This window comes from Halopolyspora algeriensis, from assembly GCF_003337235.1.
GTDB classification, from domain to species: Bacteria; Actinomycetota; Actinomycetes; order Mycobacteriales; family Pseudonocardiaceae; genus Haloactinomyces; species Haloactinomyces algeriensis.
The window spans coordinates 1-56,859 of sequence record NZ_QPJC01000009.1 but is presented as its reverse complement, the minus strand read 5'-3'; the positions used below and the strand labels follow the sequence as shown (position 1 = coordinate 56,859).

Below are 56,859 nucleotides of genomic sequence, written 5' to 3'. Positions count from 1 at the left end.
CTGAGTCCCGGTGGTCGGGTCATCGCAGCCGACCCGCAAGACCTCGTGCTGCCCGAGCAGATCGCGCTGGGGCGGTCCGACGCGGCGATTCGGCTCGGAGACGGCCAGGAGGCGGTTGTCGAACCGTTGTCGGAGGGCTACCTGCTTCGCGTGCCGCAGGCGCGCCGTTCCCGTGAACCACGGCCCGTGCTGCGACTGCGGTTCATGGGGCGTCACCAACCGGTCGCCGAGTTGGACGGCCACGAGTTCGCCCTGGGACTGCGACGGGCCGAGCTGCTTGCGGTGCTCGCCTTGCGAGGGGAGGGTCTCAGCTCGGAGCAGTTGGCCCTGCACGTCCATGGCGAGCAGGGCAATCCGGTCACCGTGCGCGCCGAGATCCACCGCTTGCGGGCGCAACTCGGCCGAGCGGTGGTCCGCACGAAGCCCTACCGGCTCGATGCCCGCGTGGAGACGGATTTCCACGCGGTTCGGCAAGCAATGTTGAGTGGCGACCTCGGTTCGGCTCTCGAGCTGCACGGACCGGGACTGCTTCCCACTTCCGAAGCGCCTGCCGTCCGCGACGAGCGGGAAGACCTCGCTGCCGGGCTGCGTGAAGCGATCCTCGGTAGCCAGGACCCGGACCTGATGTGGGAGTACACCACCACCGATCCGGGACGCGACGACATCGAAATGCTCGAACGCCTTCTCGAATTGCTCCCCTGCGGTGACTGGCGCAGTGGTGCCGCCCGTACCCGACTCGATCGACTGCTGCACGAAGGTGAATGAATTTCCGCTTCCGCGGATGCAGGAGCGCGCACATGCCGGTGAGGGAAGTGATACGAGTGTGCATGTTCGGGCAACGCCGACGACCGCCCTGGCCCGTCGTGCTCAGGCAGCCGCCGGGATACCGGCTCGATCGGACGGGTGGTGGCAGCACCCGGCGCAGTGGCTCGGTGGTGTGAGCACCCGTAGGTTTCGACAGTGATCCGTGACACCCTGATTGCGGGGGTCGATGCACCAGCACATGCTCCCCGGGGAGGACCGCAGAGTATGCCGGAGTTGAAGACCACATTCGCTCACCCGGACGTTCCCCGGCAATCGTCGTGGCTCAGCGAACCGTGTGTGGACGGTATAGAAGGTTTCTCCACCGACGGGGAACGTCCTGCGCTGGCCAAGTTCCACGCCCCCGAGATCGTGTTCGGCCCACACTCGCTCGGGGAACTCGGTCACTGTGCTCGAAGAGTCGGCGGACGGCGTCCCTTCCTCGTGACCGATCCGGGGCTGGCCGAGGCTGGTTGGGTTCGTGAGGCCGTCCGGCATCTGATCGATGCGGGTCTGCGGCCCGTGGTTTGGCAAGACCTGACCCCCAACCCCAAGGAGCGTGAGGTCCAGGCGGCCTATGCCGAGTACGTCAACACCGGCAGCGACGTCATCGTCGCCGTGGGCGGTGGATCGTGCATCGACGCGGCCAAGGGGGTTGCCATTCTGTCCGGAAATGGTGGCCGCATCCTCGCCTACGAGGGTGTCGACCAGGTGGTGAACCCGATTCCGCCGCTGGTCATGGCTCCGTCGACCTCCGGGACCGGGGCGGATGTCTCCCAGTTCTGCGTCGTGACCGACACGGCGAACCTGACCAAGGTCACCATCATCAGCCGCACGCTGGTTCCGGAGATATCGATCGTGGACCCGCGGCTGCTCACCACGATGCCGGACTGGCTCAACGCCGCCACCGGGCTGGACGCGCTCACTCACGCGATGGAGGCGTTCGTCTCCCTCGCCCATAACACGCTCACCGATCACCACGCGCTGCACGCTGTTCATCTGGTCACCAAGAACCTGCTGGGCACCCTGCTGGATCCGACCGGGGAGGGGCCCCGTATCGCGATGGCTCAGGGGTCGCTGGAGGCGGGGATGGCCTTCACCAATGCGATCCTCGGCGTCACACACGCGATGAGTCACCAGGTCGGCGGACTGCTGGACGCGCCTCACGGGGTGATCAACGGAATCCTGCTGCCGCACGTGATCCGGTTCAACGCTGCTGCGGACCCGTCGCGTTACGTGCCTCTGGCCGCCGCAGCGGGAATCGCCACCGAGCACGCTCCGGCCGACGAGATCGCCGATCTGCTCGCCGGGCGGGTTCGGGAGCTGGCCGACTCCGTCGGCGTGCCGCGAAGTCTGGCCGCGCTCGGGGTCGGCGAGCACAACGTGACCCACCTGGCCGAGACCACGTTGAAGGACGCCTGTCTGGCGACGAACCCCCGGGCTGCTACCCGGACCGAGATCGAAGCGCTGCTCCGCAGCGCGATGTGAGGGGCGAGCCCGTGACCACCTGGGAGCAGCCCCGAGCGGCCGAGGAGACCGCCTCCCTCGGCGAGTTGACCGGGGTGCGATCGAGCAAGCATTCCTTCTACCCCGAGTACATTCGTTCGAACGAGCGTTTGACGGTAGCGGTTCAAGCGCTCGATGAGATCTCCCGCGCACTGGTGCGCTCGGCGGAGGGGCCACGAGCGCTGGTGGAGGCCGTGCTCGGCGCGGCGGTCGAGCACCTGGAAGCCGAGTGGGTTCTGCTGGCGGTGGCCGACGGCGCATTGCGGGGAATCCGTCCAGGGTTCCTGCTGGCCATCGGCGGCGAGTTCATCGACCGGGAGGAGCAGTTGCCGGTCGAGGTACGTGAGCAGCTCGACGTGATCCGCAGGCGTCCGTGGGAACTGGAGCCGTGCGCCACCGGGCCGGGATGGGTGCGCGCTCCCATGATGCTGGAGGACGAGCCCGTCGGCGGTATCGTCGGACAGCCCGGCCACGGTGTGCATGTGGCCCGGACGGACTTGAGCATCCTGCGGGTACTTGCCAACCAGGCCGCCGTCGCACTGTACAACTCACACCTTTTCCACACCGTCGCGCAATTGCGCGGGCGCACCGAGCAGCTCGACGAGGAAGCATCCCGGCAGGCGAAGGACCTTGTGGAGCGGAAGGCGGAGCTGCAGCAGGTCCAACGCAGGCTCACCGAGGCGATGCAACACCAGGTCATCGACGAGGAGCGTCACCGCATCGCCAGGGAGCTGCACGACAGTGTCACCCAGGCAGTGCTCAGTGCCGGCATGACGGTCGAGGTGTGCCGGTCCGAGCTGGAGTCGATGGATGAGCGCGCACAGGAGGTCGGCCGACGTCTGGTGACCGCGAAGGACCTCACCCAGCAGGCGGTCACCCAGCTTCGGTCCGCGATTTACGCGTTGCATCATGCCTCGGACGAGGGTCCGGGGTCGTTGCCGGTACTTCTGGAGCGGCTCTCGAACGTGCATCTGCCCACCGAGGTGACGGCCGCCGTGCGGGTGGAGGGTGAGCCGATACCGTTGTCCTACGTCGCCGAGCATTCCATGCTTCGGCTGACGGGGGAGGCCCTGTTCAATGTCGCCACCCACGCCGACGCCGATCAGGCGATGGTCGAGCTCGCCTACGAATCCCACCGGGTGGTGCTGTCCATCGCCGACGACGGCAACGGTGATCCGGCGCAACTTCGCAAGGTGTTGGAGGAGGCCAGCGCGTCCTGTCTGAGCGGTCACCACCGCGGCTTGGCGAACATGGCGGCACGAGCCGAGCAACTCGGTGGCGCGCTGTCGATCGCACGGGCGCAGATGGGCGGGATCCTCATTCGCCTGGAGGTCCCGTTGCCGTTGCCGGAAGGGGAGTTCGATGAATGAGAGCGGTGCGCTGGTGCGTCCCGAAAACGCTCGGGGCGGCACTGTCGAACAGGCGTTGAGTGCCGATCCGGTGCGGATCGTGATCGTGGACGACCATGCCATCGTACGGCAGGGCCTGTGGTCGGTCCTGGAGCGAGAGCGGGATCTCTCGGTGGTCGGTGAAGCATCGACCTCCGATGAGGCCCTTGCGATCGTGGAGCGGACGAACCCTTCCGTGGTGCTGCTCGATCTGAAGCTGTCGTCCGGAAACGACTGTGAGGGGCTCGCGCTCTGCGAGAGGCTCGTCGGGCAGTTCGACGATGTGGGTGTTCTGGTGCTGACGACCTTCTTGGACGACAAGCTCGTTATCGAGGCGATTCACCGAGGGGCCCACGGGTATGTCATCAAGGACGTCGACACCACCGAGCTCGTTCGCGCGATCCGTGCAGTGTCCAAAAAGGAGAGTGCATTCGACTCGCGGTCGGCGGCGACGGTGGTACATTCGATCAACAACCAGCTCACCGCGCCCGAGCTGACCGATCGCGAGTTGCGGGTACTCGGTCTGCTGGCGCGAGGGTCGAGCAACCGCGGCATCGGGGCGGAGCTCTACATCTCGGAGACGACCGTGAAGTTCCACGTTCGCAACATCATGCGCAAGCTGGGGGCGTCCAGTCGTGCGGAGGCGGTGTACGAGGCGAGCAAGAACAACCTGATTTAGAGGTGGGCTCCGACCTCTCGGGATATCCGATCGTGCGCTCGGGCACGGTCCAGGACGAGCCAACCGCCGTGGTGTTCTTCGACGTGGAACGGTATCCGCATCTCGCGGGCCAGCGCTGTCAATTCGGAGAGGTCGAACGTACGGACGTGACCGTAGGCCGCGGTCGGTTCCTCCTCGAGCGGTACGGCGACGACGACCTTTCTGCGTGCCAACCGCACTGCCTCGGCGAGCACGTCGGCGCCGTGCCTGGGGGAAAGGTGTTCCAGGAGGTGGATGACCGTCACGGTGTCGACCGATTGGGCGGGGAGCGGGATTCTCGCTCCGTCGCAGACGAGCGAGCCCATCGAAATGCCACGCTGCTCGCAGACCGTCCGTAGCAGTTTCATGCTGCCACTGGCGATGTCGGTGGCGATGACCGGATTGTGGCGACGTTCGGCGAGCAACAACGCCAGGAAGCCGAAGCAGGAGCCGATGTCGAGCACTCGGCCATCGGGGACGAGTTCCAGAACGCGCCGATACACCGGCAGCATGTCGGCGATCGAGTGTGAGCCATGCACCGAGGTGTGTGGTGCCTCCCAGCATCGGTGCAGGGCGGTGAGGGTGTTGTCGTAGAACCTGGACCAGGCTTGTACCGGGTCGTCCACCGTGGATTTCACGATGCCCGTGAAGACCCGCTCGAAGACCTCGGCGCCGCTGAGCCAGCCGGGCGCGAACAGCTCGGCGGCGATCTGGCCCGCGAGGTTGTTGTCCAGCTTCTCCGGACGCACGTGGTGACCGACCCACACCCGGTGGCTGTGGCGGCGAACGCAGAAGTGCGGGGTGCGCACGATCGGCGGCGGCTGATCGACCGTGTCGGATAACCGGGGTTCGTGTACCACCGTGACCATGCTGTCGCTGTATCGCCCCGTTTCCCCTGCGGCGAGGGGGTCGATCACCGCGGCGCCGGACAAGGAGAGCGCGCTGCTCATCGCCCGGTCCCCACCAGTTCAGGGGATTCCGAGGCTCGGGTCAACCCGGACAGGTCCCGGACGACCTCGACCCGGTCGCAGTGTTCGGCGTACAGCGGAAGGTCGCAGCGCCCCAGCTTCCAGGAGTAGCGGGGTTCGGGAGTCAACCAGATGACTTCCCGGACGCGCCGCGCCAGGTCTGCGAACCCTTCGATGTTCGGGTCATTGCCGTTGCCTCGGCCGTCTCCGAGGATCAGCACGGTGGTGTGGCGGTTGAGCACCGATCCGTGCTCGGACAGGAAGCTGCTCAGCGCGCTTCCGTAGTCGGAGTTGGCATCGACGTCGAGCACACCACCAGCCGGAAGCCCGTCGAAGACCAATCCGAGGGCGCGTTCCAGCGGGTGTTCGGCGAAGAGGTCGGTGATCTCCACGGCCTCGGCGACGAAGGCGAAGGAGCGGACCTGGCTGAACAGGGACTGAAGTCCGTGCACCAGGTGCAGGGTGAACCGCGCGGTGCTGCGCACCGAGAGCGATACGTCGGTGAGCACGACCAGCCGCGGCTTGTCCTCGGCGCGTCTCGTGGTGACGGGACGGAACGGGACCGCGTCGTAACGCATGTTGCGGCGCATGGTTCGGCCGGCGTGAATCCGTCCGCGTGGTGTGTTGACGTGCTTGCTGGTGCGGGCGCCACGCAGAGTGCGCACCAGCCGACGAAGTGAGTCCTCGAGTTCCTGCCGCTCGCGCTCGTCGATGCGGTCCAGAAGTCCCCCTGCGGGCACGGTCTCCGGCTTGGGGGGCTGCAACTCCGCGAGCTTGCGCAGATGCCGACGGAGCATGTCCGGCAGGTTCTCGAGCATTCCGCTGAGCTTGTTGCGCAACGCGTCGAGTTGCACGTCGTCGAGATCGTCCTCGGCTCCGGCCAGCCAGTCCAACAGGAGACGTTCCTCGGCGATGGTCAGATCGGTGTCGACCTGGCTGCCGGTGTGTTGCGAGAGCTGGCCGGGCACTCCGGCGTTGTGCAGCCTCGACGTCTCGAGCTGCACGTCCGCTCCGCCGGTCCGGCCGGTTCCGGACTGTTCGCGTGAGAACACGATCTCGTCGGTCAGCGAGGCGAGGTCGATCTTGTTGGCTTCCTGGTGCAGGTTGTACTGCTGAGCCAAGTCCTCCCGATCGAACAGGTCGCGGATGTCCTTGGGCTTGTCGTGACTGTGCCCTTCCTGCGGTGTTTCCGAGGGCTCCTCGGAAGCGGTGAAGCTCTCCAGAGCCCCGGTGTCGTCGAGGTCCTCGTGGGTGTGGTCGTGCCCCGCGTCGTCGTGCTCGACGACCGGGCGGAGCGCGAAGAACGCGTCGAAGACCTCGTCGAAGATCTCCTCGTCCCGGCGGTCCTTGACGAGCGCGACACGCAGCGCGTCGCGCAGCAGTGTCCTGCTGCTGAGCATCCCGGGTTGGGACGCGCAGCGCATGGCGTCCGTCGCTTCGACCACCGAGACGCGCAGGCCGTACAGTCGTAGCAGGCGCACGAAGCGGTGCAGGCTGATTTGCATGGTCCCACCTCGATCGACGGGCGTGCCGGGGCTTCGTGGTCGTTTCAGAACGGTCGTTTGCGAGCGTGCGGGGCCCACGACCGACTGCCCTGCTCGGAGCTGACCCCGCTGTTGCGGCGCTGGACCGGAGCGCTGGTCGTGGACCCGTAGTAGCCCTCGTCGTGCCTGCCGGGGCGGTCCTTGGCGGCACGGACCTGTTTGCCGTAATCCTTGTCATCGGTGCCGGCCGGGGCCGTCTCCGTAGCCACCCGCTCGCCGTGAGCATGGCTGTGATGATGCCCGTGCCCGTGCCCGTGGTCGTGTGAGTGCTGCTCGGGAACCGTGCGGTTCGGGTCCCGGAGCAGGGGCATGAGCTCGCGGGCCTTGTCCAGGTCCCGCTCGTACTTGAGCACGACGTTCGCGGTGTCGGCCAGTACCGAGGGGTCCAGCTCCTCGACGCCGAGCACGGCGAGAGTGCGTGCCCAGTCGATGGTTTCCGAGATGCTGGGGGCCTTGCGCAACGGTAGTTCGCGGATGTCGCGCACCACCTCGACGAGCCGGTGCGCCGCCACCTCCGGCAGCCCGGTCCGCTTGGACTTGATGATTTCCAGTTCCCGGTTCGCATCGGGATAGTCGAGGAACAGGTGCAGACAGCGACGTTTCAGCGCGGCCGAGAGATCACGGGTGTTGTTGGAGGTGAGTACGACCAACGGCGGGGTTTTCGCAGTGTAGGTACCGATCTCGGGTACCGAGACCTGGTACTCGCCGAGGCATTCCAGAAGGACCGCCTCGAGAGCTTCGTCCGCGCGGTCCACCTCGTCGACCAGCAGCACCGCGGGTTCGTCGCCGCGGATCGCATCCAGCAGCGGCCGAGGGGTGAGGAACCGGTCGGAGAAGAAGACGTCGTCCTGCTTGCCGATCGCCTCGACCGCCGAGTCCAGGTCGGGAGTGTCGGCGATGATCTCGCTGATCTTCTCCCGCAGCATCTGGGTGTAGAGCAACTGCTTGCCGTAGTCCCACTCGTAGAGGGCCTTGGTCTCGTCCTGGCCCTCGTAGCACTGCAGGCGCAGCAGGCGGCGCCCGGTGACCGCGGCCAGCTTGGTCGCGAGCTCGGTCTTGCCCACACCGGCCGGTCCCTCCAGCAACAGCGGCTTGGCCAGCCGGGTGGTGAGAAAGATGGTGGTCGCCAATCGGGTGTCGGTGAGGTAGCCCGCCTCGGCGAAGCTTTCGGTCACCTCGTCGATCGATTCGAAGCCTGCCGGGACGTCTTCCTGATCGCTTCCTGCTGACACGGATCCTCCGCTTCTCTTCGATCCGGTACGCCGGTCCGGCGCCCGTGGGCATCTTTCGGCAGGGCCGGTGGGTGAGACGGACTCACCCACCGGCCGGGGGCGTGCTCAGCTGAGCAGCTCGTCCAGGGAACCGGTCATGCAGTGCTCGACGACCGGGCGCACCGTGTCGAACGTGCACTCCTTCGGGTTCCCCGGCGTGCAGGCGTCACCGAGCACATGCTTGGTGATCGCGTCGACGTCCTCGGCGTCGCCCTTGATCTGTGTGCGTCGCTCGTAGAACTTCGTGGGTCCTTCACCCAGCCGGTTCTTGGAGTAGGTGTCCTTGGTGATGTCCACGAACCGTTCGGTGATGCCGACATCGCGCAGCAGTCGAATCGCGGCGTTGAGGGCCGCATCCGCGGCCTGCACGTCGTTCATGCCGCGGGTGTTCACGCCCATCGCCTCGGCCATCTCGGCGAAACGTTTGTAGGCGACCGGCATGTTGAACGCCCACACGCGCGGCAGCGCGATGGCGTTGTTCAGGCCGTGGTGGGTGTCGTAGAAGGCGCTGACCGCGTGCGAGATCGAATGGATGACGCCCAGGCCGCCGGAGTTGAACGCCTGGGCGGCGATGTACTGCGCGTACATCATGCCCTCTCGTCCCGGGAGGTCCTGGCCGTTCCAGGTCGCTTGGCGCAGGTTCTCGGCGGTCAGCTTGATGGCCCGCAGCGCGTTGCCCAGGGATGGTTCGAAGTTGATCCGCGAGACGTAGGGTTCGGAGGCGTGCGCGAGCACGTCGAAACCGCACTGGGCGGTGTAGTCGACGGGGCAGTCGTAGTACAGCACCGGGTCGTCGATGGCCAGGCTGGCCACGCACGCGTCGTCGAAGGCGACGTACTTGTGCGGGTTGTCCGGGTCGGTCGTGGTGTCGGTGATGACGTAGGCCCACGAGGTCTCCGAACCGGTACCGGCGGTCGTCGACACCGCGATGTGCGGCGGATTGTTCGGGTTCTCCGACTTGTTGAAGCCCTCGAACTCGTTGACGTTGCGCCCGTCGTGGGCGACCGAGACCCGGGCACCCTTGCAGGCGTCGTGTGACGACCCGCCTCCGATGGAGATGAAACTGTCGCAGGAGTTCTCCTGGTACAGCGCCACCGAATCCATGGTGTTGTAGTCCTTGGGATTGGATTCGACCTCGTCGTAGAGAACCGGGTCGAGTCCGTGGTACTTCAGCGACTCCACGATGTTGTGCACGATGTCGGTGCCGCGAAGCCCGGAGGTCATCACCAGCGGCTTGCGGAAGCCGAGTTTGAGCGCCTCCGGCCCGATCATCTCGTGAGCTCCGGGGCCCATCAATGCCCGCGGGAACGGATGAAATTCCTTCAGTGGGAACGGCTTGAGCAGCTCCTCGACCTTCATGTCCGTTTCCTCTCCGGCGACCCCATCGGTCGCCTGCCGGGGATGCGGGGGCCGGTGCCCGCGCCCTTCCGGGCGCGGAATGGCTCCGCGCTCGATTGCCACGAACCGCCTGTGGTCGGTGCGACCAGTCGCGTGAGGTGGTTCACGCGAGAACGGGACGTCGGCGAAGCTAAGCCGCGGGATCGCTCCTTCGATAGGTGTTCGCCCGGAAACTGCCGAGGTGGATGTCCAGGACCGTCCGATCGGACTGGTGCGGCCCCTCCATCGGGACAGTCATGTGCTGTGTGGCACGCTCCCGAACTCCCTTCCGGCGACCGCTGCCCTCGTTCACCGAGCGATGTACGCAGCTCTGCCGGCGCATCGCTCGATGGGCGAGTGCTCCCACCTGTCCGATCGGGCAGGTGGGGAAGGCCCGAGAGCACGGTGAACGAGCATCGTGGTGTTGATTAGCGTCATCCTCGTCGGCGGCCACTCCACCGCGACCGCTCACCACAGCCATCGAAAGGGGAAACCCGATGTCCTACGAGTCCGTGGAAACCGCTTCGCAGAACGACTCCGAAGACCTCTTCGTGGAGGAAGACCTTCTCGTCGAGGAGGTCTCCATCGACGGAATGTGCGGTGTCTACTGAATTCCGCTCCTCCGCGGCCGATGCGTTCGCCCCGGAGGAGCGAGACCACACACCCACTTCAGTGAACGCGGAGTCACACTTCGACCCGGACGGGCACTACCGACTGAGCCCGAATGTGTCACTGCGCCCGGAAAATTTCGGCGCACTCGCGTACCACTTCGGCAACCGGCGGTTGTCGTTTCTGAAGACCCCCGAGCTCGTGCGGATCGTTGAAGATCTGTGTGAGTACGGATCGGTGCGTGAGGCCGTGGCAGCCCACGACGTCCCGGAAAACCAGCGCGGTGCATATGTCGGGGCGTTGGCTTCGCTCGCCGATTCCGAGATGATCGTACGCGCCTGAGGTCGGTGAGTGGCCGTCCGACAGCAGTCTCGCCTGCCCTGCTCATCCCGCTCGCCACTCACCCAGGAGTGCCACTCATGACCACCATGCGTTCTTCCTCGCGGAACGACCGGAAGAAAGATGTTCTCCCGCTCGTCGAGCAGTTCAAGCACGGACTGCAGTCTCCGATCTGCCTGACGTGGGAATGGACCTACGCCTGCAATCTTTCCTGTGCGCACTGCCTGTCCTCGTCCGGCCGGCGCGACCCCGAGGAGTTGAGCACCGACGAGATCAAGTCGGTGATCGACGAGCTGGAGCGGATGCAGGTCTTCTACGTCAACGTGGGTGGCGGGGAGCCGACCGTGCGCCCGGACTTCTGGGAACTGCTCGACTACGCCGTCGATCACCACGTCGGTATCAAGTTCTCCACCAACGGCTATCGGATCACCCCGCAGCGTGCGCGCCGGCTCGCGGCGACCGACTACGTGGACGTGCAGATCTCACTGGACGGGGCGACGCCCGAGGTCAACGACGCGGTGCGCGGTGCGGGCTCCTACGACACGGCGATGCGGGCCATGGAGAACCTCGCTGCAGCGGGAATGCGCGAATTCAAGATCTCGGTGGTGGTGACCAGCCGGAACGTCGACCAGCTCGACGAGTTCAAGCGAATCGCCGACGGATTCGGTGCCCAATTGCGGATCACCAGGCTGCGTCCGTCGGGGCGTGGCGCCGACGTGTGGGACGAGCTGCACCCTACCGCCGAGCAGCAGTGGACGATCTACCGCTGGTTGCTGGACAACGGCGAGAACGTGCTCACCGGTGACTCGTTCTTCCACCTCAACGCGCTGGGGTCGGAGCCATTGCCGGGGCTGAACCTGTGCGGGGCCGGCCGGGTGGTGTGCTTGATCGACCCCGTGGGCGATGTCTACGCGTGCCCGTTCGCCATCCACGATGCCTTCCACGCCGGGAACGTCCGGGAGGCCGGATTCGGTGCCGTGTGGCGGGATTCCGAGCTGTTCAACGACCTGCGGCGACCGCAGACCGGTGGAGCCTGCATGTCGTGTTCGGCTTACGACGCGTGCCAGGGCGGGTGCATGGCTGCGAAGTTCTTCACCGGTCTGCCGCTGGACGGCCCGGATCCGGAATGCGTCAAGGGGCACGGTGCGGCGGCCCTGACCGAGGTCGATGTCCGGCAGACACCTCGCCCGGCGCAGGACCACTCACGACCCAGCACCCAAAAGCAGCAGGTTCTGCTGGGGTTGCCTGCCATTCGGCGCCCGGACCGAGCCTGCGACGAGAGTCCCCTGGCCGGAATGAGCTGAGCCGGATCATCTTGCAGGGCTCCGGATCGCTTTCCGGAGTTCGTTGTCGTGAAAGGAAAGTTTGCCCATGGGCAGTGACTGGTTCGAGACCGTTGCCGAAGCACAGCGCAGAGCACGCAAACGCCTGCCGTGGTCGGTGTACGGAGCACTGATCGCCGGCTCGGAGAAGGGGGTGACGCTGCAGGACAATCAGGCCGCCTTCGCCGAACTGGGGTTCGCCCCGCACGTGGCCGGTCTTTCGCACGAGCGTGATCTGAGCACGACGGTGATGGGGCAACCGATCTCGTTGCCCGTGGTCATCTCTCCGACCGGTGTGCAGGCCGTGCACCCGGACGGTGAGGTGGCCGTCGCCCGCGCGGCGGCGGCGCGCGGCACGGCCATGGGGTTGAGCGGGTTCGCCAGTAAACCGGTCGAGGAGGTCACCGCCGCCAATCCGCAGACCTTCTTCCAGACCTACTGGGTGGGAGGCCGCGGCGAGATCGAGCAGCGCATGCAGCGTGCCAGCGAGGCGGGTGCGGTCGGCATGATCGCAACCACGGACTGGTCGTTCTCGCACGGCAGGGACTGGGGAAGTCCCGCCATTCCGGAGCGGATGGACCTGAAGACGATGCTGCGCTACGCGCCGCAGGCGCTGACCCACCCCAGATGGTTCTCCGCGTTCGCCAAGCGGCGCCAAATTCCCGATCTGACGGTTCCCAACGTCAGGGGGCGCCGCGAGGAGACACCTCCCACCTTCTTCGGCGCCTACGGGGAATGGATGTTCACACCCCCGCCGAACTGGGACGACGTGCGGTGGATGCGCGAACGGTGGGACGGGCCCTTCATGCTCAAAGGCGTCGGCCGGGTCGATGATGCCAAACGCGCGGTCGATGCGGGCGTGACGGCGATCTCGGTGTCCAACCACGGCGGCAACAACCTCGACGGCACCCCCGCCAGCATCCGGACTCTGCCCCGCATCGCCGAGGCCGTGGGCGACCAGGTGGAGGTGCTGCTCGACGGCGGTGTCCGCCGCGGCAGCGACGTGGTCAAGGCGCTGGCGCTGGGTGCCAAGGCCGTCATGATCGGACGCGCTTACCTGTGGGGCCTGGCAGCCAACGGCCAGGCCGGTGTGGAAAACGTGCTCGACATCCTGCGCGGTGGCATCGACTCGGCGCTGCTGGGCCTGGGGCGCTCGTCCGTTCAGGAGCTCGATCGTTCCGACGTGGTCGTTCCGCCCGGATTCGAAAGCGGTTTCGGAGGAGCAGAGACCGTCGGCTCCGGTTGAGGTGGTGTCCTGAAGCCGTGCCGGAGCCGGGGCACAGCGCCACAACCCGTGAGTCTGCAAGTGTTCCCGGGTGAGAGGGAAGAGCCGATGAACGAACCGAGGGTTGCCGTGGTCACCGGCGCTGCACGCGGCATCGGTGCGGCAGTGGTTCGACGACTGGCCGCCACGGGCTGGAACGTGGTGGCCGTCGACCGTTGCGCCGACGATCCGTACGCCGGGTACCCGTTGGGGACCGAGGACCAGCTCACCGAACTCGTTCGGGAACATCCCGGGAAGGTGATCGAGGCCGTCGTCGACGTGCGCGACCTCGAGGGACTGCGTGCGGTGGTGTCCTTGGCGGAGCAGCGCTTCGGTGGGCTCGACGCGGCCGTCGGGGCCGCCGCGCTGATGGCGGGCGGCAAACCGTTCTGGGAGGCCGACGACTCCGAATGGGATGTGGTGTTCTCAACCGGTGTATCCGGAGTTGCGAATCTGGCGCGTGCCGCGATTCCGACTCTGCTGCGGCGGCCGCAACCGCGCAACGGCCGGTTCGTGGCCCTTGCCTCGGCGGCGGCGCATCGCGGCCTGTGGCGACTGAGCTCGTACAACGCGGCCAAACACGCCGTTGTGGGGTTGATTCGCGGACTCGCGATCGACCTGCGCGATACGGGTGTCTGTGCCACGGCGGTCTCGCCGGGCTCCACGCGAACCGACATGCTCGATGCGACGGCCGACCTCTACGGGCTGGACGACATCGAGGAGTTCGCTCGGCACCAGCTCACCGAGCGTCTGCTCGAGCCCGACGAGGTGGCTGCGGTGGTGTGTTTTCTGTGCTCGCCGGAAGCTTCCGCGATCACGGGCACGGTCGTCCACGCGGACGGAGGATTCACCGCATGAGTGCTCACGAGGATGTCGGCGAGCTGGTCCCGGAAGGCACGTTCCTGCGGCCGGACGACTCGGTGCGTCGCTTCGCGGGGGGAACGGTGCTGGTCGGCGGCTCACCATTGTGGCTTCTGAAACTCGGAGCACAGGGCGCGCGGGTCTTCGGCCGCTGGGTGAACGGCGGCGAAGCGCTCCGCAGGAACGCGGGGGAGCAGCGGTTGGCCCGGCGGCTGCTCGACGCCGGGCTGCTCCACCCCGAATCTCCGCGAGGTCGTTTCACGCTCGCAGACCTCACCCTCGTCACTCCGGTGAAGGACAACGCCTCCGGTGTGCACCGACTGTTGGAGGCCACCGATGAGCTCTCCGAGCGGATCATCGTCGATGACGGTTCCGTCGAGCCGTTACCGGAAGCCGCGCTGCGGCACGAGAAACCGCTGGGGCCCGCGGCGGCTCGTAACGCCGGATGGCAACGTGTGCGAACCGAGCTGATCGCCTTCGTCGATTCCGACGTCGTCCCCGAGACCGGCTGGCTGGACGCGATACTTCCGCTGTTTTCGGACCCAGAGGTTGCGGCCGTCGCGCCGAGGATCCGCAGTCGTCCGGGTGATGCGCCCCTGGAGCGCTACGAGCAGGATCGATCCGCTTTGGACCTGGGGAGTAGACCAGCACCCGTGCGCCCGATGAGCCGTGTCAGCTACGTGCCCGGTGCCGCGCTCGTCGTGCGCCGGAGCGCTCTTGCCGAACTGGGCGGTTTCGACACGCGTCTGCGCTTCGGCGAGGACGTCGACCTCGTATGGCGACTCGCAGCGAGTGGGCACACCGTTCGGTACGCGCCGGAATCGGTCGTGTGGCACGATCCGCGCGCGGGCCTGCTGGAGTGGATGCGGCAGCGATTCGAGTACGGCACTTCGGCGGCATCGCTATCCGCCCGGCATCCCGGCCTGCTCTGTTGCGCGAAGGTGTCTCGATGGAGCGCCCTCTCGTGGGGTCTGCTGGCTTCGGGTCGTCCCGTTACCGCGCTGGCGACGGCGGCGGTGACGACCGCGTTGTTCCCCCGAGCGCTTCGCGGTCGAGGCATCCCCGCCACCGAGGCGCTGCGCTTGGCCGGCGTGGGGCACTTGGGCGCCGGAAGGATCCTCGCCGAGGCCACCCGGCGCACCTGGTGGCCGCCGGCACTCGTCGCTGCACTGTTCGGTGGAAGAGCCCGCGCGGTGACCTCGGCCGTGTTGCTGCCCTGTCTGATCGAATCGGCGGGCAAAGGTCCGAGCTGGGCCCTTCTGCGCCTCCTCGACGACCTGTCGTACGGGGCCGGGGTGTGGGCGGGTTGTCTGAAGGAACGCACCATCGGTCCGCTCCGTCCACAGTTCACCGATGACTCCTTGTGCAGAGGCTCCGGGCGGCGACTTCCGGCGTCACGCTCCATCGGGTCGAAAGCCGGGCGCACTTGTGATCGCAGCAGGTCGTCACAACGGTACGAGCGTGTGGGGGCGAGATGAGTTTGCTGCTGACCGACCAGGCGTGGCCGGATCTGGTCGACCGCGAGCCGCTGGTCGTGCTTCCGCTCGGAGCCTGCGAACAGCACGGTCCGCATCTGCCGGTGGACACCGACACGGCAATCGCCACTGCGGTGGCTCGCAGCGCGGTAGGGGAACTGGCAGGAGACATCGATGTGCTGCTCGCCCCGGAACAGCCCTATGCGGCCAGCGGCGAGCACGAGGGGTTTCCGGGCACTGTTTCGATCGGCTGCGAGGCGTTGCAGCTGCTGCTCGTCGAACTCGGCAGGTCGTTGCTCTGCTGGGCCGGACGGCTGTTGATCGTCAACGGCCACGGTGGTAACAGTCGAACCCTCGCGCAGGCGGTCGCTCGGCTGCGGGACGAGAGCCGTGACGTCGCATGGTGGTCGCACCTTCCGGGAGACGCCGATGCGCACGCGGGCAGGACGGAAACAGCGCTCATGATGGCGCTGAAACCGCCGGCGGTACACGCGGAACGCGCGAAGCCCGGACGTACCGAACCGATCGGTGAATTGCTGCCGGAGCTGATGCGAACCTCGGTACGCCACGTCAGCCCGAACGGTGTGCTGGGAGATCCCGCGGGCGCATCGACCGCCGACGGTGAGCGGATGCTCAGCGTCATGGTCGAGCGGCTCTGCGCCGACGCGCGTAGCTGGCACGTTACGCCGTCCGGACGGCTCCTTCCGTGCCGGATACCTTCCGGCCGGCCGGAAGGTGCCGCGGCAGGCCCGCAGGGCTGAGGTGAAGCCCTGCAGGGGGTGCGGAACTTGCCTTCCCGGTCGACCACATCCTCTTCCCAGGGCCGATGCAGCAGCGCGTAGTCGAAGGAAGGCTATTCCCGGCGATCCGATCCGGGTGTGCGGCCTGCCCCGAGCACATCGAGCCGCAGACTGCGGCCCGCGCGGACCGGCACGGTGGTCAGCAACTCGTGCACCGAGTCTCAGTGCAGCAGGCCGCCGCCGTCGTAGACCAGGGTCTGTCCGGTCATGAGCGCGCCGTCGTCCGAGGCGAGGAAGCTGACCAGGCCGGCGAAGTCGTCCGGGGTGACGAACTTCTGGATCGCCTGCTGACTCATCGTGCGCGCGAAGACCTCGTCGGAGGAGTGCTGCCGGGTGCCGGGGGTGGCCACCTGTGCGGGCATCACGGCGTTGACGGTGATCTCGTCGGATCCGAGCTCGCGGGCCATGACGCGGGTCATGCCGACGAGTGCGCCCTTGCTGGCGACGTAGGCGAGTTGGCAGGGCGAACCGGTGTGGAAAGTGCGTGAGGCGACGTTGACGATCCTGCCACCGAACGTGCTCGCCCGCAGCCACGAATGACAGCCCTGCACCATCAGCAACGCTCCCACGGAATTGGTTTCGAAGTAGGAGAGCATCTGCTCCTTGGTGGCGTTCAACAGGTCGGACCTGCCCGAGAGCAGACCGGCGTTGTTGACCAGAACGTCGACACCACCGAGGCGCTCACCCCACTCCGCGCAGACACGACGTGTGCTGTCCGGGTCGCCGACATCGCACCGGACCGCGTGGAAGCGGTCGTCCTCCTCGCCCACCGCCTGCGCTGTCTCCTCGGGGGAGGCGATGTCCAGCCCCACCACCTCGGCACCGTCGTCGAGCAACCGTCGGCATATGCCGCTGCCCAGACCTCCGGCCGCGCCGGTGACGAACGCGGTCCGGCCCTCGAGTCGGTACTCTCGTTTCGCCATTGTCCGCTCCTGCCTCCATTCGCGAGGGCCGCCACCAGGTCAGCGGCGAAGAGTGCTCCCGTCCGGATTCGGTGCTTGCCGTCGTCGAAAGCGGGGCCGGGTGGCGGGATCGTCCCGCCACCCGGCCGTGAGGTGCTGCCCCGCCATGGCAGACCAGTGTTCGGGAGACGCCTGACAGGTGTCAGACCGCCGCGGCGGTGCGCCATCCGGGTCGGTAGTTCTCCCGGGCCACGGCGGAGTAGGGTGCCGGGCTCACCACGGCACGCACGGCGAACTGTTCGTGGGGCTGAACAGTCGACTTGCGGGTGCCGCCGTCCGGCTCTCCCCAGATCACCGTGACCTCGGCGCCGAGCGGAACGTCGGGGTCCACGGTCGCCAGTGAGAGCACCGTGCGCTCATTGGCGCTGTATCCGGTGAACAGCGACAGCCCGACCTGCCGACCTTCGGCGTCCACCACCGAGTCGAAGTTGGACGATCCGTAGTTGGCGTTGGGCAGGTCGAAGAACTGGTAATCGGGGCCGTCCTGGTTCAGCGGCGAGGCCAGGAGCTTGGTGACATCCTCGGCGTTCCAGGCGAGGGTGACCTTGCGTCGCTGGGTCTCCGGGTTGATGGCTTCCAGCGCGTCCCGCCCCACGAAGTCGTGGTCGAACTTGACGAAGGGGCCGTAGCCGAGTTCCCACGGGTTCAGGTAGTAGTCCTCGATCCTGTCGGAAACGAAGCTCCCGGCCAGGGCGTTCACCGCCTCGTAGCTGTCAGCCCCCAGCCATTCCCGGTACGGACGCATTTCCTCGCTGGTGTAGACAGCCGGCAGGGGGGACGGGATCCAGCCCGACTCCAGGGTGTTGCACGAGTAGGCGCGCGCTCCCGCCGGCTCCAGACCGAATTCACGACCCGCCTCGAGGATGGTGTCGCGCACCTTGCCGTAGCTCTCGTAGGGGCCCCAGATCTCCAGGCCCGGAGCTCCCGCCATTCCGTGGCGCAGCGTGCGGACCTGCTCGCCGGCCACGTTCATGGAGCCCATCCTGAAGAAGCGCAGCTGCTCGACCGGGCCACCGTTGACCTTTTCGATGACCTTCCACGCGTTCGGGCCCTGGATCTGGAAGCGCCACAGATCGCGCGTGACCGCATTGCCGTACGGCCGTGAGGGCGAGCGCTCGTCCCAGCGAATGTCGACGTTGTAGCCCTTGCCGGCCCGGAAGGTCAGCCAGTTGGCCACGGGGGCACGCCCGACGAACACGAATTCCTCGTCGGCCAGTCGGAACAGGACGCCGTCACCGATGACACCTCCCTCGGGGGAAACCGGGACGAACTGCTTGGCCGAGTCCACCGGGAAATTGGCCATGCTGTTGATCCCGGTCTCGGAGAGCAACCGCAGCGCGTCCGGGCCCGAGACGAACAGGTTGACCATGTGATGCGTCTGGTCGAACAGCACTGCCGTTTCGCGCCAGGCAGTCACCTCGCGGCGCCAGTTCGTGAATTCGGCCGGAACGACGGGGTAGATGAAGGCTCCGAGCTGGGAATTCCGGAGCAGATCCACCGTGTTTCCCGACTGGTCCAGCACTTCCTGCAGATTTTTCGCGCTCATGTGTTTACCGCTCTCGTTCGAGGCCGTCGGCGATTCCGTGACTCTCAAGCTATGCACGCCGGGTGGTCGATGGCACAGAGCAATGGCGGGAGTGGCACGGCCGCGATCGGCCAGGGTTGCTGAGTCATATGACGTAATGAAATGGGGCGATCGGATTCGGAAGAGCTTTGCCGATTACAGCCCGTATTCCTGCGCGGTCAGATATTGCACACCGAGGTCGGCGAGTTTGGTGCGCAGGTTGTAGCGGTCGAGGCCGAGTTCTCCGCTGCGGAAAGCTTCCCGGGTGGCCTCTTCCTTGTCGACACGGGCTTGTGCTGCTTGCAGCCCGTGGTCGACGTCGTTGCGGGGTACGACCATGGCACCGTCGTCGTCGGCGAGGATGGCATCGCCGGGCCGGACGAGTTGTCCGCCGATGGTGATGGGCACGTTGACCGAGCCCGGCGTGGCCTTGACGGTGCCCTGCGCGCTGACCGCGGCCGACCAGACGGGAAAGCCCATCGCGTGCAGATCGTCGACGTCGCGGACGCCGCTGGTGGTGACGAGTCCGCGCACCTCGCGCACCTGCAGGGCGGTGGCGAACAGCTCTCCGAACAGTCCGTCGGTGCACGGCGAGGTCGTGGTCACCACGAGCACGTCACCGGGGCGGCATTGTTCGATCGCGGCGTGGATCATGAGATTGTCGCCGGGCCAGCACAGCACCGTGACGGCGGTGCCGCCGATGCGTGAGCCGAGATGTGTCGGGCGCAGCTGCGAGCCGAGGAATCCGGTGCGGCCCAGTGCTTCGTGCACGGTGGCCACACCGTACTCGGAGAGCTTGGTGACCTTGTCGAGCTCGGCGCGGGGCGGATCGGTGACGATGACGTTGTTCACTTCAGCACCTCCGTGACCTGGGGGTAGAGCCGCATGTAGGCCTCGCCCACGGTGTTGTGCGGCAGGCCGAGGTTGGGGCCTGCGTTGCGTTTGAGCTGCACGCCGCGCCGTTTGGCGAGGTCGATGTAGTACTCCCACATGTGTTGCTGTGCGGGCAGGGACTCCATCGCTGTGCGTTTGGTGTCGAACACCGAGGTGATGTCGAGCAGCACGTCCGGTTTGAAGTCGCACTGTTCGGGCTGGTGCGGTTCGAAGAAGAACACCGGTGGTGCGCCCAGTGGTTCGCCCGGGGCGTCGTAGCCGATGGCCTGTGCGAGCACGCGGGCCTGCAGCGCCATGCGCGCGGCCGCGGGGTGGTCCTGGTTGTAGGGGTCGGTCAGCGGGTGGGTCAGTACGACGCCGGGATCGACCTCGCGATACACCCGCACGAGCCGGTCGACCAGCTCCTGGCTCTCCTGCAACGGGTAGTCACCGGCGTCGAGGAACTCGATCTCCGCGCCCAGCGCATCGGCCGCGTTGGTCGCCTCGGCACGCCGGATCTCCTTGATCTCGGCGAGGTTTTTGCCCTCGCGCCAGGCCTTTGCGGACTCGCCGCGCTCCCCGTAGGTCAGGCACACCACCTTCGCCCGATCGCCGCGGGCGGTGGCCAGTGCGATGGCCCCGGCGGCCCGCCAGACGAAGTCGCCCGCATGGGCGCTGATCACGAGTAACGAACTCATCCGGCATCTCCTTCGCAGTCCTCGGCCGTCATCAAGGACAGTAGGAGGAGCCGACCCGGATCGGGACGTCGCCGAGACCGGTTTGCTCTACGTCATTCGACTCACGCGGTCAGTCGACTCGGCGCGCTTGGCGGTATCTCCGTCGAGAAGCCGCTCTCGGAGACGTGGGCGCGAATCCGGCAAATCGGGCGACCGTGGTGGACGGTATCGCTGTGTTCCGGCGGTGTTTTCCGTGCTCCAGTGCAGCAGCCGAGCATCCAACGGTCCGTCGTCTTCGGCGCCTCGGTCATTTGTCGCGGTCAACTCGGAATCAATGCCGGACGAAACACGATCTCCGCTCGGCTCTACTGGTGACGCCTGCACGAAGACTGAGGAGACGCCATGAGCATCCAGCGTGAGGTCACCGAAAGCCGGCGCCGACGCTCCGATCTCGTCGACCTGGTGCGCAACATCAGTTACGAGGTGATGCCGTTCAAGAGTACCGAGCAGGACGTGCTCGCCGCGGTGCCGACCACGGTGCCGCTGACCGTCACGGTCACCGAGGCGAAGGGGATCGATACGACCCTGAATCTGACCGAGCGGCTGCTGCGGCACGGATACACCGTCACGCCGCACCTGCCTGCGCGGCAGTTCGTCGACGCCGGGCATGTCGGTGACGTGGTGGTCCGCCTCCGCGAGGCAGGGGCGCGCTCGGTCTTCGTCATCGGCGGGGACGCCCCGGAGCCGGCGGGCGAGTTTCCGGACGCGTACTCGCTGCTGCAGGCGATGGAGGCGGCCGCACATCCCTTCGACGAGGTCGGCATCGGCGGTTACCCGGAGGGGCACGCGGCCATCCCGCAGGAGTCGATCGATCTGGCATTGAAGCAGAAGGCGCCGATGGCGACCCACGTCACCACGCAGATCTGCTTCGATGCCACCACGACGAGCTCCTGGGCGGCGGGCATCGCCAACTCGGACATCGATCTTCCGGTCTCCGTGGGCATGCCGGGACCGGTGAGCCGCCAGAAGCTGATGCGGATCTCGGCGGGCATCGGGCTGGGCCAGTCGGCACGGTTCCTGCAAAAGCAGCAAAGCCTGCTGTGGCGGTTCCTGCTGCCCGGCGGCTACAACCCGACGAAACTGGCCAAGCGGCTCGGCACCGCGGTGGCAGGCACCACGGGCAACATTCGCGGGCTGCACATCTTCACCTTCAACGAGATTCGCAAGACCGAGACCTGGCGGCAGGAGCTGTTGGCCTCGGTGGCCGACAAGGGCGATCGGTCATGACCGAGCAGAACCACAACCAGGACTGCGGACGCCTCATCGTTCGGGGAGAGGACCGCCCCGGGATCGTGGCGAACGTGTCGGACGTGCTCACCGAGCACGGGGCCAACATCGTCTCGCTCGATCAGTCCTCGAGTGATCCGGCGGGGGGTCGGTTCTTCCAGCGCACCGTCTTCCACCTTCCGGAGCTGTCGGTCAGGCTCGACGAGCTCAGCGAGAGTTTGGAAGCGAAGCTGGGTGAACGACTGGGACTGGAGTTCCAGCTCGTCGAGGCGAAGCGGCAGAAACGCGTCGCCATTTTCGTGTCCCGAGTGGACCACTGCCTGCTCGACCTGCTCTGGCGGCAGCGGCGCGGAGAGCTGCCCATGACCGTGTCGATGGTGGTGTCCAACCACCCCGATCTCGGTGACGAGGTGCGGCAGTTCGACATCCCCTTCTTCCACGTGCCGGTGGACAAGGAGAACAAGGCGGCCGCCGAGAAGGAGCAGCTGAACCTGCTCAAGGGCAATGTGGATCTGCTCGTGCTGGCGCGGTACATGCAGATCGTCTCCGGCGACTTCCTCGACGAGCTGGGCGTTCCGGTCATCAACATCCACCACTCGTTCCTGCCTGCGTTCATGGGCGCCGGTCCCTACCAGCGGGCGAAGGACCGCGGCGTGAAGCTGGTCGGCGCGACGGCGCACTACGTGACCGAGGACCTCGACGAGGGGCCCATCATCGAGCAGGACGTGATTCGTGTGTCGCACCGGGAATCGGTGCGGGATCTGCAGCGCAAGGGCGCGGACGTCGAACGGTTGGTGCTGTCCCGCGCGGTGTCCTGGCACTGCGACGACCGCGTCATTCGCGACGGCAGCACGACGGTCGTTTTCTAGGAGAGCCGGTGACTGCACGGATTTTGGACGGACGAGCCGTGTCGGCGGCGATGCTCGAGCGGGTTCGCCGCGAGGTGGCGGAGTTCGTCGACGCCTACGATCGGACCCCGACTCTGGTCACGGTCCTGGTGGGCGACGATCCCGCCTCCCATACCTATGTGCGGATGAAAGCCAACCGCTGCGCGAAGGTCGGCATGGACTCGCGCCGGGTCGAACTCGACGCGACCATCAGCACCGAGACGCTGGTGAGCCGGCTCCGGGAGCTGTCCGCCGACGCAGGCGTCGACGGGATCCTGCTGCAGCATCCCGTGCCCGACCACATCGATGAGCGTGCCGCGTTCGAAGCGATCGACCCGAGCAAGGATGTCGACGGGGTCACCCGCACCTCGTTCGCCACCATGGCCTTCGACGAGGGCGGGTTCCGGTCGGCGACGCCGGGCGGGATCATGGCGCTGCTGAACGCCTACGAGGTGCCGCTGGCGGGCAAGCACGCCGTGGTCGTGGGGCGCAGCCCCATCCTCGGCAAACCCGTGGGCATGCTGCTGCTGGCCCGCGATGCGACCGTCACCTACTGCCACTCCCGAACCGCCGACCTCGCCGATCGGCTCGCCGAGGCGGATGTGGTGGTCGCGGCCGTCGGCCGGCCGGAGATGATCCGCGGTGACTGGATCAAGCCCGGCGCCGTGGTGGTCGATGCCGGCTACGCCGACAACACCGGCGACGTGGAGTACGCGGCGGCGGCCGAGAAGGCCTCGTTCATCACCCCGGTGCCCGGTGGTGTCGGCCCCATGACCATCGCGACTCTGCTCGCGCAGACGGTCGGCGCGGCGCGGGATCACGAGGCCACGCGCTAAGCACGGACGAAAAAGGCTCGGATTGCAGGATTTGCTCGGTGAGGGAGGGGAAATGACCGAAGCTCGTGACGATTATGTGCTCGATGTGAAGCAGAGCCGGCGGGGTTACGCACTCAACCGGCTGTGCGGGTCGCTGAAGGACGCCGACAACCGGCGACGGTTCAGCGAGGACGAGGCCGCCTATTGCGATGCCTACAAGCTGTCGCCGGAACAGAAACGGGCCGTCCTGGAACGGGACTGGACCGCCATGCTGGATCTGGGCGCCTCCATTTTCTACACGTTCAAGCTGGCCATGTTGGACCAGAAGTCGATGCAGTACCTCGGTGGTGTTTTCACCGGGATGTCGGCCGAGGAGTTCGCCTCGGCCATGCGTTCGGGAGGGCGGAAATTTGGCTAGGATCACGTGGGGTATGGCCACCTCGCACGTGCCGTCCATCGGTGCGGCGATGGACAACCACAAGACCGAGGACCCCTACTGGAAACCCCTGTTCGACGGCTACGAGAAGGCCCGAACGTGGATGGCCGAACATCAGCCGGACGTGGCGGTGATCGTGTACAACGACCACGCCAACGCCATCGACATGGATCTGGTGCCGACCTTCGGCATCGGCACCGCCGAGTCCTACGACGTCGCCGATGAGGGGTGGGGCCCTCGGCCGGTGCCGTCGGTGGTCGGCGCACCGGACCTGAGCGAGCACATGGTGCGCGAGCTCATCGACGATTCCTTCGACATCGCCACATTCCATCAGCTGGATGTTGATCACGGTCTGACGGTGCCGTTGTCGGTGTACTGTCCCGAGCCGGGCGAATCCTGGCCGTGTGCCGTGGTTCCGGTGTTGGTCAACGTGATCCAGTATCCGCAACCCACGGCCGCTCGCTGCTATGCGCTGGGGCAGGCGATCGGGCGGGCGATCCGGTCGTTTCCCCAGGACCTGAAGGTCGCGGTGTTCGGCACGGGAGGCATGTCCCACCAGTTGTCCGGAGCCCGCGCCGGGTTGATCAACGAGCGCTTCGACCGCATGTTCCTGGACAAGATCGAGCATCGTCCCGAGGCGCTGACGGCGCTGACCCGTGAGGACTACATCGCCGAGGCCGGTACGGAGGGAATCGAGCTGATCATGTGGCTGGTGATGCGCGGGGCGATGAGCGACAACATCGCTCGCGTCCACGACACCTACCACGTGCCTGCGTCCAACACCGCGGCGGCGTTGGCGCTGTTCGAAGACCTGGACAGTCGGGAAGGGGTGACGGCATGAGTACCTTCGTCCTCCTCCACGGGGCCTGGCACGGCGGATGGGCGTGGCAGCGGGTGGTTCCGCTGCTGCGCGAAGCAGGACACGAGGTGTACGCCCCGACCCTGACCGGGGTCAGCGACCGCGCGCACCTGCTCACCCCGTCGGTCGGGTTGAGCACGCACGTCCAGGACGTCGTGGCGCTCGTCGAGTCCTACGACCTCCACGATGTCGTGCTGGTCGGGCACAGCTATGCCGGGCAGGTCGTCACCGGTGTTGCCGACCGGATTCCCGAGCGAGTGAGCAAGCGCGTCCACCTCGATGCGTTCGTCGGCGACGACGGTGATGCCGCGATCGATCTGCTGCCCTCCACGGTCGCCGGGCACTACCGGGACTCGGTGAGCGGGCCCGGATTCGGCTGGCTCATTCCCGTGCGCTCCCTGACCAAGCTCGGCGTGTCCGAACAGGCCGACCTGGAATGGCTCGAACCGCGCCTGACCCCGCACCCGTGGCTGACCTACACCGAACCCCTGCGGCTTGCCGGAGCCCTCGAGACCGTCCCGGCGGCCTTCGTCGAGTGCACCGACTGGATGCGGGTGTTTCAGCCGCAGGCCGAGAAGGCCGCAGCTCGGGGTTGGCCGGTCCACCACATCCCGACCGGGCACGAAGCCATGGTCACCGCCCCGAAGGAGCTGGCGGAGGTGCTGCTGGAGGTACAGGCAGCGTGAGCGCGGTGACCGGACCGCCCCGCGGGCCGGTCGTGCCCACGCCGTGATCACCGCCGCGCCGAATCAGTCGAGACCCGGAGAGACGATGGAATTCCTGGTACGCACGGAAAACCTGCTGCCCCCCGACACGCCGGACGAGACTCGCGAGCAACTGCGCACCGGTGAACGGGAACGCGCCCGGCAACTGCGCGAGGCCGGCATCCTCAAGCGGCTGTGGCGGGTTCCCGGGCGCAACGCCACCGTCGGACTCTACGAGGCCGACGACCCGGCCGCGCTGCACGACGCCCTGGCGTCGCTGCCGATGTGGAAGTGGATGGACGTCTCCGTCGAGACACTCGCCACGCATCCCCAGGAGAAGTGAAAGAGGGCGCGGATCGGCTTGCGGTGGGGTGTGTTTCCCGACGGGAGGCACACCCCACCGGCATCGGGTGGTGCGGGGCGGATCAGGCCGGGAAGCCGACCGCTTGGGTGTCCATGAACTCGCGGACACCCTCGATGCCCATCTCGCGGCCCATGCCGCTGTGGTTGAAACCGCCGAACGGGGCGCGCTCGTCGAGGTGGGCGGCGCCGTGGGCGTTGACGAAGGTGTAGCCGGTCCGCAGCCGTGCGGCCAGCAGGGCGGCTCGGTCGAGGTCCGGGGTCCAGATCGAGGAGCACAGCCCCGACCAGGTGTCGTTGGCGCGGGCGACGGCGTCGTCCTCGTCGTCGAAGGGCAGGATCGGCAGGGTCGGGCCGAATTGCTCTTCGGCCACGACGCGGGCATCGTCGGCCGGGTCGAGCACCAGGGACGGTGACAGGAAATTGCCGCGGGTGGCCTCGCCGCCTTCGGCGGCCTGTCCGAACTCGCGGACCTCGGCACCGGACTGGCGTGCCTGCGCGGTGAGCTCCCGCACGTACTCCAGCTGCTGCCTGCTGTGCAGCGGGCCCATGGTCACGTTCTCGTCCAGGCCGTGGCCCAGCCGGGTCGCGGACAGGATCTCGGAGAGCCCCTCGACGACCTCGTCGTAGCGCGACCGGTGCACGTAGAGCCGCTTGATCGCCATGCAGATCTGGCCGGTGGAGTCGAAGGTCCCGGAAAACAGGCGCTGCATCGTCTCGGGACCGAGGTCGGCGTCGGCAAGCACGATCGCCGGATCGTTGCCGCCCAGCTCCAGGGCCACGCGGGTCAGCGACTCGGCGGCCATCGACATGATCCGTTTGCCACCGTTCGTGCTGCCGGTGAAGCAGACCTTCTTGACCCGATCGTCCTGGATCAACGCGGCACCGATCTCCGCGTCGGTGCCGGTGACGACGTTGAGCACACCCGGGGGCAGCGACCGAGCCACGAGTTCGACCGTGCGCACGGTGGCCAGCGGGGCGGTGGGCGGCGGCTTCACCACGACGGTGTTGCCTGCCAGCAGCGCTTGCGGCAGCGAGGCGGCCAGAATCGCCAGCGGCCAGTTGAACGGCACGATGATCGTGACGACTCCCAGGGGCCGGTAGGAGATCTCGGTCCGGTAGGGCGGTGCCGGTAGGTGCGTCACGTGCTCGAGCTCCTCGGCCAGGCCTGCGGCCAGGGTGAAGCGGTGTGCGAACACCATGGAGTCGACGTGGGATTCCTGCCGGATCTTGCCGTTCTCGCGGGTCAGTACCTCCGCTGTGGCCGGGCGGTCGGCCTCCAGCGGGGCCAGGGCCTCGGTCAGCAGTGCGGCGCGCTCCTGCGGGGTGCGGGCAGCCCATGCCGGAAACGCCCGATGGGCCGCGGCAACCGCGGATTCGGCTTGCTCGGCGTTGGCGGCTGCGGCGTAGCCGACGGTCGAGACCCCGTCGGCCGGGTCGATCACCGGCAGCGCGTCATCGGCGTTGCGGGTTTCGCCGTTGATGAAAAGCTCGGTTCTGATCTCGGGCAGCTGGTCGGAAGACACCGTCATTGGTTTCCTCGGGGGTCGTGGGGGCCGTGCAGCCGGCTGCACACTGTGCGCCGAATCACGGTAGGTCGAAGTTCAGGCGGAATGCCCGGTACGCCCGGCCCGATGCGTCCGGTCCGGTGCGGCATGCCGGACCGGGACGTTTGACGTAGGTGTGTCCCGTTGGCTTCCGGCGGTGCTGCCCGCCTGCTCGACGTGCCGATCACGACGAAAGACCCGCCCGCCGGCGTGAGCCGACACGGCCGCGACGCTCGCCGATGAGACACATGACGTAGCTCGAGCGCCGCAGAAGACCGATGAATTCGAAGCGCCGAGCGACTTGCATTCCCTACAAACCACAACCGTGAGACCGCCGTCACTCGCGTGGTCGCACGGACAGCCGCCGTCTTCGTGTTCCAGAGGAGTACACACCCGTGGCCTCACAAAGACCCCCTACCGGGCCTTCGAAGAAAGGCATCTTCGCGGCCAGCTTGGTCGGCACATCGATCGAGTGGTACGACTACTACATCTTCGGCACCGCCGCGGCGCTGGTGTTCGGCAGCCTCTTCTACCCCGAGTTCTCCAGCGTGGCCGGCACCATCGCTGCCTTCGGGACCTTCGCCGTGGGATTCATCGCCCGTCCGCTGGGTGCCGCGGTCATCGGTCACTTCGGTGACCGGATCGGCCGCAAGTCGATGCTCGTCCTCACCCTCCTGCTGACGGGCGGATCCACGTTCCTCATCGGCGTGTTGCCCACCTATGCCGCCATCGGCATCGGAGCGCCGCTGCTGCTGCTCGTGCTCCGCCTCATTCAAGGCTTCGGCGTGGGTGGTGAGTGGGGTGGTGCCATCCTGATCGCCACCGAGCATGCGTCCCCGCGACGACGAGCGGTCTACGGCAGTTTCGCCCAGTTCGGCGTGCCGATCGGTGTGCTGACCTCCAATCTGGCATTCCTGGCGGTCTCGGGAATGTCCGACGAGAACTTCATGACCTACGGCTGGCGCATCCCCTTCCTGATCAGCCTGCTGCTGGTGATCGTCGGTTTCCTGGTCCGCAGCCGGCTGGCCGATGCGCCGGAGTTCCAAAAGGCCAAGCAGGAGAACACGGTCAGCAAGGTTCCGGCCGCGGAGCTGTTCCGCCGCAGGCCCCGCACTCTCGTGCTGGCCAGCCTGGCCGCCATCGCGCCGCCCGCGGTCGGCTACACGGTGATCGTGTACATGCTCACCTACGGGACCATGGTGGTGGGTTTCGAACGCAACACCCTGCTCACGCTGATCCTCGTCTCGACGGTGGTGTGGATGGGGGTGATCGTCGCCTCGGCGCTGCTGTCCGACCGCTTCGGTTCCAAGAAGATCTACGCGCTGGGCGCGTTGACCGCCGTGCTGTGGCCGATCCCGATGTTCGGTCTGGTGAACACCGGCGACGCCGGCTTGGCGCTGCTGGCTTTCATCGTCGCCGCGATCGTGCAGGGCATCATGGCAGGCGCCCAGGGCGGCCTGTTCACCGAGATCTTCGACGTCCACTTCCGCTACAGCGGAATCGCCATCGCCTACCAACTGGGCGGCATGATCGGCGGCGCCGTGACTCCCATTGTCGCGACAGCGCTTTTCGGTGCGTACGGCTCGTCCCTGCCGATCGCCTGCTATGTCATGGGGCTGTCGCTGGTCAGTCTGCTGGCCGTCCTCGGACTTCGCCAGAATGGTGGGTCCGTGCGAGACGAACGGGCACACGCGCCCACCGCGGAGACCGAACCGGCGGCGTAGGCTCGTGTGCACTCTGCCGCACGCTGCTCCGGCTGGGGTTCCGCGGAACCTCAGCCGGAGCAGCGCTCACGTGCGCAGCGGTGCGCGGCTCCCAGTACCGTCTCCGACGAAAGACCGGCCCGGCTCAGGCGCCGGGCCGGTGACGAGGTAGAGGTGCACAACGACGTGGAACCAACTGCCGACTCCGCCCGGCCGCCGGACACGGTCGACGATTCCGTCTTCCGGGTCCTGATGGAGGTGTCCGCCGACGGCTTGGCCGTGCTGGACCGGCACGGGCACTTTGTCCTGCTCAACACCGCAGCCACCGAACTCCTCGGTCTTCCGGCCGACGAGCTCGTCGGCCGCGCGGCCCCCTTCGACATCGACGACGTGTCGCCGCACGGCTCCCGGCAAGACCGCCACCACACGACATGGCCGGCCCCGGACGGGCGTCGACGCGATCTCGAGTACTGCCTCGCGCCCGTGGCAGGAGGGGCACATGCGGTCTGGTTCAGCGACGTGACGGACACCCTGCGACAGCAGGAACGGCTCACGGCCATCGCCAGGGCGGCATCCAGCGTCGCCGACGCGTACTCGCTGCGCACGACCCTCGACGCGGTGGCACGGGAGATCGCGATGACGGCGAACATCGCAGCCGTTCAGATCCTGGCCATGGACGACCCCCGCGACGAACTGCGGGTCCTGGGCATGGCGGGCTTCGACGACGCCGCGGACTTCACCGAACGGCTGAGCGCCTGTCGGCGACGAGGCGCCAAGGTCAGCTTCATGGACGCCTTCCAGAACGGGGAGCCGGTCGTGGTCCCCCACCGGAAGGCCGCGATCCTGGCCGACCCGGCCTGGGCTCCGCTGCACGCCATCATGAGCTACCCCTCCTGGGACAGCTTCGTGTCCATGCCCCTGATCGTGCGCGGCAGGGTCCTCGGTGTGATCAACGCCTACTACGTCCCCGACGAGGATCCCGGTCCGCACTCACTGGCCTTCCTCGAGGCGATGGCCGACCACGCCGCCGTGGCCATCGACACTGCCTCACTCCTTGCCCAGACGCGGTCGCAGGCACAGCTGGACGAGCGCCGCCGGTTGGCCAGGGATCTGCACGATTCGGTGGTGCAGCAGTTGCTCTCGATGCGCATGCAGGCCAAGGCACTGCATGCCCAACTCGAGCGCGTGGACACTGATCCGGGCAGGATCCGCAGCGGCGCCGAGGAGCTCGCGGAACTCTCCGGGAGTGCTCTGGCCGATCTCCGCGGACTCGTCTTCGAACTGCGTCCCCTGGACCTGGCCGAGCGCGGCCTCGTCGAGGCCGTTCGTGCCCACGCCGCGAGCCAGCAGGCGCGGACCGGCCTGGCCATCGACGTCCGGGCATCCTCCGACCTGGAACTGGACTCCAGCATCGACGTCCAGGAGGATCTCTACCGCATCGTTCAGGAGGCGCTGCACAACGTGGTCAAGCACGCCCATGCCACGGCGGTGAAGATCCGGTTCACTCGCTCCGAGGACGGCGACCTGGTCGTCGAGGTCCTCGACAACGGGTATGGCCCCGACCGCACGTCCGACACCGCGGGTGAGGCGGACCATGACACGCTCGGGCTGGTGTCGATGCGAGAAAGGACCCAGCGCTGGGGCGGCCGGCTCGTCGCAGGGGCCCGCCCGGCAGGCGGCTGGGCGGTTCGAGTGATACTGCCATGCCCGAGCGTACCGGGTGCCGGAGAGGGAGAGGCCGATGGCCGGTGACGAGACCTCCACCGAGATCATCCGGGTCATGATCGTCGACGACCATGCGATCGTCCGTCGCGGTCTGCTGGCCTACATCGACACCGTTCCCACGCTGCACGTGATCGGAGAGGCAGCCGATGGGCAGCAGGCGGTGACCCGGATGCAGCAGTGGCAGACCCTCGGCGAGCCCATGCCCCACGTGGTGCTGATGGATCTGCAGATGCCGCACATGGGTGGCGTGGAGGCGACCGAAGCCATTGTCAAGGCCCACCCCCAGGTGAGGGTCGTGGCGCTGTCCAGCTTCGGCGAGGTGGAACGGGTTCATGCCGCGCTCGCGGCGGGCGCGGCCGGTTATGTGCTCAAGGACGCCGACCCCGACGAGGTCGCCACCGCGATCCGGGCCGCCGCTGCGGGAGAGGTGCACCTGGACTCGGCCGTGGCTCGTCAGCTCACCAGGCGGATGGCCGCACCACACGTCGGGCTGACGTCGCTGACAGCGCGGGAGCGGGAGATTCTCTCCCTTGTTGCGCAGGGGCATTCCAATCGAAGCATCGCCGACAGTCTCGTGATCAGCGAACGCACGGCACGAACGCACGTCAGCAACGTGCTGGCCAAGCTGCAGCTCTCCTCGCGCACCCAGGCCGCGCTGCTCGCCATCCGCGAAGGACTCATCTCCTCGCCCGACTGACCCGCCGCGGGGCCGGAGACGGGCGTGGGCGTAGCGGTCGGCTTTCGGCCACCGGAGTTGATTTCCGGGGGTGCCTTGGCACTGCGGTCCGAGGCGTGGCCACTTCCGGAGAGCCGTCCGGGGTCTTTCGATGCCGGTGCGGCCGTGAGGGAAATCGCAAGCCCCCGCGAGGAAATCGCAAGCGTTCTGTCGCCGGTGGCGATTAACGTTGACCTTCGGCCCGGCATCAGCGGGCTCCCGATTCCCGATCGACCCCGAGAGGTGGCCTTCGCATGCCCGAGTCGTCAGTGCCCGCGGCGACGAGACCGGACTCGGCCGTCGGAACCACACGCCCCGGGCTGGTCATCGGGGTGCTGGTGCTGTCGGCCTTCATCATGATCCTCAACGAGACGATCCTGAGTGTGGCGCTGCCGCATCTGATCGGCGCGCTGGGCGTGGCCGCCACCACGGTGCAGTGGCTGACCAGTGGTTTTTTGCTGACGATGGCGGTGGTCATTCCGACCACGGGATACCTGCTGCAGCGGATCCCCCCGCGGCAGGTGTTCTTGGCCGCGATGACGCTGTTCAGCGTGGGAACGCTGGTCTGCGCGCTCGCACCGGGCTTCGTGGTGCTGCTGCTGGGGCGGGTGGTGCAGGCCGCCGGGACCGCGGTGATGGTCCCGCTGCTGATGACCACGGTGATGACGCTGATCCCGGAGCAGCGGCGCGGAGCGATGATGGGCAACATCTCGCTGGTCATCGCGGTGGCCCCGGCGATCGGGCCGATGATCGGTGGCCTGGTGCTGGCCAGGTTGGACTGGCGATGGATGTTCTGGAGCGTCCTGCCACTGGCCGTGGCTCTGCTCGCCGTGGGGTTCGTCCTGATGCGGCTGGAGGCCGAGACCAGCTCGGCGGCTCTCGACGTCGCCTCCGTGCTGCTCTCGGCGGTGGCGTTCGCCGGCATCGTGTACGGTTTTTCGGCCATCGGTGCGGCCGCTCAGGGCGGTGGGTCCATGCCTCCGTGGATTCCGATCCTGGTGGGTGTGGCCGCGCTCGTGGTGTTCGTGGCTCGCCAGCTGCGCCTGCAGCGAGCGGACCGGGCCCTGCTGGATCTGCGGCCCTTCACGCACCGCCAGTTCGTGGTGGCTGTCGTGCTGTCCGGGTTGATCTTCATGTGCCTGCTCGGGGCCGGGGCCATCCTGCTGCCGCTGTATCTGCAGAGTGTGCTCGGTGTGGGCCCGCGCACCACCGGTCTGGCGGTGCTGCCGGGTGGTTTGGTGCTGGGTCTGCTCGGGCGGCCGGTCGGGCGGTTGTTCGACCGGTTCGGGGCCCGGCCGCTGGTGGTCCCGGGCGCGGTGGGGATGGCGATCTCGCTGTGGCTGTTCGCCGCGCTGGGGTCCGGCGCCTCGCTCGCCGTGGTGATCGCGGTGCACATGCTGCTCATGGCCGCGCTCGGTCTGATGATGACACCGCTGCTGACCGAGGCGCTGGCCGTGCTGCCGAACGCGCTGTACTCGCACGGCAGCGCCATCATGACCACGCTGCAGCAGGTCGCCGGGGCCGCCGGGACCGCGGCGTTCGTGGCCGTGTCCGCTCTCGCCTCGACCGGTCCGTCCGGCGCTCCCGATGCCACCGGGATCCGGGCCGCGTTCGTCGTCGCGGGAGTCATCGGGCTTCTGGCCGTGGTGACGGCCCTGTTCGTCCGTGGCAAGCGCCCCGAGGCTCCGGGCCACGGCGGAGACGCGGAGATCGGGGGCGGTGAGACGTCGACATCGCTCGCCGGCCACCGATGAGCACCGGCTCAGGTGTGGTCGAGTTCGACGACGGTGATGCCGCTGTGCGTGGGGACCGGGTCGTTCATGGCCATCAGAGCTTCGGGAACGTCGTCGAGTCCGATGCGCCGGCCGATGAGCTGTTCCAGGTCGAGTCCGGCACCGGTGACCAGCCGCAGCATGTCCGGGTATTCATGAGCCTGCAGGCCGTGGGTGCCGACGATGCGCAGCTCCCGGGCGATCACCCGATGCATGGGAATGGCGGCCGCTCCCTGTTCGGGAGGCATCAATCCGAGCTGGACGTGGGTGCCGCGGGTGCGCAGTGCGGACACCGACGCGGCGCAGGTGTCGGGATGTCCGACGCAGTCCAGCGACACGTGTGCGCCGCCGCCGGTGACCTCGCGGACGGCCCGGGCCGTGTCGGGGATCTCGGTGCCGTTGATCGTGGCTGTCGCGCCCAGGTCGACGGCATGATCGAGCGCGTCGGAGGAGAGGTCGACGGCGACGACGTTGGCTCCGGCCGCGGCGGCGATGGTCACCGCCGAGATCCCGGCACCACCGCATCCGTGCACCGCGACCCACTGCCCTGCCTGTAGTTGTCCCTGGCGCAGCACCGCGCGGAAGGCGGTGGCGAACCGGCATCCCAGCGCGGCCGCGGTCGCCGAGCCGAGATGGTCGGGAAGGCCGACGAGATTGCTGTCGGCCCGCTCGATGGCGACCTGCTCGGCGAAGGAACCCCAGTGCGTGGCACCCGGCTGGAACTGGCGCTCGCACACCTGCTGGTGGCCCGCGGCGCACTGCGGGCACACCCCGCAGGCGCACACGAACGGCACCGTGACCCGGTCGCCGAGGTTCCAGCCGCGAACCCGGCTGCCCACGGCCGAGATCCGCCCTGCCAGTTCGTGCCCGGCCACGTGCGGCAGGGTGACGTCGGGATCGTGTCCCTGCCAGGTGTGCCAGTCGCTGCGGCACACTCCGGTGGCCTCGACCGCGATCACCACACCGTCCTCCGTCGGAACCGGGTCGGGCACCGTGCGCAGCCGTGGCTGCTCGCCGAACTCCTCGATCACGATGGCGCGCATGCTCCGGTTCCTTCCGACGTCGATGCCACCGGGCAGCCTAACCGCGGGCCGCCGACGGCGACCGATGGCGGGGTCGGGTTTGCCGGCTTGGTCAACCGGTGATCAGATCGAGTGTCGGTCGCGCAGTGCTTCCGGAAGGGCTCGGGCAGTGGCACGCGGTCGGTGGCTCGCAGGGGCTCGTCGACGCACTCGCGCGACGGTTGCGGTCTTACGGCAGTGGGAGCGTCTCGTGAACGTTCGTCTCTGCAGCCGGGTGAGGCCGTAGCGGGTCCCACCGCAAGCATGCGGGGCTCGGGTGCGGGGTGGTGGTGTCAGTCGGTGTCGGTGACGAGCACGCGGCCTCCGCCGTAGGCGGCGAGCTGGTGGTGGGCACGGGCAACGGCGTCGGCGGCGGTGCCGATGACCCGCGCGGTGTGCTGGCCGTCGGCACCGGTGATCTGCCAGGCATCGTCGGACAACGTCCGCGCGACGTGCCGGATGGGGCGCATCAGGCCATCACCGCCGCGCGAGGGTGCCACGGCGCCTCGATGGGTGCCGTGGCTGTGGTGGACTCCGTGTGGGGAGTGCTCACCGGGCCCGTGCTCGTTCCGGCTGCGTGCAGTGCGCGCTGCACGCGTGGCGTGGCGTTGATGATGTGCAGCGCACATCCGCGGTGTACGGCGTAGGTGTGCGCGGCGGCCAGCAGGTCCACGCCTGCGCTGTCGATGGTGGCGGCCGCGCCGAGGTTCAGGACCGTCTCCGGTGGCGCGGTCAGCAGGTGCGGCCAGAGCCGCTCGGCCAGCCCGGCAACGTCGGGGCCGGCGAGATCACCATGCACGGTGAACACAGCAGGCGTGGTGATCAGGGGGGACATGATGGCCCGCATGGGGGCTCCAATACGTTCGGAAGGATCTCGTCCTGGCGCGGACGCGGTGCGTCGCGGCTGCAGGCCGCAAGTAAGGGAAGGGGCGGGAGCCGTCCCGCTGTGCACGGACCGGCTCGACCGGGGAACAAGAGGGGTCTCGGTGCGCAGCACAGGCGGCGTGCTCGACGATCACGCGCCCTGCGGTGGGCAGCGGCGTCGCGGCGGCGCAGATGTGCTGCTGTGCTGGTGGATCGTCCGGCGCGGGGCCGTTACACCGCACGAGCGGGCGGGTGCGCCAGCAGCGCCCGGCCCCTGGCCCGCACACGAGGCGCGCGGGCCAGGGAGTGAGTCAGCGGGGTCTCAGACCGCGCGGACGAGCTCGGCTTGGGCGCCCTTGGGGCCCTGGGTGACGTCGTAGGTCACCTGCTGGTTCTCCTCGAGGGTGCGGAACCCCCTGCCGTCGATGGCCGAGTAGTGCACGAACACGTCCGGCCCGCCCGCGTCGGGAGCGATGAAGCCGAAGCCCTTCTCCGAGTTGAACCACTTCACGGTTCCCTGAGTCATGTGCGTCTCCATTCAGCAGCTGGGAGGGATCACGGGACGCCGCACCACGCGGCAGTCCCGGGCCGGGATCTCAGACGGCGGCCTACTCCAGCGACAACCAAAGACAGCAGCGCGCCCGCATCAACATCCTGCGAGCGTGCGCGAACACGAACCCAGAAACAACGACCACCCTGGACCCTACACGTTCCGCACGACCGTGATCACGCACCCTCCGCTGGTGCTGATCTCTGCTCGCTCGGAGCACACGGCGAGCCGATGCTCGCGCAGGCCGTGGCGACGGGTGCTACTCGGTGGCGGGAAGGTCGGAGGCGCGCAGTTCGAGGTAGGACTGTCCGTGGTGGAACCACACCTCGTGAGCCGCTCGTGGCGCATGGCCACCTCCCTACCGATGTGCCGGTGCTGCCCGCTCGGGGACGGCGCCGGGGCCCGGTAGCCACCTCGTTTACGTACTGAGGTGCTGCAGGAAGGTCATCGCGAACTGCGCTGGCCGAGTGCACACCCGATGTGTCTCGACATGCGCACCCTGATCGAGCACGCACGCACGAAGGTGACCGCGGCATGCATCCGACAAAAACCCGAGTCCGGTCCGGACAAGACCCGGCAGTCAGGTTCCGGCGGGGGCGAGGACGATGCCGAACCGGGCCCGGGCCCAGGACCGGTCACCGAGGTCCCGCCCGTCGGGGGTGGGGGTGCCCGGGTCCTGCTGGGTGAACTGCTTGATCAACGATTCCTTGACGCCGAAGACGCTGTCGCCGATGGCGATCTGCGGGTCACCGTCGACGAAGATGTGCGTGACGAGTGTGCGCAGATCGTCCGCGGTGACCATGAAGTGCAGGTGTGCGGCACGTACCGGCGAGCGGTCCACGGATTCGAGCATCGCGCCGACCGGACCGTCGTGCGGGATGGGGTAGGGCACCGGTGTCAGGCCCCAGAAGCGGTACTCGCCGTATTCCCTTCACCGGGTGCTGCCTGCGTGGGCGGCGCGCAGGAGTTCTTCCAGGTCGGCCCTGCTGACCGCTCGGGGATTCGTCTCGGGAACGACGGGCAGGATCTTCTCCGCGGCCTCGGGGATGTTCTCCTCGGCCAACCCGTAGTCCTGCAATGCCCGGGGCGCGTCCAGCGTGGCTCGCAGCGCGTTGAGGCCCTCGACGGCGGTGGCGCTGCCGAACGCCGCGGCGATGCGGGAGGCGGCTTCCGGCGCTGCGGCTGCGTTGAGCGCGAGCACGTACGGCAGCACGGTGGCGTGGGTTTCGGCGTGGGGCATGTCGTAGGCGCCACCGAGCACGTGGCAGATCTTGTGGTGCAGACCGGACCCGGCGGAGGCGAACGCCACCGCGGACAGATACGCCCCGTATAGGGCCTGTTCCCGTCCGGCCAGGTCCTGCGGGTCGTGTTTGATCGCGGGCAGACCGGCGGCGAGTGCGCGGATGCCCTCGGCGGCCAGGGCCCGGTTGATCGGGTCGGCACGCGGGGCCCACATCGAGTCGATGCAGTGCGCCATGCCGTTCAGGCCGGAGGCGATCGACAACTCCACCGGCAACGACAACGTCAGGGTGGCGTCGTAGATCACCGTGGTGGGCAGGACCTTGTCATCGACACCGGTGGTCTTGCGGGCCGACTCGGTCAACCCCCACACGTTGGTGGCTTCGGATCCGGCATAGGTGGTGGGCACGGCGACGATCGGCAGGCCGGTGGTCATCGCCACGGCCTTGGCCAGGCCGGTGGTCGATCCGCCGCCGATGCTCACCAGCAGGTCGATGCCGTTCTCGGTGGCGACGGTGCGGGCCTTGTCGGCCTTGTCGAGCGGAACGTGCGGGGCGACGTCGTCGTGGTGCACGGTCACGTCGATGTCTGCTGTGACGGTCTCGGCGAGGGCCGCTTCGCCGGGTGCGGCGATCACCATGACTCGCTCGGCGCCGAGCCGGTCCACTTCGGCAGCCAGGTTGTCCGCGGCGTGGCCTGCTGCGAACCGCACGCGCTGGCCGAGGGTGATGTGGTCGAAAACCAGGCTCATGGACATTCTCGCTTTCATTCGGCGGTGGCCGTCGCGCGGCCGTCGGCGGTCAGATGCAGTTCGTTCAGGATGGTCTCGAGATGGGAGCGCAGTCGTACTGGGTCCGCGGTTGTGGCGGCGACGTGGAAGTCCGGGCGCAGGATCACGAAGTCGGCGCCGATGTCGTCGAGCCAGTTCGCGTAGGCGCCTTCCACGTCGAGCACATCACAGTCGGAATCCTCGGTCCCGATCCGCACGCAGCGCCCGCCGAGCACGTTCCAAAGTCGCTGTTGTTCGGTGGTGAGGGCCTCCGGGCGCGCACCACGACCGAGGTGCACAGGGTCTCAACCCACATTCGCGCCGGCGTGTAGTGCCACGCCGTCGTGGGCGGCGACATCGGCGCGGAACCAGCCGGCTGCGTTGACGGTGTAGGTCGGGCCGGTGCATCCGGTGGCGGTGACCCTGCCGTGGAAAACATCGCAGTAGGTTCCCGCGGGCAGGGAGGTGTGGAACGAGCGGCCGGTCAACGCCGAATCCTCGTCGTTGAGGACGAGGTAACCGCGGTCGCCGCGGCCGAACGCGATGGAGTCGTTGCCGTTGTCCCACCACCCGGTCACCCCGGTGCCCTGGACGACGTTGTGGAATTCGACCATGTTGGCGATCCGTGGCTGCCGGTGCTCGCACTGCCAGGCCGCCGCGGAGCAGTCGACGTCCTCGGTGATGCCGGAGCCGGCGGTGGGCGGGCCCGCGTCGGGGTCGGAGAACGCGTAGCTGCTCATCACCCGCGGTGTGCCGTAGGGCCAGGCCAGCATGAAGGCGTTCGCCAGTTCGTGGGTACGCCCGTCGGCATGGGTCAGCACGTCGCCGTGCCGCTGGGTGTCGTGGTTGTCGGTGAACACCACGGCCTGCTCCGAGGGCAGCACCGAGGCGAAGGTCCGCAGATGGGCGAGCTTTTCGTGATCGAAGATCTTGGCCAGGTCACGTCCGTAGCGGAACTCGGTGACGTCGCCGTTGGCGGTGTATTCCTCGGGGGTGATCGGCTCGCCCGCGCCGTGGATCACCTCCTGGTAGAGGTAGACCGGTTCGGTGAGCCGGTCCTCGATCGCGGCGATGTCCGCAGCCGGGATGTGTTTGGCGGCGTCGATGCGGAAACCACATCGTGGGGAGCAGGGGCTGTTCCACGGCACTTCGGTAAGAGGTGTCGGGGTCATCGCCGTGGCACTGCTCTCCCGCGCCCACGCTCGGTGGCGGCGGTTCCACCGCCGCCACCTGCTCTACCGGGAAGGCCGACCCAGGTCCTCAGGCAACTCCCTGGACCTGTTTGCGCGCCCGAGCCCGCTCGAGGATCGCGGGCAGAACCTGGTGCACATCGCCGATGACCGCGTAATCCGCACGGGTCACCAGGGGGGCTTCGGGGTCGGTGTTGATCGCGAGAATGGACTTGGCTCCCATGCAGCCCACCCAGTGCTGGGTCGCGCCGCTGATGCCGCACGCGATGTAGAGGTCGGCGGCGATCTTCGTGCCCGTCAGACCGACCTGGTCACTGTGCGGCCGCCACCCGCTGTTCGTGGCCACCCGGGAACAGCCGACAGCACCGCCGAGCAGCTCGGCCAGCTCCTCCAGGCTCTCGAATCCTTCGGCGCTGCCGACCCCGCGCCCACCGGAGACAACCACCCGCGCCGTGGACAGTGCGACACCGGCACCGCGGGACTTGCGGTCGACGATCGTGCTGTGCACGAGAGTGTCGGTGCTTTCGGGGACGAACGAGTCGGTGGTGATTTGCTGAGGTATCGGCAGCTCGGCCGGTTCGACGGCGCCGGGCGTGAGGCTGACGAACTTGACCGCCCCGGCCAGTTCGGCGTCTTCGAGCAGCATCCCGCCACCGCGCACTCGGGTCAGGCTCCACTGTTGGCCCGCGTCCACCGTGACGCAGTTGCTGGCGAACGCTTCTCCCGTGCGCGCGGAAGCATGGGCCAGGACTTCGTTGCCCCACTCGCTTGCGGCCGCGATGACGCCGATGGCCCCGATGTGCCGGACCAGTTCGGCGAGGGCGGCGCCCCAGCACTCGGGTGAGTAGGCGTCCGCGAACGGCCCTTCGAGCAGGTGCAGTGTGGACACGCCGTACGCGCCCAGCGTGGCCGCGAACTCCCCGCGTGTCCCGAACGCGGCGGCATGTACGGGCACGTTCAGGTCCGTCGCGAGCCCGTGGGCAAGCGTGAGCGCTTCCTGGGAACCACCGGAAACGGCTCCCGAATCGTCTTCGACGAGGACGAGCAACATGGTTCACACCACTCCCTTCTCGGTAAGAAGGTCGACGACGGAGTCGGCCGCATCGGCGCCGTACCCGAGCACGACGGTCTCGTGTTGTTTCTCCGGGGGTTGGCGCAGTTGCACCGTGCGCAGGCCACCGGGGGCCGTTTTCGGTTGAACGGTGCGCAGGGGTGCTTTCTTCGCCCGAAGCCTGCCTTGAATGCTGGGATAGCGCGGAAGGTTGAGACCTTCCTTGACGGCGGCGACCGCAGGCAGCGGAGCTTGATACACCTCGACCCCGTCGGCGTTTTCCCGGTGCAGCAATACGTGGGTGCTCTCGTCGGCGACGTCGATGCCCTTGATACCGCCGACGACGGGGCGTTCGAGTGCGCACGCGACCCGGATGCCGACCTGGTAGTTGCCCACGTCCGCCGACTCGTTGCCGAACAGGATGAGATCGAAGTTCCCGTCCTCGGATTCCAACGTCCTGATCGTTTCCGTCAGCGCTGTCGCCGTGGCCTGCGGGTCGTGGGCACCGTGCTCGACGAGCACGCCGGCATTGGCCCCCATGGACAGCGCGTAGCGCAGTTGCTCTTCCGCCTCGGGGGGTCCCGCGGTGAGCACGGTGACATGGCCGCCGTGCTCGGCGACGAGCTGCACGGCCTCTTCGACGGCGCACTCCTCGTGAGGGCCGATGGTGAATCCGAGGTGGCGGGTGTCGATGTCCGTGCCGTCCTCGGTGATCAGGACCTTCCCCCCGGGGGCGGGGACACGCTTGATACAGACGAGTACTCGCATCGTGGTACCTCCGTCAGGCCTTCATACGTTCGTCGTCGGGGTCGAACAGCGGGGTACGCCCGGCTCGGGCGACCGTGACCGGGTAGCGCTCGCCCATGTACTCCACGAGCAGGCCGGTGCCTTCCGTCGCGTACGGAGCGGGGAGGTAGCCCATGAGCAGGTACTCGCCGAGCGTGGGAGCCGATCCGGCGCTGGTGACATAGGCGCCCCTGCCCTTGCTGTCGACGATCCGGTCGCCGGTCGTGGTCAGGATCGGCGAGTGCGCCTGCGGGTAGCGGCGCACCCCGGTGGAGTCGGTGTGGTCGTCCATCGTCAACGTGCACAATGTGGCCTCGGGGCCGTGTTCACGGGCCTTGAGATACGGCTCCTTGCCGATGAAGTCGGGCGATTTCACCTTCGGCAGGGCGAGTCCCGCTTCGACCGGGTTGTATTCGAGTTCGAGCTCGGCTCCCATGAGCCGGTAGCCCTTCTCCAGCCGGCCCGTCGTGCCGTACACACCGATGCCCGCGGGCACGACGCCGTGTTCGCGGCCCGCTTCGAACAGCGCGTCCCACAGTCGCAACCCCTGCTCGAACGGGGCGTGGAGCTCCCACCCGAGGTCGCCGACGTAGGAGATCTTGAGGGCGAGAGTGGGCACTCCGTCCACAGTGATGTGCTGCGCCGTGCCGAAGGGGAACGCCTGCGACGACACGTCGTCCTCGGTGACCGCGGACAGGACGTCGCGAGCGCGCGGACCCCAGAGCCCGATGGTGCACACCGCTGAGGTCACATCGGCGAACGCGACCGATCCGTCCTCGGGAAGGTGGTCGGTGAACCACTTCTTGTCGCGCGCGCCGTCCGCCCCACCTGTGATGATGCGGAAGGAATCCGTGCCGAGCCGGATGATCGTCAGGTCGCTGCGGAAGCCGCCGTAGTAGTCCAGGATCGGCGTGTAGATGGCCTTGCCGACGTCCTTGTCCACCTGGGCGAGGGCCATGCGCTGCAGGTAGTCGACGGCGCCGGGACCGGAGACATCGAACTGCGCGAAGGCCGTCAGGTCGATCATGGCGACGCGTTCGCGCATGGCGAGATGCTCGGCGTTGATGATCGGCGACCACCAGCGCGCATCCCATTCGTGCGGACGGTCGCTGATGCGGTCGGCGTACTCCTCGAGCAACGGCCTGTTCGACTCGTACCAGTGCGGCCGCTCCCATCCGCCGACTTCGAAGAACGTGGCTCCCAGTTCGACTTCGCGGGGGTGGAACGGGGAGAGCCGTTGCCCGCGGTTGGATTCCCACTGCTCGTTCGGGTGCACGATCCCGTAGATCTTGTTGAATCCCTCGTCGGCGCGTGCCCGGACGTGCGTCGTGGTGCGCTGGTTCGGGTAGAAGCGGGCGATGTCCGCGCTGTGCAGATCGATCTCGGTGCTGCCGTGGGTCATCCACTCGGCGAGCAACCTGCCGACCCCGGGACCTTCCTTGATCCAGACGGAGGCCGCCGACCACAGTCCCTTCACCTCCGGTGTCTCACCCAGCAGTGGACCGCCGTCCGGTGTCAACGACAGCAGCCCGTTGATGGAGTGCCGGATCCCCGCCCCGGGCGTGTTCAAGATCTGCGGGAACAGCTCGAGGGCGTCTTCCATCTGCGGGTCGAAGTCTTCCTGGGTGAACGGCAACTGAGTGGGCGAGAGCTGTGCTGCCTCGTACGACGGGATGTCGTCGGGCTCGTGCATGATCGCCCGGTGTGCGTAGGAGCCGATCTCGAGGTCGGCACCACTTTGCCGCTCGTACATGAGCGGGTCCATGTCGCGCACGATCGGGTAGCCGATTTCGGAGTGGGTCTGTTCCAGCTCCGGGATGGGGCCGACGTCGATCAGCTGATGCACGACCGGGACGAGCGGGATTCGGGCGCCGGCCATCTGCGCGATGCGCGGGCTCCAGACTCCGCAGGCGACGACGACCGTGTCGGTGTCGATGTCGCCGCGGTCGGTGCGGACCTTCGACACCCTGCCGCGCTGCGTGTCGATGCCGGTGACTTCGGTGTTGGCCGACACGGTCAGTGCTCCGAGCGCTTGGGCCTGTTCCCGCATGAGCGCTCCGCTCTGCAGGGGGTCGACCACCGCGACCGAGGGGGTCCAGAAACCGAGCTTGACGATGCTCGAATCGAGGAACGGAACGAGTTCTGCCACTTTCGCGGGGCTGATGAGCTCGGAATGGATGCCCCACGCCGTCGCCGAGGCCATGCGGCGCTTGAGCTCTTCGGCGCGTGCCTCGCTGCGGGCGATTTCGATGCCGCCCGATGTGGTCATCGTGCCCAGCTTCTCGTACTGGTGCATCGAGTCCACGGTGATCGCGGTGATCTCCTTGGAGTGGTCGACGGGGAAGATGAAGTTGGAGGCGTGCCCGGTCGAACCTCCGGGGTCGGGCAGGGGCCCTTTGTCCAGCAGCACGATGTTGCGCCAGCCGGCTTGCGCGAGGTGGTGGGCCACCGAGTTGCCCGCGATTCCTGCACCGATGACGACGACGTCGGCGCTGCCAGGCAGTGTGTTCATGGGGACTCCAATCGGGTTGTTGTGACGGTCGGATGCGTCAGAGCACTGCCCGTATCTCCTGGTCGAATCCGACGACGTGGTCGCGCGGATCCAGCTGGATCGGTGGCCTGCAGCCGGAGCCGGCTGTGCGTGCGTCGAGTTTGTCCAGCGCGCTCACGATGGCGCTGTGGTCGTCGTCGTCGTTCGATCGTCGTCTCCGGCCGGATCTGCAGGGGGATCAGCCGGTCTCGGAGCGGGGAGCACGTCCTCTCGCCGAGGCTGCGCACGTTGCTGCAGCCAGGATCGAGCGCGATCGGGTCGGGCAGTGGAGGGCTGCCCGACGAGGAACGTACGTTTGTGATCTTCATCACAATGCGATGATAAATATAGCATGCCTCATGCGCAACGCGTTGCTTCATTTGAAACTGAATCACATTCTGTTGCTCGGGCAAGCTCTCGAGGTGCGCGAGTCGTCGATGGTCTCGGCGGTCGCCTCGGTGGACGGCCGTGGCCGAGCGCTCGGTGGTGCGCGCGCCGGGTCGGCGCCTGGGGAAGCGGCTGCGGTGCTCTCCGCTGTAGCGAGGTCATTGTGGTGCGACCGAACCCGGACGTCCTGGTCACGATGGTCGGGCAGGGGCGTTGCCGAAGCCATCTGGTGTTCGCGGCTGCCGTGGCTGACCATTCGTGCAAGGCGCAACCGTCATACGGCCTCGCTGCGAGGGGGCAAGATGAGTGAGGGCTTCGACGCGATCGTGATCGGTATGGGGCCCGGCGGCGAAGTGGTCGCCTCCCGGCTGCTCGACGCCGGCCGGCGAGTGGCGGTCATCGAGCGGGAACTCATCGGTGGGGAGTGCGGCTATTGGGCCTGCATCCCGTCCAAAACTCTGCTGCGGCCGACCGAGGCCCGCGGCGAAGCCGACCGCGCCGCGGGCTTGCAGCAGCCCGCACTGGACTGGGTGGGTGTGCGGGGCCACCGCGACACGATGATCCGGCACCTCGACGATTCCCAGCAGGTCGAGAGTTACCGTGCTCGCGGGGCACGTGTCGTTCAGGGCCCGGCACGGCTGGCCGGGCCCGGGCAGGTGGAGGTCAACGGGCAGCAGCTCCGCGCCGAGCACGTCATCCTGGCCACCGGCTCCGAGACCGCTTCCCCGCCGATCGAGGGTCTTGGCGATGTGACGGTGTGGACCAACCGGGAGGCCACCACGCTGCACGAGATCCCCGAACGTGCCGTGCTCATCGGAGGCAGCGCCGTCGGCATCGAACTCGGCCACTTCCTCGCCCGCATGGGCACGGCCGTGACCATCGTGCAACGCGGTCCTCGCCTGCTGGGCCGCGAAGAACCCCGCGTGGGAGAACTGGTCGCCGCTCACCTCGCCGACGAGGGCATCGACATACGCACGGACACGCAGGCTCGGCGCACCTACCGTGACGGCACCGACACGGTCGTCGAGCTCGACGACGGCGCCGCGGTACGGACCGACGTGATCGTGCTCGCCGCGGGGCGACGCGCCCGCCTCGACGGTCTCGGCCTGGACAGCGTCGGCATCACGGGCGACCACAGCGGCGTGGACGTGGACGAGCGCTGCCGGGTGACCGACGGCCTGTGGGCCGTCGGCGACCTCACCGGCGTGTCGCTGTTCACCCACCTCGCCCAGTACCAGGGACGCGTGGTCGCCGACAACATTCTCGGTCACGACCGCATCACCAACTACACGGCCATCCCGCGGGTCGTGTTCACCGACCCCGAGATCGCCGCGGTCGGTCTCACCACCGCCCAAGCCCGCGAACGCGGCATCGACGTCGCCACCACCGAGCTCGACCTGACCCAGGTCCTCGCCCGGCCCTGGACGTATGAAACCGACCCGCGCGGCACTCTCGGCCTGCTCGCCGACCGCCGACGCCAGGTCCTCATCGGTGCCTGGGCAGTGGCACCGCTGGCCGAGGAGTGGATCCATCAGGCCGCCCTGGCCATCCGCGCCCGGATCCCCCTCGAGACGCTGCTCGACACCATCCCCCAGTTCCCCACCTACAGCGAGGCCTACCTCAAGGCCCTCGAAACTCTCCAGGTCTGAGGCACCGTTGGCGGACCTTGCCTTCGAGGCACGGTCGGTCCTGGCCTGTTTCCCGCCGCGCGCGGGTGGGTCGTGTCAGCGTTTTTGGCGGCGGCTACCGCCGTGCCAGTCCTCCTGTGTGCCCACGTCGTCCTCGCCGACTCCGAGCGCGCGCAGTTGCGGACGCTCACGCAGGCTGCGCTTCAGCTCGGCGAAACCGGGAAAGCGGGCCAGGCCGATGACGTGGTCCCAGAGCTCGAGGGCCTGTTCGTCGCCGGGCAGGCGGCTGATCACCGGTCCGAAGAAAGCCACGCCCGTGGGAGGCTCGAAGTGCAGAATCGGCGTGCCGACGTCCTTACCGGTCAGCGCCAGCGCCTCGTCGGTCTCGGCGCGGATCTCCTCGTCCCGGCCGGCGTCGTCCAGCGCGTCGGCGAGCTCGCTCGGCAGTCCTGCCTCGGCCAGGACCGGCTCCACGAACTCGCGGGTGCCGCGGTACCCGTGGTCCGTGGCGGTGTCGGGCACCGGCTCCCGGTCGAAGATGTGGTCCCCTAGCGCGGTGTACAGGAGGGCGACGGCGTCGCGTCCGTGCTCGGCACGGGTGCGAGCCGCCATCCGCAGCAGCCGCAGCCCTGCGGTGTGGCCCGCCTCGTATTCGGGTGGGAACTGCGCGTCGTAGTCGACCGTGGCGTTGACCAGCCGTAGCGAGATGAACCGCCAGTCCACCGTGTAGCCGCGCTGGGCCTGCACCGTGCGCACCCACTTGCTGGTCATCCAGCAGAACGGGCACACCGGGTCGAAGTAGAAATGGATGTCCGCATCGGCCATCGGCACAGACTAACCCGGCTCCACCGGCACGGGCGGACCGAAACGGCTCAGGCGCCGGTCCTCGGCTTCCTCGCTGCCACCGGCTGCACATCACGAGCGTGCTTGGCATGCTCCTGCGGTGAAGGTCGGGCCTGGTCCAGCGAAGCCGTTCCCGCAGCGCGCACGTGGCCGGTCCCGTCCGAATCGTCGGGCAGGACTGGCCGTGCGAGGTGGTTTCGTGTCTGTGTTGAATCGCAACGTGTGGACGGTGACACGGGCGGGTGCACGAGGATTGGTCGCAGCAATGGCCATGACGGGCATCCGTACGGTGACCGCGAACGTCGGTCTTGTGGGACAGAGTCCGCCGGAGGCGATTGTCGACAGGCACGCCCCGGCCGGTATCCAACGGCTCCCGCAGCAGCACCGTACCGCGCTGACCGAGTTGGCCCACTGGTCATACGGTGCGACCGGCGGCGTGGTGTTCGGCATGCTTCCGCCGCGGATGCGGGCCTACCCGGGCATCGGTCCCGTCTACGGATTGGCCATCTGGGCGAGCTTCGAAGCCGGCATCGCGCCGCTGCTGGGTGTGCAGCGTGCCAAGCAGACCAGGACACTGAGCCGCGCCCTGATCGCGGCCGACCATGTCTTGTACGGCATCGTCGTCGCTGGGCGGCTGGCTCCCGAACCACAGGTGATCGCTCGCAAGCACCGCAGCAGATCCCCATCGTGGATTGCTGGGCACTGTGAACAGTGAGCGAGGAGGAGGGGCGCGAAGTCGACGAGCGCAGTCCCTTTGAGCGCCTCTGATGCCGTGTGCTGATGATTCTTCCGCGTGTTGACATGCTCGAGCGGGAAAGCGGGTACTCGTGCGCTGAGTCACTTCAGCTCCTGGTGTTCCGAGCACGCAAGGCACTCAACGTCCGGGGAGATGGTTCGATGGCCACGACAGTGCCCCCTTCGCAGAAGACGCGATCCGGCGGCGCGCCCGCTGCGATCGTCGAACGCCCACATCCACGAAGCGAAATCGTTCTGATCGCCCTGTTCACCGTCACGCCGTTGCTGGCCTTACTGGCTGCTGTGCCCGTCGCGTGGGGCTGGGGGCTGGGGTGGGTGGATGTCGGCTTGGCTCTGTTCTTCTACGGTGTGAGCTGCCTCGGGGTGACGATGGGCTTTCACCGCTACTTCACGCACCGGTCGTTCAAGGCTCGAAAGCCGCTCCGCATCGCGCTGGCCGTGGCGGGCAGTTTCGCGGTGCAGGGGCCGGTGATCCAGTGGGTGGCCGACCATCGCCGTCACCACGCCTACGCCGACAAGGAAGGCGATCCGCACTCGCCGTGGCTGTACGGCACCGGGCCGGTTGCTTTGGTCCGCGGGTTCTGGCACGCCCACATGGGTTGGTTCTTTCAGCGGAATCAGACCAACAGGAAGAAATTCGCTCCCGATCTGCTCGCCGACCGTGGGATCGCCCGGGTCAACAATTTGTTTCCGGTGTTCACCCTGGCGACGCTGATCCTGCCCGCGCTGCTGGGTGGGCTGCTCACCTGGTCCTGGTGGGGCGCACTGACGGCTTTCTTCTGGGCCGGTCTCGTGCGGGTCGGCGTGCTGCACCACGTCACCTGGGCGGTCAACTCCATCTGCCACATGGTTGGCGAACGTCCGTTCGCCTCCCGCGACAAGGCGGCCAACTTCTGGCCGCTGGCCATCGCGTCCTTCGGCGAGTCCTGGCACAACTCCCACCACGCCGACCCGACCTGCGCCCGCCACGGAGTCGGCCGCGGCCAGCTCGACATCTCGGCCCGCGTGATCTGGGTGCTGGAAAAGCTCGGCTGGGCGTATCAGGTTCGCTGGCCCACGCCGCAACGCCTGGCCAAGCGCACCCCGCAGCGCGGGTAACCGCGCTCGTGAGCGAGTGGGCCCACCGCACGGCTATCGACCCCGTCGGCAAGCGTGCTGGGCGTGGGGACTATCGGTGGGGTTGTGCGGAGCGGTTCCTCGGGATTTCCCGAGTTCGTGTTCGTGCACTACTCGTCGATCATCCGCCGCCGTTGAGCGCCTCGTCCAGCGCGGTCACCTTCGCCCGCAGGAACTCGCGGGAGACACCCGCCTTGGCTTCGACGGCATCGAAGCCGTGGTAGGCGCCGGGCACCACGTGCAGCGTGCACGGCACGCCGGCGTGCTGCAGCCGCTCGGCGTAGGTGAGGTCCTCGTCGTGGAACAGGTCGTTGGTACCGACGCCGAGCCAGGCCGGCGGCAGTCCGGAGAGATCGGTGTATCGGGCCGGTGCGGCCAACGGTGGCACATCGCCGTTGGCCGCCGGACCGAGGTAGGCGCGCCACCCGAAGCGGTTGCTGTTCTGGTTCCACACGCGCAGCCGACGTGGGTCGATGTCGGTGCGTGCCGTGGTCCGGTCGTCCAGCATCGGATACGACAGCAGTTGCAGCACCGGGTGCACCTCATCGCGTTCCTTGGCCAGCAGCGCCAGCGCGGCGGCCAGACCACCGCTGGCACTTTCACCACCGATCGCGATGCGCGCCGGGTCGATGCCGGGCTGCTCGGCCAGCCAGCGCAGCCCGGCGTAGCAGTCCTCCAGCGGCGCCGGGAACGGGTGCTCCGGGGCCAGCCGGTATTCCACCGAGGCCACCACGGCGCCCAGCCGGTTGGCGAAGTGGCGGCAGCGGCGGTCCTCCATCGCGGCGGTGCCGAGGACGTACCCACCGCCGTGGATCCACAGCAGCCCCGGTGCAGGACGCCGGGCCGAGGCAGGCCGGAACACACGCACCGACACGTTCGCGTCGACCGGTACGACCTGCGCATTCGACCGTGCGTCGCCCCGGACGAACTTCGTGAGCTTGCGAATCACGGGCAGGCTGCGCGGGCCAACCGCCGCGCTCGGCAGGAACCGTGCGAGGCGCAGATCGGGATGGAAGGTGTTCTCCGGCATCGTCGTCCTCTTCCCGCCGTTGTGGGCCGACCGGTCGCAGGGGGTGTCATTCTGCCGGTTGAGGCGCGCAGTTCCACCCGTCTAGGACTCCTCGGAGGTGGTGCGGTAGCGATGCTCCGGGCGTCCGGCGCCGCCGTACTGCAGCCGCAGCTGAGCCCGGCCGGTGTCGACGAGGTATTCCAGATAGCGGCGTGCGCTCACCCGGGACAGACCGGCGCGCGCCGCGGTTGCGGCCGCGGACAGCTCGTCGCCGGCGTCGTCGAGGACGCCGGCGACGACATCGCAGGTCGCCGCGGACAGCCCTTTGGGCAGCGGACGATTCCCGGGTGCGTGCAGCGAGCCGAACAGCTGATCCACCTCGTCCTGGCCGGCTTCACCGGTGTGCTCCAGCCGGCGGCGGGCATCGGCGTACCGATCGAGCCGTTCGCGCAGTGCGGCGAAGGTGAAGGGCTTGATCAGGTAGTGCACCACGCCGCCCTGCATCGCCTCGCGGACGGCATCGACACCTCGCGCCGCCGTCACCGCCAGCACATCAACCGGCACACGCTGATGCGTACGCAGCCGCCGCAGTACCTCGAGCCCGGAGAGATCGGGCAGGTAGATGTCCAGCAGCACGAGATCCGGACGCAGCCTCTCGACAGCGTCCAGGGCGGCCGTTCCGGTATGTGCTTCGCCCACCACCGTGAAACCCGGCACGCGTTCGACGTAATCGCGGTTCACGCGGGCGACCATGAAGTCGTCGTCGACGACGAGGACCCGGATCATGCACCCACCCCCGAACCCACCGGCTCGTCCGCGCCGTCGCCGGACGGTGCCTCGGTCCGCGCGTGCGGGAGGAACGCGGTGAACACCGCGCCTTCCTCGTTGTGGACGTCGGCCCAGCCTCCCCGGCGTATGCAGGCCTGCCGGGTCAGGGCCAGCCCGAGGCCGCGGCTGCCCGCGGAACGGGCGACCTTGGTCGTGAAGCCCTGGCTGAACACTTCCCGTGCCAGCTCGGGTGCCACGCCGGGGCCGGAGTCGCGGACCCGCACGAGTGTGCCGTCGTCGCCGCGCCGCACCAGGACCTCCACCCAGCCGCCGGCCGTGTCGAGTGCTTCCAGCGCGTTGTCGGTGAGATTGCCGACGACGGTCAGCAGCGCCGACACGTCCGGATCGTCGCCGGCGCAGAAGCGGGTGCCTTCGGCAATGCGCAGTTCCGCGCCGCGCTCGGCGGCTGCTGCCGACTTCGCCACGAGCAGAGCGGCCAGCGCGGGTTCGCTGATGCGTCCGGACACCTGATCGGCGAGGCGCTCGTGCGCGGCCGTGGTGCGACTGAGGAACTGTTTTGCCTCGTCGTACTCCTCGAGTTCGAGGAGGCCCGCCACGGTGTGCAGTTTGTTGAAGAACTCGTGTCCCTGAGCTCGCAGTGCGTCCGTGGTGCTGCGAGCACCGTCCAGCTCCCGGGTCAGCGTGTCCAACTCCGTGCGATCGCGCAGCGTGATCACCGTGCCGGTGTCCTCACCACGGACCCGGACGGGCATCCAGTTGAGGGCGAGCACGCGCCCGCGCCGCAACACCACCTCGTCCGGGTCGTGGGCGGCTCCGCTGAGCACGTCCACGAGCCGGTCGGGCAGCTGTAGTTCCGTCAGTTCCCTGCCGAGACATCGTTGCGGCAGGTCGAGCAAGCGACGTGCCTCGTCGTTGACGAGGGTGACGCGTCGCTGGTCGTCGAAACCGATGACGCCCTCGCGGATACCTTCCAGCATCGCCTCCCGCTGTTCGACGAGCCGGCCGATCTCGGCGGGCTCCAGTCCGAATGTCTGCCGCTTGACGCGCCGGGCCAGCAGCGCCGCTGCGCTCGCACCGAGCAGCAGGGCCCCGCTGAGGTAGATGAGGATGTCGGGGACGTTGCGCCACAACTGCTCGACGACGTGCTCGGTGAGGATGCCCACCGAGACCAGGCCGAGGATCGTGCCTTCATCGCCGTAGATCGGAACCTTGGCGCGCACGGAGCGGCCGAGCGTGCCGGTCTGCACCCCGATGTAGGTGTGCCCGGCGAGCGCCGGACTCGGATCCGTGGACAACGGCCTGCCGATTTTCCACGGATCTGGATGGGCATGGCGGATCCCCCGGTTGTTGGCGACGACGACGAAGGTCGCCTCCGAGGCTTGCCGGACGGCCTCGGCGATCGGCTGGATGGTTGCCGAGGGCTTCGGGTCGTCGAACGCGTGGCGGATGGCGGGCATGGCGGCGACGGACTCCGCGATCGCGAGACAGCGCTGACCGTGATACCGGTCGAGCTGCTGGCGGGCGCGGTAGACGGTGACCGCCGCGCCCGCACCGACCGTGATCGCCAGGATCACGAGCTGCACGATCAGCATCTGCGTGGCCAGCGACAATCGGCACCGCCGCGCGGCTCGGCCCACTGCTGGCTGCACTGCTCCTCCCGAAGTCGAGTGAGCCGCACGATACCGCCGGCCGGCAAGGAGAGGTCGTGACCAAAACGACCTTTACGTATCCAATGACCGCAATGTCGACGGCTGCCGCATGAGGCCGCAGAGTCCGGCGCATCGCAAACAGTGGCGTGCAGAGCCCTGAGGAGAGGAGCCTCATGCGTATCAGACGTTCCCGGCCGGCGGCCTTTGTCGCGGCAGCGTGTGCGCTCGCGCTGACGCTGGCTGGCTGCGGCGGAGCCGCCGGGGGAGGCAGCGGAGAAGGATCCGGCGGCGTAGCGCTCGATCGCCTGCGGATCATGGCGCCCGCATCACCCGGTGGGGGCTGGGATCTCACGTCCCGCACCGCTCAGCAGTCGATGGAGAAAGCAGGAGTCGCCGACACGGTCGAGGTGTTCAACGTGCCCGGCGCGGGCGGCACCATCGGTCTTTCCCGGCTGGCGGGTGAGCGGGGCAACGGCAACCTGCTGATGACGACCGGGCTGGTCATGGTCGGCGCGGTCCAGACCAACGATTCCCGGCACACACTGCGGGATGTCACCCCGATCGCGCGGCTCACCAGTGCCTACGAGGTCATCGTGGTGCCCGCGGACTCCCCGTACAAGAACCTCGGCGACCTCATCGCCGCCTGGAAGAAGGATCCGGGCAGCGTGGCGATCGCGGGAGGCTCGGCCGGCGGTGTGGACCAGATCCTGGCCGGACTGCTGGCCCAGAAAGCCGGTGTCGACCCGACCAAGGTCAACTACGTCGCCTTTTCCGGTGGCGGCCAGTCGCTGGCCGCCATCCTCGGCGGCAAGGTCGATGCGGGCATCTCCGGTCTGGCCGAATACATCGGTCAGATCAAGGCGGGCAAGCTGCGGGCACTGGCCGTCTCCAGCCCCACGCCGATGGAGGGCATCGACATCCCCACCATCAAGCAGGCCGGGGTGGATCTGTCGCTGGCGAACTGGCGCGGTTTCGTGGCACCACCGGGTTTGAAGCCGGACGAAAAACAGGCGCTGATCCAGGCCGTGGAGAAGATGCACGGCACCGAGCAGTGGCAGCAGGCGCTGGAGAAGAACAACTGGAAGGACAGCTTCACCACCGGTGAGGAGTTCAAGGCCTTCCTGGACGGCGAGCGCAAGCAGGTCACGAGCGTGCTGAAGGATCTGGGCCTGGCATGAACAACGAGTGGCTGCGCGGCCGGGCCGAGCTCGGTCTGGCCGCGCTGGTCGTCCTGATCGGCGGCCTGGTCCTGGTCAACACGGCGACGCTCGAAACACCGGCAACGGTCAACGTTGTGGGGCCCCGGGTCTTTCCCACCGTCGTGGGTGCTGTGCTCCTGGGGATCGGTGTCTGGCTGGGCATCGACGTGCTGCGTGGTGGGCACGGCGAGCCGGACGCGGGCGAGGACGTCGACCTGTCCCGCCCCAGCGACTGGCGAGCGGTGGCCTCCGTCGGCGCCGCCTTCTTCACCCATGTGGCGCTGCTGCGCATCACCGGATGGCTGATTGCCGGAGCCGTGCTCTTCTGGGGCGTCGCGGTCGCTCTCGGCGCCCGCCGATGGCTGCGGGCAGCCGGGGTGGCCATCGTCCTGTCCACGGTCGTCTACCTCGTCTTCTCCCACCTTCTCGGCGTATCGCTGCCTGCCGGGGTGTTCGAGGGGGTGTTGTAGGTGGATTCCCTCGAGTTGCTGCTGCAGGGGTTCGCGACCGCGATCTCTCCGATGAACCTGCTCTACGCTCTCGTCGGGGTGACGCTGGGAACCGCCGTGGGGGTGCTTCCCGGGATCGGTCCGGCGATGGCCGTGGCACTTCTGCTGCCGGTGACCTTCACGCTCGATCCGGTCAGCGCGTTCATCATGTTCGCGGGGATCTACTACGGCGGCATGTACGGCGGCTCGACCACGTCGATCCTGCTCAACACGCCCGGTGAGAGTGCCTCGATGATGACCGCGCTCGAAGGCAACAAGATGGCGCGCAAGGGGCGGGGCGCGCAGGCGCTGGCCACCGCGGCGTTGGGCTCGTTCGTGGCCGGGCTCATCGCCACGGCCGCCCTCGCGTTCGCGGCTCCGCGCATTGTGGACATCGCATTGTCCTTCGGACCCGCGGAGTTCTTCGCTCTCATGATGCTGGCCTTCGCCACCGTCTCGGCCGTCCTGGGCGGGTCGCTGGTACGGGGGCTGGCCTCGCTTGCCCTCGGGCTGACGATCGGGCTGATCGGCATCGACAGCCAGACCGGCCAACCGAGGTTGACCTTCGGGGTGGCGCAGCTGCTCAACGGTGTCGATGTGGTGATCGTGGCGGTCGGGCTCTTCGCCGTGGGGGAAGCGCTGTGGGTGGCCTCCCGGCTGCGCCAATCGGGTCACGGCGTGATCCCCGTCGGCCGACCGTGGTTGAATCGCTCCGACCTCGCCCGCTCCTGGAAACCGTGGCTTCGGGGGACGGTACTGGGCTTTCCGCTCGGCTCCCTGCCTGCCGGTGGCTCGGAGATACCGACGTTCCTGTCCTACAGCCTCGAAAAGCGGCTCGCCCGGCGCCGCAAGGAGTTCGGGCACGGCGCGATCGAAGGGGTCGCGGGTCCGGAAGCCGCCAACAACGCGTCGGCCACCGGGGTGCTCGTGCCGCTGCTGACTCTCGGTCTGCCCACTTCGGCGACCGCGGCGATCATCCTGGCGGCCTTTCAGCAGTACGGGTTGCAACCGGGACCCTTGCTGTTCGACAAGGATCCCGTCCTGGTGTGGGGACTCATCGCGAGCATGTTCATCGGCAACGCGATGCTGCTGGTGCTCAATCTCCCGCTGGCTCCCGTGTGGGCGCGCGTGCTGAAGATCCCCCGGCCCTACCTGTACGCGGGCATCGTGCTGTTCGCCGCTCTCGGAGTCTATGCCGTCAACGCGCAGCTGGTCGATCTCGTCGTGCTGTTCGTGCTGGGCGCTCTCGGTGCCGTCATGCGGCGCTTCGGCGTGCCGCTGGCGCCCGCGGTCATCGGGGTGATCCTGGGCCCGCTCGCGGAGCGGCAGCTGCGACGGGCGCTTGCGATCTCGCAGGGGGACTACACGGTACTTGTGGACAGTCCCATCTCGATCGGTCTGCTCGGTGTGGCGGCGTTGATGCTGCTGGTGCCGGTTGTCGGCCGGTTCCTTCGACGCCGCATCGACCGCGGTGAGCAGACCGGATCGCAGGAGCGTGCCGAGGCCCCGGCCGGTGAGGAGCCCTGAAGGAAGCCGGGGCCGGAACGAGTCGGGCACCACACCGGCGGCAGGCGTGCGGGAGGAGCCCGTGGACGGCGGCGCCGAGGGCACGCTGCACCCTCGGCGCCGCCGTCGCCGGTGGTCGCCGTGGATACTGGAGCGGCGTCGGGGACCGGTACTGGGCTGCTTGGCCGCCGGAATGCCGGGCGCCACGCTTTGCCGCGAGGTGGATCGAGCAGAGGACGAGGTAGTGGCGAGGACGAGCAGCGGGAGCGATTCCGGCCGGGCCGTGCGGCCGCGCAATCGTCGGGACCTCATCACGGCGGCAGCGTCGGAGTTGTTCCATCGGCAGGGTTATGCCCAGGTCGGTATGAGCGACATCGCCAAGGAGGTCGGCGTCCGGCCGTCGGCGCTGTACCGCCATGTCGACGGTAAGCAACAGCTGCTGGCGCGTGCGGTGCTCGGTGAGCTGCGCCCGTTCCTGGATCTGCTGGATGGTGTGCATGCCGGGAATGCCGACCGTGTGGTGGTGCGCCTGGCCGCGATGGCTCTCGAGCATCGCCGGCTCGGGGTTCTCTGGCAGCGGGAAGCACGCAACGTCACCGGGCAGGCTCGGGAGGAGCTCAAGGAAGCACTGCGCCGTGTCGCTTCGGGGCTCGGCGATCTCACGCGTGCCCATCATGACGGGCTCAGCGCGGAGGACGCCCGCTTTCGGGGTTGGTGCTTGTTCAGTACGGTGACCAGCCCGTCGTATCACCGCCTGGATCTGCCGAGAGCCGATTTCGAGGTGCTGCTGGCCGAGATGGTGCGGGCGGTGATCGAACGCCCCGTGATCGCGGCCCCTTCCACGGTGAACGAGGCAGGTGCGGTGCCGGGGAACGTGGCCCGGCACCGTGTCGCCCGGCGCGGGCTGCTGCTGTCGGCGGCGACCCGGCTGTTCGCCGAGCGTGGGTACGCGGCCGTGACCATCGAGGACATCGGTGCCGCGGTCGGCATCACCGGTCCGAGCGTGTACAGCCACTTTGCCAGCAAGCAGGACCTCCTGGCGAGCGTGATCGCGCGAGGGGAGGCGTGGTTGGAGGTCGAGCTCGAACGGACGTTGGCCGGCGCGCACGATGCTGTCGACGCGCTCGGTGCGTTGATGCGGCTGTATGCCGGATTCGTTTCCGACGAGAGCGGGTTCATCGACATCCTGGTGGGCGAAGTCGACCACCTGCCTGCTGCGGAACGTCACCGGGCGCGTCAGATTCAGCGTGAGTACGTGACCGAGTGGGTGGCTCTGCTGCGTGAGGCCCGTCCGGAGCTCGATGATTCGGCCGCGGGCATCCTCGTTCACGGAGCACTGACTGTCGCCAACGACATGGCTCGAACCGGAGCTTTGCGCGACATCGATGCGGTCGTCGGTGTCGGAAGGTCGTTGCTGTTCGACGTGTCCGCCCGGTTGTGGAGCGACGGCCCTGTATCGTCCGGCGCCACTTCGTGACCGCTCCGGTCGTGGTGCTACCACTGCGGCAAGATGGGCCTATTCATTGTTCACCTAGTGAATAAAACTGCAGGTGATGACAGCTACGAGCAGTGGCAGAACCTAGTGTCGAATCACTTGCATGTTGACGGGCGCGGGTGTTGCGGCTACTGTCCGGCAAAGAGCTTCGCGGCGGTGGCTGAGGCGATTCTTCGGGCATGCAGCACCGGTGTGCGGGTGCCGGCGGCGCATTGTGCGGTTGCGTCACCAACGGTGGGTTCGTCCTGCGGCCCCGTGCGCACGACACGAAGGGTCGACGAGGACCTGGAGAAGAGCGCTCCGCCTCGACCGGGTCGTTCGTGCACGGCAGGGGAAGCCGAAGAGGAGAACTGTGATGGGCTCACTGTGCAGCTGCTTGTGCAATCAGGCAGGACATGTAGGACAGTGCCAGGAGATTGCCGAATCCGGGCTGTATCTGCCGGATGGTCAACCGCGCATCCGCCCGATCGGTGTTGTGTGCCGCCCGTGCTATCAGGCCGCGCTTGGTCGCCCCCGTGATCCCCGCAAGGCGGTGCCGGCCGGTGTTCATGCCGGTGTCAGCCGCTGGCTTCGGTCCACGCGCGAAGAGAGCAGAGTACGCGGCTAGTTCGGCGCCGTTTCCGGGAAGGCCACGTCCGCACCGTATTCGACGATCGGTGCCGGCACGTGGCCGCGACAGTGAGTGAGAGCGAGGAACCTTGGTCGAGAGGACCGGTGACCAGAACGCCATGAGCACCGCGGGTGGTTCGGCTGCGCGATTGCGCAAGGTGTTGGTGGCGAATCGCGGTGAGATTGCGGTGCGGGTGGTGCGGGCCTGCGCCGATGAGGGGATTGCCAGTGTGGCGG

At 67.8% G+C, this 56,859-nt stretch carries 53 protein-coding genes and 1 pseudogene (1 of these 54 only partly in view); 30 read left to right on the top strand and 24 right to left on the bottom strand.

What is annotated here, in order from left to right; all coding sequences use genetic code 11:
* The 4 genes from DFQ14_RS14345 to DFQ14_RS14330 all read left to right on the top strand — a co-directional run.
* Positions 1-765, top strand: the 3' portion of a protein-coding gene (locus DFQ14_RS14345) for a helix-turn-helix domain-containing protein (RefSeq protein ID WP_114453796.1). 726 nt of this gene lie to the left of the window's left edge; 765 of the gene's 1,491 nt are visible here — the last part of the coding sequence; its start codon lies off the left edge, out of view; it ends in the stop codon at positions 763-765.
* Between the two features lie 264 nt (positions 766-1,029).
* Entirely contained in the window at positions 1,030-2,289 is a 1,260-nt protein-coding gene (locus DFQ14_RS14340) for an iron-containing alcohol dehydrogenase (RefSeq protein ID WP_114453795.1), read from the top strand.
* Positions 2,290-2,300: 11 nt separating this feature from the next.
* Positions 2,301-3,677 (top strand): MadS family sensor histidine kinase, encoded by a 1,377-nt coding sequence (locus tag DFQ14_RS14335; protein ID WP_170206349.1) that lies wholly within the window; start codon positions 2,301-2,303, stop codon positions 3,675-3,677.
* On the top strand, positions 3,670-4,374 hold the full coding sequence (locus DFQ14_RS14330; RefSeq protein ID WP_114453794.1) for a MadR family response regulator transcription factor: 705 nt from the start codon (positions 3,670-3,672) through the stop codon (positions 4,372-4,374). Before DFQ14_RS14335 ends, DFQ14_RS14330 begins: the two co-directional genes overlap by 8 nt.
* Here DFQ14_RS14330 and mftM read toward each other — a convergent pair.
* The 4 genes from mftM to mdo form a co-directional block, all read right to left on the bottom strand.
* The gene (gene mftM / locus DFQ14_RS14325; protein WP_114453793.1) at positions 4,371-5,342 is read right to left on the bottom strand and encodes a mycofactocin oligosaccharide methyltransferase MftM; all 972 of its coding nucleotides are present in this window, start codon (positions 5,340-5,342) and stop codon (positions 4,371-4,373) included. The two genes, DFQ14_RS14330 and mftM, sit on opposite strands and share 4 nt — an antisense overlap.
* Positions 5,339-6,865 (bottom strand): VWA domain-containing protein, encoded by a 1,527-nt coding sequence (locus tag DFQ14_RS14320; RefSeq protein WP_114453792.1) that lies wholly within the window; start codon positions 6,863-6,865, stop codon positions 5,339-5,341. Before DFQ14_RS14320 ends, mftM begins: the two co-directional genes overlap by 4 nt.
* Before the next feature lie 44 nt (positions 6,866-6,909).
* Positions 6,910-8,136, bottom strand: coding sequence for an AAA family ATPase (locus DFQ14_RS14315; protein ID WP_114453791.1), 1,227 nt, complete (start codon positions 8,134-8,136; stop codon positions 6,910-6,912).
* A gap of 105 nt (positions 8,137-8,241) precedes the next feature.
* Positions 8,242-9,534, bottom strand: a complete 1,293-nt coding sequence (gene mdo, locus DFQ14_RS14310; RefSeq protein WP_114453790.1) for an NDMA-dependent methanol dehydrogenase — start codon at positions 9,532-9,534, stop codon at positions 8,242-8,244.
* A 515-nt stretch (positions 9,535-10,049) separates the two neighbouring features.
* Here mdo and mftA point away from each other — a divergent pair.
* The 7 genes from mftA to mftE all read left to right on the top strand — a co-directional run bounded on the left by mftA (position 10,050) and on the right by mftE (position 16,183).
* Positions 10,050-10,163, top strand: coding sequence for a mycofactocin precursor MftA (gene mftA, locus DFQ14_RS14305; protein ID WP_114453789.1), 114 nt, complete (start codon positions 10,050-10,052; stop codon positions 10,161-10,163).
* A 115-nt stretch (positions 10,164-10,278) separates the two neighbouring features.
* A complete protein-coding gene (gene mftB, locus DFQ14_RS14300; protein ID WP_420810172.1) occupies positions 10,279-10,503 on the top strand; it encodes a mycofactocin biosynthesis chaperone MftB in 225 nt (74 codons plus the stop codon).
* A 77-nt stretch (positions 10,504-10,580) separates the two neighbouring features.
* Positions 10,581-11,804: a mycofactocin radical SAM maturase gene (mftC, locus tag DFQ14_RS14295; RefSeq protein WP_420810171.1), complete on the top strand. Its 1,224-nt coding sequence runs from the start codon at positions 10,581-10,583 to the stop codon at positions 11,802-11,804.
* 67 nt (positions 11,805-11,871) lie between these two features.
* Positions 11,872-13,068: a pre-mycofactocin synthase MftD gene (mftD, locus tag DFQ14_RS14290; RefSeq protein WP_114453787.1), complete on the top strand. Its 1,197-nt coding sequence runs from the start codon at positions 11,872-11,874 to the stop codon at positions 13,066-13,068.
* A gap of 87 nt (positions 13,069-13,155) precedes the next feature.
* Positions 13,156-13,944 (top strand): mycofactocin-coupled SDR family oxidoreductase, encoded by a 789-nt coding sequence (locus DFQ14_RS14285; protein WP_114453786.1) that lies wholly within the window; start codon positions 13,156-13,158, stop codon positions 13,942-13,944.
* Complete coding sequence (mftF, locus tag DFQ14_RS14280) at positions 13,941-15,425, top strand: mycofactocin biosynthesis glycosyltransferase MftF (protein WP_114453785.1); 1,485 nt, start codon at positions 13,941-13,943, stop codon at positions 15,423-15,425. Before DFQ14_RS14285 ends, mftF begins: the two co-directional genes overlap by 4 nt.
* Positions 15,422-16,183, top strand: a complete 762-nt coding sequence (mftE, locus tag DFQ14_RS14275; protein ID WP_114453784.1) for a mycofactocin biosynthesis peptidyl-dipeptidase MftE — start codon at positions 15,422-15,424, stop codon at positions 16,181-16,183. Before mftF ends, mftE begins: the two co-directional genes overlap by 4 nt.
* A 200-nt stretch (positions 16,184-16,383) precedes the next feature.
* Here the strand turns inward: mftE and DFQ14_RS14270 are convergent, their stop codons facing one another.
* From DFQ14_RS14270 to DFQ14_RS14255, 4 genes are all read right to left on the bottom strand, one after another.
* Positions 16,384-17,145, bottom strand: coding sequence for an SDR family NAD(P)-dependent oxidoreductase (locus DFQ14_RS14270; protein ID WP_114453783.1), 762 nt, complete (start codon positions 17,143-17,145; stop codon positions 16,384-16,386).
* A 181-nt stretch (positions 17,146-17,326) separates the two neighbouring features.
* Positions 17,327-18,730: a vanillate/3-O-methylgallate O-demethylase gene (gene ligM, locus DFQ14_RS14265; RefSeq protein ID WP_114453782.1), complete on the bottom strand. Its 1,404-nt coding sequence runs from the start codon at positions 18,728-18,730 to the stop codon at positions 17,327-17,329.
* A 174-nt stretch (positions 18,731-18,904) separates the two neighbouring features.
* Complete coding sequence (locus DFQ14_RS14260) at positions 18,905-19,600, bottom strand: 4-carboxy-4-hydroxy-2-oxoadipate aldolase/oxaloacetate decarboxylase (RefSeq protein WP_114453781.1); 696 nt, start codon at positions 19,598-19,600, stop codon at positions 18,905-18,907.
* On the bottom strand, positions 19,597-20,319 hold the full coding sequence (locus DFQ14_RS14255; RefSeq protein ID WP_114453780.1) for a PIG-L deacetylase family protein: 723 nt from the start codon (positions 20,317-20,319) through the stop codon (positions 19,597-19,599). Before DFQ14_RS14255 ends, DFQ14_RS14260 begins: the two co-directional genes overlap by 4 nt.
* Positions 20,320-20,700: 381 nt before the next feature.
* On the opposite strand from DFQ14_RS14255, the gene DFQ14_RS14250 reads away from it, so the two are divergent.
* The 7 genes from DFQ14_RS14250 to DFQ14_RS14220 all read left to right on the top strand — a co-directional run bounded on the left by DFQ14_RS14250 (position 20,701) and on the right by DFQ14_RS14220 (position 25,629).
* Complete coding sequence (locus tag DFQ14_RS14250; protein ID WP_114453779.1) at positions 20,701-21,585, top strand: methylenetetrahydrofolate reductase; 885 nt, start codon at positions 20,701-20,703, stop codon at positions 21,583-21,585.
* Positions 21,582-22,454, top strand: a complete 873-nt coding sequence (purU, locus tag DFQ14_RS14245; RefSeq protein ID WP_114453778.1) for a formyltetrahydrofolate deformylase — start codon at positions 21,582-21,584, stop codon at positions 22,452-22,454. Before DFQ14_RS14250 ends, purU begins: the two co-directional genes overlap by 4 nt.
* Before the next feature lie 8 nt (positions 22,455-22,462).
* Positions 22,463-23,308, top strand: a complete 846-nt coding sequence (locus DFQ14_RS14240; RefSeq protein WP_114453777.1) for a bifunctional 5,10-methylenetetrahydrofolate dehydrogenase/5,10-methenyltetrahydrofolate cyclohydrolase — start codon at positions 22,463-22,465, stop codon at positions 23,306-23,308.
* Positions 23,309-23,360: 52 nt separating this feature from the next.
* Positions 23,361-23,705: a protocatechuate 3,4-dioxygenase gene (locus tag DFQ14_RS14235; RefSeq protein ID WP_114453776.1), complete on the top strand. Its 345-nt coding sequence runs from the start codon at positions 23,361-23,363 to the stop codon at positions 23,703-23,705.
* Positions 23,698-24,564 carry a class III extradiol dioxygenase subunit beta gene (locus DFQ14_RS14230; RefSeq protein WP_114453775.1) on the top strand — a complete coding sequence of 289 codons (867 nt, stop codon included), beginning with the start codon at positions 23,698-23,700 and terminating at the stop codon, positions 24,562-24,564. The genes DFQ14_RS14235 and DFQ14_RS14230 overlap by 8 nt, the downstream gene beginning before the upstream one ends.
* Positions 24,561-25,268 (top strand): alpha/beta fold hydrolase, encoded by a 708-nt coding sequence (locus DFQ14_RS14225; protein WP_114453774.1) that lies wholly within the window; start codon positions 24,561-24,563, stop codon positions 25,266-25,268. The genes DFQ14_RS14230 and DFQ14_RS14225 overlap by 4 nt, the downstream gene beginning before the upstream one ends.
* An 85-nt stretch (positions 25,269-25,353) precedes the next feature.
* Positions 25,354-25,629, top strand: a complete 276-nt coding sequence (locus DFQ14_RS14220) for a muconolactone Delta-isomerase family protein (protein WP_114453773.1) — start codon at positions 25,354-25,356, stop codon at positions 25,627-25,629.
* A gap of 82 nt (positions 25,630-25,711) precedes the next feature.
* Here the strand turns inward: DFQ14_RS14220 and DFQ14_RS14215 are convergent, their stop codons facing one another.
* A complete protein-coding gene (locus DFQ14_RS14215; protein WP_114453772.1) occupies positions 25,712-27,178 on the bottom strand; it encodes an aldehyde dehydrogenase family protein in 1,467 nt (488 codons plus the stop codon).
* Between the two features lie 410 nt (positions 27,179-27,588).
* Between DFQ14_RS14215 and DFQ14_RS14210 the strand changes: the two genes are divergently transcribed.
* The 4 genes from DFQ14_RS14210 to DFQ14_RS14195 all read left to right on the top strand — a co-directional run bounded on the left by DFQ14_RS14210 (position 27,589) and on the right by DFQ14_RS14195 (position 33,090).
* Positions 27,589-28,917 carry an MFS transporter gene (locus DFQ14_RS14210; RefSeq protein ID WP_114453771.1) on the top strand — a complete coding sequence of 443 codons (1,329 nt, stop codon included), beginning with the start codon at positions 27,589-27,591 and terminating at the stop codon, positions 28,915-28,917.
* 165 nt (positions 28,918-29,082) lie between these two features.
* Positions 29,083-30,648, top strand: coding sequence for a PAS domain-containing sensor histidine kinase (locus tag DFQ14_RS14205; protein WP_141921333.1), 1,566 nt, complete (start codon positions 29,083-29,085; stop codon positions 30,646-30,648).
* Entirely contained in the window at positions 30,638-31,318 is a 681-nt protein-coding gene (locus DFQ14_RS14200; protein WP_114453769.1) for a response regulator transcription factor, read from the top strand. Before DFQ14_RS14205 ends, DFQ14_RS14200 begins: the two co-directional genes overlap by 11 nt.
* Before the next feature lie 272 nt (positions 31,319-31,590).
* The gene (locus DFQ14_RS14195; protein ID WP_114453768.1) at positions 31,591-33,090 is read left to right on the top strand and encodes an MDR family MFS transporter; all 1,500 of its coding nucleotides are present in this window, start codon (positions 31,591-31,593) and stop codon (positions 33,088-33,090) included.
* Between the two features lie 8 nt (positions 33,091-33,098).
* Here the strand turns inward: DFQ14_RS14195 and DFQ14_RS14190 are convergent, their stop codons facing one another.
* The 11 genes and pseudogenes from DFQ14_RS14190 to DFQ14_RS14140 all read right to left on the bottom strand — a co-directional run bounded on the left by DFQ14_RS14190 (position 33,099) and on the right by DFQ14_RS14140 (position 43,130).
* The gene (locus tag DFQ14_RS14190; protein WP_114453767.1) at positions 33,099-34,151 is read right to left on the bottom strand and encodes a zinc-dependent alcohol dehydrogenase family protein; all 1,053 of its coding nucleotides are present in this window, start codon (positions 34,149-34,151) and stop codon (positions 33,099-33,101) included.
* Between the two features lie 311 nt (positions 34,152-34,462).
* On the bottom strand, positions 34,463-34,639 hold the full coding sequence (locus DFQ14_RS14185; RefSeq protein ID WP_114453893.1) for a DUF2188 domain-containing protein: 177 nt from the start codon (positions 34,637-34,639) through the stop codon (positions 34,463-34,465).
* Complete coding sequence (locus DFQ14_RS14180) at positions 34,639-35,016, bottom strand: STAS domain-containing protein (RefSeq protein WP_114453766.1); 378 nt, start codon at positions 35,014-35,016, stop codon at positions 34,639-34,641. Before DFQ14_RS14180 ends, DFQ14_RS14185 begins: the two co-directional genes overlap by 1 nt.
* A 339-nt stretch (positions 35,017-35,355) precedes the next feature.
* On the bottom strand, positions 35,356-35,559 hold the full coding sequence (locus DFQ14_RS14175; protein ID WP_114453765.1) for a cold-shock protein: 204 nt from the start codon (positions 35,557-35,559) through the stop codon (positions 35,356-35,358).
* Positions 35,560-36,163: 604 nt separating this feature from the next.
* Positions 36,164-36,511: pseudogene (locus DFQ14_RS14170) on the bottom strand (dioxygenase family protein); the annotation flags it as partial.
* Between the two features lie 3 nt (positions 36,512-36,514).
* Positions 36,515-37,573, bottom strand: coding sequence for a maleylacetate reductase (locus tag DFQ14_RS14165; protein WP_114453892.1), 1,059 nt, complete (start codon positions 37,571-37,573; stop codon positions 36,515-36,517).
* A gap of 14 nt (positions 37,574-37,587) precedes the next feature.
* Entirely contained in the window at positions 37,588-37,776 is a 189-nt protein-coding gene (locus tag DFQ14_RS21670) for a hypothetical protein (protein ID WP_141921334.1), read from the bottom strand.
* Positions 37,777-37,896: 120 nt separating this feature from the next.
* The gene (locus DFQ14_RS14155; RefSeq protein WP_114453763.1) at positions 37,897-38,763 is read right to left on the bottom strand and encodes an alpha amylase C-terminal domain-containing protein; all 867 of its coding nucleotides are present in this window, start codon (positions 38,761-38,763) and stop codon (positions 37,897-37,899) included.
* Between the two features lie 88 nt (positions 38,764-38,851).
* Complete coding sequence (locus DFQ14_RS14150) at positions 38,852-39,832, bottom strand: electron transfer flavoprotein subunit alpha/FixB family protein (protein WP_114453762.1); 981 nt, start codon at positions 39,830-39,832, stop codon at positions 38,852-38,854.
* A gap of 3 nt (positions 39,833-39,835) precedes the next feature.
* Positions 39,836-40,600, bottom strand: a complete 765-nt coding sequence (locus DFQ14_RS14145; protein ID WP_114453761.1) for an electron transfer flavoprotein subunit beta/FixA family protein — start codon at positions 40,598-40,600, stop codon at positions 39,836-39,838.
* Positions 40,601-40,613: 13 nt separating this feature from the next.
* Entirely contained in the window at positions 40,614-43,130 is a 2,517-nt protein-coding gene (locus DFQ14_RS14140; protein WP_114453760.1) for a GcvT family protein, read from the bottom strand.
* A 707-nt stretch (positions 43,131-43,837) separates the two neighbouring features.
* Between DFQ14_RS14140 and DFQ14_RS14135 the strand changes: the two genes are divergently transcribed.
* Positions 43,838-45,184: a dihydrolipoyl dehydrogenase family protein gene (locus DFQ14_RS14135; RefSeq protein ID WP_114453759.1), complete on the top strand. Its 1,347-nt coding sequence runs from the start codon at positions 43,838-43,840 to the stop codon at positions 45,182-45,184.
* 75 nt (positions 45,185-45,259) lie between these two features.
* Here the strand turns inward: DFQ14_RS14135 and DFQ14_RS14130 are convergent, their stop codons facing one another.
* A complete protein-coding gene (locus DFQ14_RS14130; protein WP_114453758.1) occupies positions 45,260-45,988 on the bottom strand; it encodes a DsbA family protein in 729 nt (242 codons plus the stop codon).
* 217 nt (positions 45,989-46,205) lie between these two features.
* Here DFQ14_RS14130 and DFQ14_RS14125 point away from each other — a divergent pair, with 217 nt between their 5' ends.
* Positions 46,206-46,721: a hypothetical protein gene (locus tag DFQ14_RS14125; RefSeq protein ID WP_141921335.1), complete on the top strand. Its 516-nt coding sequence runs from the start codon at positions 46,206-46,208 to the stop codon at positions 46,719-46,721.
* A 182-nt stretch (positions 46,722-46,903) separates the two neighbouring features.
* A complete protein-coding gene (locus DFQ14_RS14120; RefSeq protein ID WP_114453891.1) occupies positions 46,904-47,860 on the top strand; it encodes an acyl-CoA desaturase in 957 nt (318 codons plus the stop codon).
* 139 nt (positions 47,861-47,999) lie between these two features.
* Here DFQ14_RS14120 and DFQ14_RS14115 read toward each other — a convergent pair whose 3' ends face one another.
* From DFQ14_RS14115 to DFQ14_RS14105, 3 genes are all read right to left on the bottom strand, one after another.
* Positions 48,000-48,908 carry an alpha/beta hydrolase gene (locus DFQ14_RS14115; protein ID WP_114453756.1) on the bottom strand — a complete coding sequence of 303 codons (909 nt, stop codon included), beginning with the start codon at positions 48,906-48,908 and terminating at the stop codon, positions 48,000-48,002.
* Between the two features lie 81 nt (positions 48,909-48,989).
* A complete protein-coding gene (locus DFQ14_RS14110; RefSeq protein ID WP_114453755.1) occupies positions 48,990-49,673 on the bottom strand; it encodes a response regulator in 684 nt (227 codons plus the stop codon).
* Positions 49,670-51,325, bottom strand: a complete 1,656-nt coding sequence (locus DFQ14_RS14105) for an ATP-binding protein (protein ID WP_246195636.1) — start codon at positions 51,323-51,325, stop codon at positions 49,670-49,672. Before DFQ14_RS14105 ends, DFQ14_RS14110 begins: the two co-directional genes overlap by 4 nt.
* A 173-nt stretch (positions 51,326-51,498) precedes the next feature.
* On the opposite strand from DFQ14_RS14105, the gene DFQ14_RS14100 reads away from it, so the two are divergent.
* The 5 genes from DFQ14_RS14100 to DFQ14_RS14075 all read left to right on the top strand — a co-directional run.
* Positions 51,499-52,503, top strand: a complete 1,005-nt coding sequence (locus tag DFQ14_RS14100) for a Bug family tripartite tricarboxylate transporter substrate binding protein (protein ID WP_114453754.1) — start codon at positions 51,499-51,501, stop codon at positions 52,501-52,503.
* Positions 52,500-52,994, top strand: a complete 495-nt coding sequence (locus DFQ14_RS14095; protein ID WP_114453753.1) for a tripartite tricarboxylate transporter TctB family protein — start codon at positions 52,500-52,502, stop codon at positions 52,992-52,994. Before DFQ14_RS14100 ends, DFQ14_RS14095 begins: the two co-directional genes overlap by 4 nt.
* Entirely contained in the window at positions 52,995-54,539 is a 1,545-nt protein-coding gene (locus DFQ14_RS14090; protein WP_114453752.1) for a tripartite tricarboxylate transporter permease, read from the top strand.
* Positions 54,540-54,762: 223 nt separating this feature from the next.
* Positions 54,763-55,995, top strand: a complete 1,233-nt coding sequence (locus tag DFQ14_RS14085) for a TetR/AcrR family transcriptional regulator (RefSeq protein ID WP_246195637.1) — start codon at positions 54,763-54,765, stop codon at positions 55,993-55,995.
* 746 nt (positions 55,996-56,741) lie between these two features.
* The coding region (locus DFQ14_RS14075; protein WP_147275572.1) for a biotin carboxylase N-terminal domain-containing protein at positions 56,742-56,859 on the top strand (118 nt) is incomplete at its 3' end.

Coding starts and splice junctions, on each gene's coding strand:
- DFQ14_RS14340 (WP_114453795.1), top strand. CDS start 1,030: ATGCCGGAGTTGAAGACCACATTCGCTCACCCGGACGTTCCCCGGCAA.
- DFQ14_RS14330 (WP_114453794.1), top strand. CDS start 3,670: ATGAATGAGAGCGGTGCGCTGGTGCGTCCCGAAAACGCTCGGGGCGGC.
- mftM (WP_114453793.1), bottom strand. CDS start 5,342: ATGAGCAGCGCGCTCTCCTTGTCCGGCGCCGCGGTGATCGACCCCCTC.
- DFQ14_RS14320 (WP_114453792.1), bottom strand. CDS start 6,865: ATGCAAATCAGCCTGCACCGCTTCGTGCGCCTGCTACGACTGTACGGC.
- mdo (WP_114453790.1), bottom strand. CDS start 9,534: ATGAAGGTCGAGGAGCTGCTCAAGCCGTTCCCACTGAAGGAATTTCAT.
- mftA (WP_114453789.1), top strand. CDS start 10,050: ATGTCCTACGAGTCCGTGGAAACCGCTTCGCAGAACGACTCCGAAGAC.
- mftC (WP_420810171.1), top strand. CDS start 10,581: ATGACCACCATGCGTTCTTCCTCGCGGAACGACCGGAAGAAAGATGTT.
- mftD (WP_114453787.1), top strand. CDS start 11,872: ATGGGCAGTGACTGGTTCGAGACCGTTGCCGAAGCACAGCGCAGAGCA.
- DFQ14_RS14285 (WP_114453786.1), top strand. CDS start 13,156: ATGAACGAACCGAGGGTTGCCGTGGTCACCGGCGCTGCACGCGGCATC.
- mftF (WP_114453785.1), top strand. CDS start 13,941: ATGAGTGCTCACGAGGATGTCGGCGAGCTGGTCCCGGAAGGCACGTTC.
- mftE (WP_114453784.1), top strand. CDS start 15,422: ATGAGTTTGCTGCTGACCGACCAGGCGTGGCCGGATCTGGTCGACCGC.
- DFQ14_RS14270 (WP_114453783.1), bottom strand. CDS start 17,145: ATGGCGAAACGAGAGTACCGACTCGAGGGCCGGACCGCGTTCGTCACC.
- ligM (WP_114453782.1), bottom strand. CDS start 18,730: ATGAGCGCGAAAAATCTGCAGGAAGTGCTGGACCAGTCGGGAAACACG.
- DFQ14_RS14255 (WP_114453780.1), bottom strand. CDS start 20,319: ATGAGTTCGTTACTCGTGATCAGCGCCCATGCGGGCGACTTCGTCTGG.
- DFQ14_RS14250 (WP_114453779.1), top strand. CDS start 20,701: ATGAGCATCCAGCGTGAGGTCACCGAAAGCCGGCGCCGACGCTCCGAT.
- purU (WP_114453778.1), top strand. CDS start 21,582: ATGACCGAGCAGAACCACAACCAGGACTGCGGACGCCTCATCGTTCGG.
- DFQ14_RS14235 (WP_114453776.1), top strand. CDS start 23,361: ATGACCGAAGCTCGTGACGATTATGTGCTCGATGTGAAGCAGAGCCGG.
- DFQ14_RS14225 (WP_114453774.1), top strand. CDS start 24,561: ATGAGTACCTTCGTCCTCCTCCACGGGGCCTGGCACGGCGGATGGGCG.
- DFQ14_RS14220 (WP_114453773.1), top strand. CDS start 25,354: ATGGAATTCCTGGTACGCACGGAAAACCTGCTGCCCCCCGACACGCCG.
- DFQ14_RS14215 (WP_114453772.1), bottom strand. CDS start 27,178: ATGACGGTGTCTTCCGACCAGCTGCCCGAGATCAGAACCGAGCTTTTC.
- DFQ14_RS14200 (WP_114453769.1), top strand. CDS start 30,638: ATGGCCGGTGACGAGACCTCCACCGAGATCATCCGGGTCATGATCGTC.
- DFQ14_RS14195 (WP_114453768.1), top strand. CDS start 31,591: ATGCCCGAGTCGTCAGTGCCCGCGGCGACGAGACCGGACTCGGCCGTC.
- DFQ14_RS14190 (WP_114453767.1), bottom strand. CDS start 34,151: ATGCGCGCCATCGTGATCGAGGAGTTCGGCGAGCAGCCACGGCTGCGC.
- DFQ14_RS14185 (WP_114453893.1), bottom strand. CDS start 34,639: ATGCGCCCCATCCGGCACGTCGCGCGGACGTTGTCCGACGATGCCTGG.
- DFQ14_RS14180 (WP_114453766.1), bottom strand. CDS start 35,016: ATGCGGGCCATCATGTCCCCCCTGATCACCACGCCTGCTGTGTTCACC.
- DFQ14_RS14175 (WP_114453765.1), bottom strand. CDS start 35,559: ATGACTCAGGGAACCGTGAAGTGGTTCAACTCGGAGAAGGGCTTCGGC.
- DFQ14_RS14165 (WP_114453892.1), bottom strand. CDS start 37,573: ATGAGCCTGGTTTTCGACCACATCACCCTCGGCCAGCGCGTGCGGTTC.
- DFQ14_RS14155 (WP_114453763.1), bottom strand. CDS start 38,763: ATGACCCCGACACCTCTTACCGAAGTGCCGTGGAACAGCCCCTGCTCC.
- DFQ14_RS14150 (WP_114453762.1), bottom strand. CDS start 39,832: ATGTTGCTCGTCCTCGTCGAAGACGATTCGGGAGCCGTTTCCGGTGGT.
- DFQ14_RS14145 (WP_114453761.1), bottom strand. CDS start 40,600: ATGCGAGTACTCGTCTGTATCAAGCGTGTCCCCGCCCCCGGGGGGAAG.
- DFQ14_RS14140 (WP_114453760.1), bottom strand. CDS start 43,130: ATGAACACACTGCCTGGCAGCGCCGACGTCGTCGTCATCGGTGCAGGA.
- DFQ14_RS14135 (WP_114453759.1), top strand. CDS start 43,838: ATGAGTGAGGGCTTCGACGCGATCGTGATCGGTATGGGGCCCGGCGGC.
- DFQ14_RS14130 (WP_114453758.1), bottom strand. CDS start 45,988: ATGGCCGATGCGGACATCCATTTCTACTTCGACCCGGTGTGCCCGTTC.
- DFQ14_RS14120 (WP_114453891.1), top strand. CDS start 46,904: ATGGCCACGACAGTGCCCCCTTCGCAGAAGACGCGATCCGGCGGCGCG.
- DFQ14_RS14115 (WP_114453756.1), bottom strand. CDS start 48,908: ATGCCGGAGAACACCTTCCATCCCGATCTGCGCCTCGCACGGTTCCTG.
- DFQ14_RS14110 (WP_114453755.1), bottom strand. CDS start 49,673: ATGATCCGGGTCCTCGTCGTCGACGACGACTTCATGGTCGCCCGCGTG.
- DFQ14_RS14100 (WP_114453754.1), top strand. CDS start 51,499: ATGCGTATCAGACGTTCCCGGCCGGCGGCCTTTGTCGCGGCAGCGTGT.
- DFQ14_RS14095 (WP_114453753.1), top strand. CDS start 52,500: ATGAACAACGAGTGGCTGCGCGGCCGGGCCGAGCTCGGTCTGGCCGCG.